We start from the raw sequence: 57,671 nt of genomic DNA, 5'->3' as shown, positions 1-57,671 counted from the left end.
GCCAGTGCCGCCGCGCCGCTGGCGCTGATCAGATCGGTCTGGTTAAGCGCGGTCACGCCGATGTCGCTGGCCGTGGCACCGGTGCCGCGGTCGATGGCGATACCGTCGATCGAGGCGCGCGTGTCGAGGTTGCCGATATCCACGGTGGCACTGCCCGCCACACCGACGGCAACTTTCGGCTTGCTGGCCGGGGGTGGCGTTCCGGTGTCGGAGCTGCCTTCTTCTTTCTTCGCCGTGCCCAGCATGTCGCCGATGACCGGCAGCTTGGCCAGGATCGTATCGATGCCGAAGCCGCTGGTGCTGCTGTCGCTGCTGGCCTGGGTGGTCTTGAGGAAATCGGGGCTGAGGTCGTTCGAGATACCTTCCGCCGACGGCGTGCTGCCGCTCGTCGTGCCCGTGCCTGTGCCGCCGGTACCGGTACCGCCGCTGCCGCCCGAACCGTCCGTCGGCTTCTTGTCCTCGCCCTTTGCCTGCGCCCCGGAAATCGCGATGGCGCCGCTGCGCCCGTCGGTGGAGGCCAGCACGTTGACGGCACCGGCAGCGATGCCGGCGGTCGGCATGGCCGTCGCCGCGGCCATGGCCGGATCGACCTGCGTCGCGTCGGCCGCGTTGTTGCCGATATACGCCCGCGTGTCGCCGTCCAGGTGATTGATGGCGATACCGACGCCCACGCCGACGCTGGTGCCCTGGGCGATGGCGCCCGCGATGGACCAGATGCCCGCCCCCTGGTGCGCGGTCACATCCACCACGTCGGCGACGATGCGCGCCGTATTGGTGATGGAGGCATGCGTCGTGTTGTCGATGTTCGCCGTGGCGAAAATGACGTTGCCCGACACGCCCGAGCCACGACCGGCCGACGGCGTGATCACCACCATCTGCTGGGTGTCGTTGGCGTCGACGCTGACACCCTTCGCCGTCGCGGTCACGCCGTCGCCGATACCGGCGATGGTGTTGTCCGCGTAGTTGGTGAGGTTGACCCCGCCGCCCACGGCATCGGCATCGGTGGATGTGCCACCCGTGCCGTTGACCTTGAGCAGGTCGATGTTGCCGCTGATGTCGATGGTCTGGACCGTGGTATTCGCGGTCACGCCGATCGCGTGGTTGAACGACAGCGCCACGGGCGCGATCGCTGCCCCCTCCGCATCGTTGCCCAGCGCGACGCTGCCCGTCCACGCCGCGTCGGTGGCCGCCGTGGCGTTGAGCTTCGCGCCGCTGCCGACCCACGCTGTGTTGTCGTTGGCCAACGCGAAGAAGCTGATGGCACCGGCTAGGCCGACATCGGCACTCTGCGATTTCGCGTTGACGTAGCTGGCCGCCAGTGGCCCGCCGTTCTTGGAAAGATCGGTGTAGATGTCCTTCAGGAATTCCGGGATATTCGAGAATTCGTTCAGGCCGGACGTGGACGGAAGGTCCCACGGCACCGACACGTTGCTGCCCACGCCGATGTGCAGCGCCGTGAGGTCGGCATTCGCGCCGATGGTGGCGGAGGCATCGTTGTGCAGCAGGCTCACGCCGATGGCGAGGCTGGCCGACACCTTGGCCGCGTTGTCTTCGCCCGATTCCGTCTCCGTGGTCGCTGCGATCTTCGTGCCCGCGCTGACCAGGTTGGCCTGCACGACCAGGTCGCCGCTGGCTTTCACCACCGCGCCGTTACCGATCGATGCGTGCGCGCCCTGGTCCACGGTCGCCAGGCTGATGCCCACGCCACCACGCAAGGCGCTCTTTCCGGCGGCGTCGTCGCCCTTGGGCTGCGCCGGCTGGTTTTCCTGCTTCGCGGTGGTGTCGTCGGCCTTGGACAGGTTGTCGCCCAGCTTGCCCTGCAGAAACGGCATCATGCCGTCGCCCGCGGAAGCGACCACCGGCTTCGGCGCCGCGTCCTTGTCCGCACCACCCACCGAGGTCTCGGCACCCACCTCGGTCTTTGAGGTGACGGAGTCGGCCAGCACGGTAAGCGAGCCGACCGGCTTGGCGGTGGTGCCCAGGTTGGCGCTGTTGGTCGCGTTCGCGTTGGTGTCGACGAACAGCAGCGCCGCGTTCGCGCCGACCGGGCTGGTGCTGTTCGCCTCCACCGTGGAGGTGACACCATAGCTGCCGCTGTTATGCGCCAGCACAGCGATGCCGTTGCCCGTGATCGTGGCACCCTGGGCGATGCTGGCGTCCGTCTCGGCGGACACGTTGCCAATGGCCGCCGCGACGGCCACGGTGTTCTTGCCCGAGACCTTGGCGGTGATGTCGAGATCGCTGCTGTGCAGCGCCTTCACCGAAACGTTGCCGCCGGCGGCGATGCTCGCGCCCGACTGCACCGTGGCAGTGGTGGTGCCGGTGGTCTCACCGTAGACGCCGGCGGCGAGCAGGCTCTGGCCCGCCTTGTCATTCAGCGCGGACGTGGCGGCCTTGGCGGCCGTGGCGGCCTGCACCACCACATCGCCATCGGCGACGATGATCGCGTTGGCACCGAGCGTCACGGCGGCATTGCTGGCCGCGGCAACCACACCGATCGGCAGGTTGCTCACACCGAGCTTGGCCGCCGCGTCAGTGGCGACGCTGCCCAGCGTGGCAATGGCGTCGTCGGCGTTCTGGTAGTCCGCGGTGGCCGCGCTGGTCGCACCGATGCTCACGTTCTTGCCGGCAAGCGTGCCGTTGACGGTGACGCTGCTGTTGGCGCTGGCCTGACCGGAAGTGACGGTGGCCTCGCCCGAGGCGGCCAGGGTCACGTCGGCTACGCCGGTGCCATGGCTGTCCACGGCCTTCACCTGGGCGCCCTGCTTGATGGCGATGTCTTCCGCCACCAGGCGGATGCCCTGGTCGTCCTTGACGACGGTGACCGTGCCGTCGCTGCCGGTGTTCACGGCGGTATCCAGCCCAGTGCCCGTCGCGCCGCCCGTGACGAACACGGTGCCGGACGCATCGATGGCATGCGCCTGGATGCGCACGCCGGAGGTCGCGGTGATGTGCCCATCGACGACCACCGAGGCCGCGTCGTGGTCGATGCTGCCGTCGAGCAGCTTCGAGGTGAAGGCGCCGCCGCCCAGCAGGGCCTCGCCGGACAGCGCATCCATCGACGCCTGGCTGGGCGTGGCGATGGACAGGGCGCCGACGTTGATCGCGCCGGTGGCCCCCACGACCATGCCGTTCGCGTCGGCGAAGAACACCCGCCCTGCGCCGCTGGTCGTGCCGACCATGCCGTTGACCGTGCCGTTGACGATGGCCTGGCTGTCGACCAGGTTGACCAGGTTGTTCGCGCCGGTGGGCAGGTGCAGGTTGACCGTGTCGCCCTGCCCCACGTTGAAGTCGCGGAAGCTGTTGAACGCCGTCGTCGTGCTGCCATTGGCGCGCACCGTCGTCACGTCGATGGTCGCGCCATTGGCGGCAACCTGGGTCATGCCCGTGGGCAGGCCGGCGCGCGCGGTAACCGTCGAGGCCGCGAGTACCGCGTGGGGTACGCCGATCGCCATCGCACTGGCCAACGCCACGCTGAGCTTGCGCAACGGATGGGCGGCAATACCCTGCGGGATGACGGCAACGCGCTCGACACCCTGCGGCCCGTGGGAACGGGTCGGCGACCTGGACATGATTTTTCCCCTGTTACGCCGCGACGATGCGCCGCGACGGTCGAACGAAAGTACGAAGGCTCAGTTCAACGCGGTCGCGGGCGAGCGGCGGCGGTCGAGCCGCGCCGAGAGCCGTGCCACGTTGTTCAGCGAATTCAGGTGCGCATGGATGGCGGCGAGGTCGCCGCTGGTGTGCAGGGCGGCCAGCGCCTCGCCCTCGATCGCCGCGAGGCGCTCGAGGGATACCACCTGGAAACCGTCCAGCGTGGTGGCGTTGCCCTGCGCCGGCTGCACGTGCAGCGTGCGCGGCTCGAGCAGGTCCAGCTCACGCAACCGGGCGGTGAACGCCTGGGTGGCACGCAGGCCCGCCTGGAAATCGGACAGGAACTTCACGGCATGACCGAGCAAGGCGGTATCGCTGCCGTCCTCGTTGAACAGGGGCTCACCCAGGGTGGTGTCGAAGCCGGCATAGGCCTCGTCCACGCAGACGGTGAAATCCTCCCCGCCATCGACCTCGGCCAGCACGAACGGGTAGCGCCGCAGGAATGCCGGGACGTAGGCCTCCAGGGCCCAGTGGCCGGCCTCGTCGACGAACAGGTTATCGCCGCTGTGCAGCCCGAGCAGCACCGCCGGCTGCTCCTGGCCCGGGGCGCCCGCGAAGACGAGGGGATAATCCAGCCCGGCGTTGGCGAATTCCGCCAGCACCATGGGCACGGAATTCACCCCACGCGCGAACGTCCAGTCCGGCATGCCGGGAACGAGGCGCAGCGAGCGGTGCGCCTCCCGGTTCAATGGCCGGGGGCGGTCGTAGATGAGCAACTGCTTCACGGTGTCCCCTCAGCCAAAGTGTGAGCTGTGTCACATTATGGTGAAGATTCCGTTGTGCTTCGTCAATCGGTCGTTGGGGGTACTTGACGATTTGGGAGTGGCGAATTAGCAGCAACCCTAAATCGCAAGAACTTGCCGGATCGCTTATCCATGGTCAGCGGTGATCGACCATGCCTGATTCGCGATTTTCACGGGTGCCACGCCCGCCATCAGGGGACCTTTGCCTTCTGCACGAGATCCCTTGTGTTGACTACCCGAATAACGCCTATTATCACGCCATGAATACATCTTCCGCGGCTTCCGAGACAAAACGCCCAGGCAGCATTGCCTGCGTAGGCATGGGTATTACGCTTGGCTCGCACCTGACGCCCATATCCCGAAACCATATCGAAACCGCCGACGTGGTGTTCGCCGCGCTGGCGGACAAGGTGACTGAATTGTGGCTCGGGCGGATGAACGCCAATATTCGTAGCCTCCAGCCCTATTACAAACCGGGCAAGTCGCGGATGAAGACCTACCGCGAGTGGGTCGAGGTGATGATCGCAGAGGTTCGCGAGGGCAAGCGGGTGTGTGCCGTCTTCTATGGCCATCCGGGCATTTTCGCCTGGTCGCCGCACAAGGTGGTGGCCCTCGCCAGGGCTGAAGGGTACCAGGCAGTAATGGAGCCGGGCGTTTCGGCCGAAGACTGCCTCTATGCCGATCTGGGTATCGATCCTGGCAGCCTGGGGTGTCAGCATGTCGAGGCCAGCCAGATGCTCTTCTACGAGCGGGTGCTGGATACCACGGGACATGTCGTCCTCTGGCAATTGGGCGTGCTCGGTGACAGGTCGCTGGGGCGATTCACGACACCGCGGCCCTATCGCGAACTGCTGGTGGAACGCCTTTGCAAGGATTACTCGCCCGATCACGAAGTGATTCTCTACAGGGCAGCCACGCTGGCGCTCGAGAAGACCTTCATACAGCGTATGCCACTACGCGACTTTCCGGATGCCACGCTCACCGGCCAGGAAACCCTGGTACTTCCACCCGCTGGCCCATTGAAGCGAAACGGCGTCATGCGTGCGCGCCTCGACGAACTCGACGCGATCCACGGCACCGGCGCCGAACTTCCAGCAACAACTTGACCGACCCGATGTACCCCCTCAGCCCCAAGGAGAGATGCATGCGTGACACGATCGAACTACTCGAAACATTTGGCCGCGATGCCACCCTACGCTATGCAACCGCCGATGAAATGGCGCGCACCTTGACGGCAACCGGCGCATCCGCCGGCTTGCACGAGTTGCTCGCTAAAGGTGATGGCGGTGCGATGAAACGCGAACTCGGATTGGGAGGCGACGGCTGGGGATGGCAGGTCGAACACCAAAGCCAGACGGGCGCGCACGAGGACGAAGACGATCTTCTGATGCATTGACATGGCGAGGCCGGGCAGGTCTTGCAATGAGATCTGCCCGATTGCAGACATGTAAAAAAGCACGCTGGAAAATCGGTTTCACATATCGCCATGAGTGCTTCCACACCGATAGCCCTACAACCGACTCGTGGCCGTATTGCCTGCGTCGGCACGGGCATAACCCTCGGGTCTCATCTGACCCCGCTTGCGCGTACCCACATCAAGCAGGCAGACATCGTTTTCGCGGCGCTCTCCCACCGGCTCATGGAGCTCTGGCTGGAGAGAATCAATCCCGCATTCCGGAGTCTCCAGCCCTATTACGCTGAAGGAAAGTCCAGGGCTACGACCTATCGCGAATGGGTTGAGCTCATGATGAGCGAAGTACGGCTAGGCAAACGCGTCTGTGGCGTTTTCTATGGCCATCCGGGCGTCTTTGCCTGGTCGCCGCATCGGGTGATCCAGGTGGCTCGTGCTGAGGGTTACGACGCCCATATGGAACCGGGCATTTCCGCGGAAGACTGCCTGTATGCCGACCTGGGGATCGATCCGGGCGATCGGGGTTGCCAGCATCTGGAAGCAAGCCAGATGCTGTTCTACGAACGAAAGCTGGATACCACCGGCTACGTCGTGATCTGGCAAGTCAGCGCCATAGGGGATCGGTCGCTTACGCGTTTCAGCACATCGAGCCCCTATCGAAGCCTGCTGATCGAGCTGCTGCTCAACGACTACGCACCCGAGCATGAGGTAATCCTGTACAGCGCGGCGACGTTGCCGATCCAGGGGCCGGGCATACGACGGCTGGCGCTGCGCGATCTGGCTGACGAGAAGGTAACCGGGCAGGAAACCCTGGTCATTCCTCCGGGGAAGCGACTCAAGCCGGACAAAGCCATGCGCGCCCGACTGGACCGGCTCGACGCCATCCAGGAAGACACGAGGCCGGGCGCCCGTAGCATTCCCGGCTAAAGAAGGTGCATCATCGGCCGACAAACAGTCGGTTAAACAGCTTTCGTCAACGGGTAGGGGACAACATGAGCGATACGATTGAACTACTCGAAGCCATTGGCAGCGACGCGTCCTTACGGCATGCGTCCAGCGACGAGCTTGCGCGCGTGCTGGAAGAAGCCAGTGCGTCCGAGGGCCTGCGTCAGATGGTCGAAAACGGCTCCTGTGATCTCCTTACACAAGAGTTGGGCCTCATCCAGATGCATACCGAGCACGCTACCCAAACCGGTGCGCACGAGGGCGACGACGACGATTGCCAGCCGGACGACGGGGACGACGGGGACGACGAAGAGTCGGATAAGGAGTCGGACCGCCAGCGTGCCGACACCGAAGACGCACCCGGGAACTGAGGCCGTGATATGGCTCGGTTGAGCCGACGCTTCCTCGCTTCACGGTCTGCCCTCACGGGCCTTGTATTGTGCGCGGCCATGGCCTCGGGCCGCGCAGCGACCGCCCCTACTGCCGACGTGGATGCACGCCTCAGCCGCGTCGAAGCGCTGAGGACGAAGGATCATGCGCGCTTTGTCGAGGGCCTGGACCAGTTCCACCGTGACGCCGTGACGTTGAGCCCACGTCAGACATGGCGACTGCGTTACCTCGACGGATGGGAATTGAATTTCGAAGGGCGGTATCCCGAAGCCGAGGCGATCCTGCGCGATGTCGTCGACCATGCGAATGACGATTCGATCGCCACGCGTGCGACAGGTCTTCTCATGAACAACCTGAGCCTCCAGGGTAAGTATGCGGAGGCTTACGCGATAGCGACACGCGCTGCGGAAACGCTTCCTGCCGTGACCGACCCGGTCGCGCGTTTCGTGCTGCTGGCCAATCTTTCGGAAATGCTCACCTTCGCCGGGCAGACCAGCCTTGCGCTCAACTACGCGAAAATGATGGAGGCTTCGACTCCCGCGGGCGAGCCACCTTGCCAGGCCTACGCGCAGAAGGTGGTGGCTATGGAGGGTGGGCGCGAACTGAGTTCGACCAGCGCAGAGCTACTCAACGCCATCACTATCTGTACGGCGGCAGGGCAGCCCGTTTACGCCAATGCGATGTCGTTGATTCTTGTCGACCGATTGCTTGCCGAACATCATCCTGACCAAGCCATGGCCATGCTCGACAAGGTCGCGCCGTCCATCGAGGCGAGCAGATACTTTCCTCATCTGGTGGGTCTTGAAAACCAACGCGCGCAGACGTATGCCCAGCTTGGCAACGAGTCGCAGGCACGTGCGGCTGCGCTTCGGGCCGTCGCACTGAGCCACCCCGGTGATGTCAACGAATGGCTGCGCGGGGCATACCGCATCCTGTACAAGCTCGAAAAAGCGGGCGGCCATTACGCGAGCGCCCTCAGCTATTACGAGCAATATGTAACCCAGGACCAGGGATACCTGCAGGATGCAAGCGCACGCAACGTCGCTTACGAAGCAGCTCGCCAGCACTTTCTGACGGAAAAACTGGAAACGGACGGGTTAAGCAAGGAAAACAGCATCCTGCGCCTGCAACAGGCTCTCGATAGCAAGGCCGTCGAAACCAGTCGCCTTTACATAGTGGTGCTGGGCCTGGCATTGGCGTCTATCGTGCTCTGGATGGTACGCATCAAACGGTCGCAGCTCCGCTTCAAGCGGCTTTCCGCTTGCGATGGCTTGACGGGCATCTTCAACCATCAACATTTCATGACCGAGTCCGGGCGCGCTCTGCATGTTCTCGAGAAGCGCCAAGGGCAAGGCTGCCTCGTGTCGTTCGACCTAGACCACTTCAAGCAGGTCAACGACACGTTTGGACACGCGGTGGGTGATGCCGTGCTGAAGCATGTGGTGGAAATATGCAAATCCCACCTTCGTCGAACAGATATTTTCGGCCGCCTCGGCGGAGAGGAATTCGGCATCCTCCTACTGGATGCACCCTGCCTTCAAGGGTCGGTCATAGCGGAGCAGCTTCGACTTGCCTTTGAAAAGACGCCTCTCGTCGTCGACCAACTGACCGTGCCGTTCTCGGCAAGCCTTGGACTGGCATGCACCGAAGCCGTCGGCTATGACCTCGCCCAGCTTTGTCGCGCGTCGGACGCCGCGCTTTATGAGGCGAAGCGTACGGGCCGCAATAGACTGGTGACGGGTGACACCGTGAATGCCGACGTTACTGGGCCGTTCTCTTCAAATCCCGCGATTCGGTGGGAATCGGTGTGACCGCACTCAAGCCACCTCCCCCTCGAAATACCCCAGATACCTGAGCCCCGCGGCGCCCATCGTGGCCGGCGAGGCGAACGACGAGCCCGATTCCTGCAATGCGCCCAGGGTCTGCGACCGGTTGCTCACCAGCTGCCAGGACATGTCGGTGGCCAGGCGCTCGTCGCCATCGCTGCCGAGGGTGTCGCTCAAGGCCGCCAGGACCGCTTCACGCGATGGCGAGAAGATCACCATGCCTTCGTTGGACAACGCCGCCGTGGCGCAACCGAGCGCGGCACACAGCTGACGCTTGAGCACCGCGTCGTAGGCATCGGCGTCGCGCGCGCAGACGATGGTGGCAGCCAGGTCCGCATTCGCCCAGCGGCCGTCGTCCGCAAGGATGGTGGTCTCGCCCTGCCACGCCTCGGGCGGACAGAGCTTCACCGCCGGGTCCAAGCGAATGAACGGATTCACCTCGGCCGGATAGATCCGGCAGGTGGCGGGGCGCCGGTCGTAGATGCCGCAGCGCATGTCCGGTTGCAGGTTGGGGCACGGGCCGTCGAAGGAGGCCATCAGCGTGGCGATCACGCGCACCGGCAGGGTGCCGCTCACGGCCTCGAACGAGCGGCGCCGCTTGTGCATCGCCGGCAGGTTGTCCTCGGGGGGCTCGGACGGCCAGGGAATCGCCTCGCAGAACAACTGCACGTCGTGGCCGTCGCGCAGCCAGCCCATGGCTTCCGCAAGGCTGAGCGGCAGGCGCAGGCCGTGGCAGCAGCGGCCGCACATCGTGCAATCGAACTGGACCATGCCGGCTCAGCCAACCGCCGGCAAGCGATCGAGCAGCTTGTCCAGCGTGACGGGGTAGTCGCGTACACGCACACCGGTGGCGTTGTGCACGGCATTGGCGATGGCCGCCGCCACGCCACACAGGCCCAGTTCGCCGACGCCCTTGGCTTTCATCGGCGAGGAGATGGGATCGGCTTCGTCGAGGAACACCACCTCCTGGTGCGGGATGTCGGCATGCACCGGTACCTCGTAGCCGGCCAGGTCGTGATTGACGAAGAAGCCCAGGCGCTTGTCGACCACCAGTTCCTCCATCAAGGCCGCACCGACACCCATCGTCATGGCGCCGATGACCTGGCTGCGCGCGGACTTGGGGTTGAGGATGCGGCCGGCGGCACACACCGCCAGCATGCGCCGGACGCGGATCTCGCCGGTGGCGGCGTCCACGCCCACCTCGACGAAGTGCGCGCCGAAGGTGGATTGCTGGTACTTCTTGGCCAGGTTGCCGTATTCCATCGTGTCTTCGGCCACCAGTTCGCCGTCGCGTGCAGCCTGCGCCAGCGGCAGGCTGCGGCCACCGGCGGTGACCTTGCCGTCCTCGAACACGGCCGTGCCTGCATCCATGCCCAGCTTGCCCGCGATGGCATCGCGCAGTTTTACGCAGGCAGCGTAGACACCGGCGGTCGAGCTGTTGGCGCCCCATTGCCCACCGGAGCCGGCGGAGACCGGTAGCGAAGAATCGCCGAGCACCACCTTCACTGCCTCCAGCGGCAGCCCGAGCATCTCGGCCGCCGTGGCGGCGATGATCGTGTAGGTGCCGGTGCCGATGTCCGTCATGTCGGTTTCGACGGTGGCGTGGCCATCCGTACCCAGGCGCACCCGCGCGGCGGAGGTCATCACCAGGTTGTTGCGGATGGCGGCGGCCACGCCCATGCCCACCATCCAGCGGCCGTCGCGCAGGCTGCCCGGCGCCGTGCCACGCTTGCTCCAGCCGAACCTGTCGGCGCCGTCGCGCAGGCACTTCACCAGCTGGCGCTGGGAGAACGGGCGCTCGGGATGTTCCGGGTCCACCTGGGTGTCGTTGAGTATGCGGAACTGCACCGGGTCCATGCGCAGCTTCTCGGCCATCTCGTCGATGGCGATCTCCAGCGCCATCAGGCCGGACGCTTCGCCCGGCGCGCGCATGGCGTTGCCCTCGGGCAGGTCGAGCACGGCCAGCCGCGTGGCGGTCATGCGGTTGGCCCCGGCATAGAGCAGGCGGGTCTGCTGCACCGCCGTTTCCGGCCCGCCGCCGGGCAGGTCACCGGACCAGCTTTCGTGGGCGATCGCCTGGATTTTCCCGGCGGTGTCGGTGCCGATACGGATACGCTGGATGGTGGCCGGGCGATGCGTGGTGTTGTTGAACATCACCGGGCGAGGCAACGTGACGGCCACGGCGCGCTTCGCCGCACGCGCGCCGAGCGCGGCCAGCAAGGCGTCGGCGCGCACGAACAGCTTGCCGCCGAAACCGCCACCGATGTAGGGCGAGATCAGCCGCACGTTTTCCTTCGGCATGCCCAGCGTGGTGGCCACGTCGCCCTTGCCCCAGGCGATCATCTGGTTGGATGTCCACAGGGTGAGCTTGTCGCCGTCCCACTTCGCGATGGACGCGTGCGGCTCCATCATGGCGTGCGCGTGGTCCGGCGTCGTGTAGGTGGCATCCAGCGTCACTGGCGCCGCGGCAAACCCCGCCGCGAAGTCGCCGTGCGCGCTGTCCGCATCGGCATCGTCGGGCTTCACCGCGCCGGCCTTGACGGCGACCAGGTCGAACTGCCCCGGCGTACGCACGTAATCCACATGCACCAGCGACGCGGCCGCACGTGCCTGTTCGAAGGTCTCCGCCACCACCACGGCCACCGCCTGGTGGTAGTGCTGGATCTCCGGGCCGCCGAGCAGCCGGGCGGTGTTGTACTTGCCCTTGCCCAGCTTGCCGGCATCCGCGGCGGTCACCACGGCCAGCACACCGGGCGCACGGCGCGCGGCCTGGGTATCGATACCGGCGATGCGGCCACGCGCGATGGACGACGCCACGATGTAACCGTAGGCATGGTCGGGCGTGGCAGCGTGCTGCTCGTACGCGTACGGTGCGGTGCCGGTGGTTTTCAGCGGGCCGTCGATGCGATCGTGCGGCTGGCCAACGACCCTCATGCGGTCGATGGGATTGGTGGTGGCGGGCGTGTCGAATTTCATGGCTCAGCCCTTTGCCTCGGCCAGTACCGCGCCGAGCGTGCGCTCGACCAGGGGAATCTTGAAGGCGTTCTGCTCAGTCGGCATGGCGCCGGCCAGCAGCTGCGCCGTAAACGCCTTGGCGCCCTGCGGCAGCGCCGCCTCGGCCGCTTCCACCCGCCATGGCTTGTGCGCCACGCCACCCACGGCGACCCGCCCCGTACCGTCCTTCTGTATCACCGCGGCGACGGAGACCAAGGCAAACGCGTAAGACGCGCGGTCGCGTACCTTCTGGTAGATGTGCGTGCCGCCGGGCGGCCGGGGCAGGGTCACGGCGGTGATCAACTCGCCGGGCACCAGCGTGGTCTCGACCTGCGGCGTGCTGCCGGGCAGCGTGTGGAAATCCGCGATGGGAATCTGCCGGGTGGTACCGTTGGGCTGCACGGTCTCGACCCGTGCATCCAGTGCACGCATGGCCACGGCCATGTCGCTCGGGTGCGTGGCGATGCACGAGGCGCTGGTGCCTATCACCGCATGCGAACGGCTGAAGCCGCCGATGGCCGCGCAACCGCTGCCCGGCAGACGCTTGTTACAGGCCTGGTTGGTGTCATAGAAATAGGGACAGCGCGTGCGCTGCAGCAGGTTGCCCGCCGTGGTGGCCTTGTTGCGCAGTTGGCCCGAGGCACCGGCCACCAGCGCGCGGGTGAGCAAGGCATAGTCGCGACGAACGCGGGCATCCGCGGCCAGGTCGGTGTTGCGTACCAACGCACCGATGCGCAGGCCGCCCTCGGGCGTGGCCGCGATGGCGGCCAGGTCCAGCCCATTGACGTCGATGAGGTGCTCGGGCTGCTCGACCTCGATCTTCATCAGGTCCAGCAGGTTGGTGCCCCCGGCGATGAAGCGGCTGTTGCGCTGGCGCACCGCGGCGGCCGCAGCGGCGGCCGGGCTGGTGGCGCGCTCGTAGGTAAAGGGTTTCATGCCTTGCTCCCGGCTACCTCGGCGATCGCCTCGACGATGTTCGAATAGGCGCCACAGCGACAGATGTTGCCGCTCATGCGTTCGCGAATTTCCAGCGGGCTGGGCGTGGCGTGTACGCCCAGGTCGCCGCTGACATGGCTGGGGATGTCGTCGCGGATCTCGTCCAGCACCGCCACGGCGCTGCAGATCTGGCCCGGCGTGCAATAGCCGCACTGGTAACCGTCGTGCCTGACGAAGGCCGCCTGCATCGGATGCAGGGCCCGCGGCGTGCCCAGGCCCTCGATCGTGGTGACCCGGGCGCCTTCGTGCATCACCGCCAGGCTGAGGCAGCTGTTGATCCGGCGGCCGTCGACGATCACGGTGCAGGCACCGCACTGCCCGTGGTCACAGCCCTTCTTCGTGCCGGTGAGGTGCATGTGCTCGCGCAAGGCATCCAGCAGCGTGGTGCGCGTGTCCAGGGTAAGCGTCTGCGGCTTGCCGTTGACGTGCAGGGTAACCGTGGCGGTCACCGGGGGACGCGGCGCGGCAGGAGCCGCGGCCTTGGCGACCAGCGGCGGCACGGCGCCGGCGGAGGCCGTCGCGGCACTCAGCTTGAGGAAGCCGCGGCGGGAAATCTTCAGTGTGTCTATCGTGTCCACTTGGGTGGGCCTGTAGTCTGTGTCGATGTGATCGACCGGGATGGCCTGCCTTGCCCGCCGAAGGTCCGGCGGAAGGTAACGCGGGATTCATAGCAAGAATCGAACGACGCGATGTGTGGATTTCATGAATACGAAGTGCGACCCAGGTCTCACTTCACGCCCGCGGGTGTCCCACTCCTGTCATGGATCGTGGCAACAATACCCGGGCTCGCGAGCAGGGGAACTGCCATTCGCTTGGGGAACATCATGCAAAACCGCTTTTTGAGTGCCGTTGCCGTCGTCATCTTCGCCGTCGCCGGCACGGTGCATGCGTCCGATACCGCCTGCCCGCAGTTCTTCCAGGGCCAGCAGGCCCCGGACCTGATCGACACGTCGCTGGCCGAGCGCACCACCGTGGTGTGCAACGACGCCTATGCGCTGATCGCCTCCGGCGTGACCAAGGGTCCGCTGTGGTCCGCGGAGCACCTGACCGCCACGCAGATCGCCAATGCCAAGAACACCCCGCGTACCGACGCTTTCCATCCGGAAACGGCCATTCCCGCGGAAGACCGCTCGCAGCTGGCCGACTACAAGGGCAGCGGCTACGACCGCGGCCACATGACCCCGTCGGGTGACGAGCCCAACGCCACCGCGCAGCGCCAGAGTTTCTCGCTGGCCAACATGGTGCCGCAGGACCACCTGCTGAACACGGGCAAGTGGGAGCGCATCGAAACCAGCCTGCGCACCATGGTGACCAACGACGGCGAAGCCTGGGTCGTGACCGGCCCGGCCTTCGACGGCCCGACGCCCAGCACCATCGGCGCCGACGCGGTCATCGTGCCCAACTACACCTGGAAGGCGGTCTATATTCCGGCGGAAGGCGGAGCGGCCGTGTGGCGCTGCAGCAACGTCGATGCGACGGTGTGCACGGTGATGTCGGTCAAGGCGATCACGGACGAGACCGGTATCGACCCGTTCCCGGCCCTGAGCGCCGCGGTCAAGCAGAAGGCCATCTCGCTGCCGCTGCCGAACTGACGTCAGCCGGAAGCCTGGCGATACCGACCTACCCGGGCGATCCACCGATCCGCCCGGGCAGGTCGACACCAAGCCGCTAGCGCAACTGGCTGTCCTTGCTGCCGCGCCGGTTATAGCCGGTGGCCACTGCCTCGCCGAGATCGGCCTTCTCCTGACAGGCCACGCACAGGCGAACCCCGGGTATGGCCTTGCGCCGACCCTCGGGGATCGGCGCATCGCATTCCTCGCAGTGCGTCAGGCTGGGCCCTTTCGGCAGATGGCTGCGCGCCCGCTTGACCGCATCCTCCACGGTGGCGTCGATCTGGTCCTGAACGGCGGTATCACCCGCCCAGCCGGTCGCCATGGCGATTCTCCGGTTCGGGGCGGTGTTGTGGATCACCGGAGCCGGTGGTGACCGGTTCCTCCGGTGCGCCGCCGGGCGTGCGGTGCTGGGGGTCGCCCGAGCCGGTGGTGGGCTCGTCGTCGGGATCGCGCTGGTGCATGGCGGTGCTCCACGAGGCAGGACGCCCAGCAGACCACCTACCCCGTCAACAGCGCGTCCAGCCCGTCAGAAGCCCTTCTGCACCTGCACCCAGGCGCGCACATCGTGCGTCTGCCCGAGGATGGCCGGCCGCGCCCCGATCGGATGCGCCACATCGGCGCTGACCGACCACTGGTCGTCGCCCAGCCAGCGCAGGCCGAGGCCGGCATCCTGCATGTGCACGCTGTTGGTACCCGGCGCGAACGTATCCTTGTAAATCGACACACGGCCGCCGTCGACGAAGGCCAGGGCCACCCAGTTGCCCGGCGCGCCAATGTTCAGCGTACGACGATACTCAAGGTTGACCATCTGTCCCTGAGTACCGGCGAGCGCACCGGTATCGTAGCCGCGCACGTTGTTCGCGCCGCCGAGATAGAACTGCTCGGCCGTGTCGACATTCCGGTTGGCCCACTGGCCCTGGAAGCCGACGTACAGCGCGTTGTTCTCGGACAGCTGCTGCAACCGCGCGATGGAGAACGAATACTTAAGGTAATGACCCTTGGTCCGCGCACTCACCGCATCGACGAATTCGGCGAACGCGTCGTCGAAGCCGAGCATGCCGTACGTGGCGGCCAGGTTGAAGTTGGTCACGCCGTGGGCGTCGCGCTGGTCGCCGGCAAGCGTCGCCGTCCAGCCCTGTGTGTGCCGCCGGGTCCGCACCGCGACCACGTCCACCATGTCGTTGAGACGGCGACGGTCGTAACCCAGCTGGCCGTACAGATTGCCCTGGGCGCTGCGGATGAAGGGGTGGCTGACGAACACGCTGGCCACCTGGGCCGTGCCATGCGCGTCGAGCACACGCAGGTCGCCCTTGAGCTTGTAATCGAGCGTGGACACGGCGGCACCGACCACGGTGCCCTGGCCGTTGAGCAGGTAGCGATACCCCACGCGCCCGTAATTCATGTTGGCGCCGGCGCTCAGCGCAGTCAGGTCCAGCACGTCGCCCTGGTGGAGCAGGCTGTTGACGCTGAACGTACCGGTGGCACGCACGCGGCCCGTGTACCGGTTGCCGTAGTCGTCCAGGGCCACCAGGCCGGTGTAGCGCGGCCGGTCGTCGGTACGCACCGCCAGGTCGGACGTACCAGGCTGATCGCCGGGCCGCAGCACCGAGGTTTCCGTCACGCCGGGCACGTCGCCGAGCAGGAGCAGGCTGCGATCGAAACCGTGCGTGGAGATCGGCATGCCCGAGGTGAGCGGGTCGAGCGTGGCCTGCAACGGTGCGTCGTGCGTGCGACTGTGGTTTTCCAGCGTGACCTTGCCCAGCCGCGCTTCCTGCACCGCGATGCGCACGGTGCCGCCGGACAGCGTTTGCGCCGGCACATAGGCCACGCTCAGCGGGTAGCCTTTTTCGCGATAGGCGGCGGTGATCTTCGCCGCCAGCGCCTGCAGCTGGGACAGCGTGAGATCGCTGCCCTCACCGGTCGCTACCAGGGCATGCAGTTCGGCAGCGGGCAGCAGCGTGGCCCCGGTGACTTCGATGGTGGTGACGTGAAACGGGGCGCTGTCCGCGGTCGCCACGGCGGGGGCAGGCGCCACCTCGAGGCCGGTGTCGTTACCCCGGGCGGGCTGCGGCGCCGTGGGCACCTGCCGCAGCAGGTCGCCAGCCTGCGGTGCGCGGGAAGACTGCGCATGAACGCCGCCGGCAAGGGCGAAGAGGATGCACGCGCCCAGGAGGTTCACGGTGCGCGAGGGAAGCAAAGCAGTGTTCATCGATTGACCGGTACGAAGGGGTTGAATGGGGTCGGCGGTGGCGATGCGATGCATCAGTGCATCGCATCCGCCGGCAGGCGCACGCCGCCTTCCACCACCTGGAGGGAAAGACCGGGCGTGAAATCCGCACGCTGCACGTTCTTCTCCACGGGCTGGCGCGTCTTCTTGTGGTTGCCCGAGTACTGGCCGACGGTGACATTGGAGGCCACGCCATACGGGGTGGCGATGGACTCCGGGTTCAGCACCGCATCGATCTGGGTCAGCGCAGTGGCGGACGCACCCTGCGACGCGTTCTGGTGGACGCTCGCCTGGGTCTGGGTGGTGGTGTTGAACGCGTAGTTGCCACCATCCGCGCCGCTTGCGGCGATATCGCTCACCTGCACCGACTTGCCAAGGCCGACTGTCGGATCGGCGAACGTCGCGCTGCCCGCCGCGAAGCCCACCTGGTCGCCCGGCAGGATGCCGTCGGCACTCAGGCGCACCGTGTCGTTGCGGCTGCCGTCGAAGAACTTGTCAGTCCCCTGCGCGGCCACCGTCACCGACCGCTTCACGATGCTGGCAGTGGTGAGCGGATTGAAGGACAGCACGTAGTTACCGGCGTCGCCACCGTCGATGCGCCCCGCCACGGTCACCGACTTGCCGTTAGCGGCGTTCTTGTCGACGAACTGGCCCAGCGTGGACAGGCGCACATCGTCACCCGCCACCACGCCACCCAGCGAACCGCGGGTGAGGGCTGAGGCGTTGCCGTCGTACACCTTGTCGTCGGCCGTGACCGCCGCCGTGATGCCCAGCGGCGTCACCGTGGCGACGTCGCGGCCACCGGCCAGCGTGTAGTTGCCGGCAAGCGTGGCGCCGTTGCCGGTCAGGGCCAGCGTGCCCAGCGACGCGAGCGGACGATCCGTGGCCACGTTGCGGGTGGCCAGTCCACCGCTACCGGACAGGGTGAGCGATTCGCCGGCAATGCCGCCGAGCACGCCGTGGTCGCCGAACATACCGGCCCCAGCGAGCGTCGTCCCGTCGTACACCCGCGTGCCGGCCAGGTCGAGGACGACCTGGCGAATGTCGGCCGTGGTGGCGGCGTTGGTGGTCAGGGCGTAGTTGCCGGCATCGACCCCGGTCAGCTGTGCACCGACATCCACCCGCTTGGCTGTGCCGGCGTTCTTGTCGGTGAACGCACCCTGCGTGGTCAGGCCCAGGTCGTCGCCGGCCAGCGTGCCGACAAAGCTGCCATGCGTCTGCGCCGCGGCGGTGCCATCGTAGGTCTTGCCATCCGCGGCGATCGTGCCCGTGATGGCCAACGGCGTGATGTCGCCGGTCGTCACCGCCGCGGTGTTGATCGCGTAGTTACCCGCGTCGGCACCCGAAGCGGCGATACCGCCTACCGTCACCGCCTTGCCGTTGCCGACGTTCTTCGTGTCGTAACGCGTGCTGGCGGCCGTGAAGGCGACCTGGTCGCCCGACACGATACCCGTGGACGACAACGCGGCCGTCGCCAGCGTGTTGGCGTCGTAGACCTTGCTGGTACCCGTGGCGTCGACGACGATCTGCTTCGGCGTGATCGTGGCCGTGTGCGTGCCACCCAGCAGCGTGTAGTTGCCGGCGAGCGCGCTGCCGTTGCCCTGCAGGCCCAGCGTGCCCAGCGACGTCACCGCCTTCTGCGTGCCGACGTTCTTGTCGCCGACGGCACCGATGCCCGACAGGGTCAGCGTGTCGCCGTTGATCCCGGCCACCTGCGCGCCGGGCCCGAAGCTATCCGCCGCCACGGTAGTGGAGCCGTCGTAGATGCGCGTGCCCTGCAGGCTGATCACGTAGGGCGTGATGGACGCCGTGGTGGTGGAGGCCGCGTTCCAGAGGTAGTTGGCCGCATCGGCTCCGGACGCCGCGATGCCCGACGTGGTCACCGTCTTGCCCGTGGCCGCATTCGCGTCGCTGAAGTGGGCACCCGTGCTGCTGAAGGTCACCACATCGCCACCGAGCATGCCGGTCGGAGCCAGCACCGTGGTCGCGGTATCGGTGCCGTCGTAGACCTTGTCGGCGGCCGTCGTGTCCACCTGGATCGCCGCACGGGCGATCAATGCCGTCGTGGCGTTGTTGGCGGCTACCGTGTAGTTGCCCAGGTCAGCGCCGCCGAGCACGCCGGACACCGTGACCGTCTTGCCCGCACCCGCGTTCTTGTCGGCGAAGCTGCCGCTCGTGCCGGTGTAGCGCAGATCGTCGCCGGCGACCACACCCGAGAGGGTGCCGTGCGTCGTGGCGTGGGTGGTGCCGTCGTAGGTGCGGTCGTCTGCCAGGATGCTGCCGGTGATCGCCTTGGGCGTAATGCTGGCCGTATGCGTACCGCCGATCAGTGTGTAGTTGGTCGCAATCGAGCCGCCGGTGCCCACCAGGGCCAGTGTCCCCAGCGATGTCAGCAACTTGGCATTACCCACGTTCTTGTCGGCCACCGCGCCGGCACCCGAGAGCGCCAGTGCATCGCCGTTGATGCCGGCAACGCGGCCATTGGTGGACAGCACGCCCGCGGCGATCGCGTCCGACCCGTCATACACACGACTGCCGGTGAGGCTGATGACATAGGGCGTGATGTTCGCCGTGGTCGTCGAGACGGTGTTCCACGTGTAGTTGCCGGCGTCGGCGCCGCTGCCGGCGATGCCGGTGGTGGTGACCGTCTTGCCATTGGCTGCGTTGGCATCGCTGAAGCTGGCGCCCGCGCTGGTGAAGTCCACGACATCGCTGCCGAGCACGCCACTCTTGACCAGCGAGGTCACGGCGCCGGACGTGCCGTCGTATACCTCGTTGCTGGCCGTGGTGCCGACGACAATCGCCGCCTTGGCGATCGACGCGGTCGTCGTCGCGTTGGTCGTCACCACGTAGTTGTTGCGGTCGGCACCGGTCAGCACGCCGGAAACGTTCACCGTCTTGCCCGTGCCGGCCGTCTTGTCGAGGAAGCTGCCGGTCGTGGAGGCGTACGACAGGCTGTCGCCGACGATCACACCGGACAGGCTGCCGTGGGTGGTCGCGTTCGTGGTGGTGTCGTAGGCGCGGCCGTCCGCCACGATGCTGCCGGCGATGGCCTTCGGCGTGATGGTGGCCGTGGTGCTGGCGGTGGTGTTGACCGTGTAGTTGGCGGCGTCCGCACCCGAGGCGGCGATGCCACCGACGGACACGGTCTTGCCGGTGCCGGCATTCTTGTCGCCGAACAGCGCCGTGCCGTACGCCAGGTTCACCGTGTCGCCCGTGAACACCCCACCGGAAGCCAGGGTGACGGTCGCATTGCGGTTGGCGTCGTAGACCTTGTCCACGCCCGTGGCAGCCACGGTGAGCGCGTACGGCGTGATGGTGAGGCGATCCACACCGCCGGTCAGGGTGTAATTGCCCGCGCTGGCGCCGCCGTTGCCGGTCAACGCCAGGGTGCCCAGCGACAACGTGCCCGTGCCGTTGGCGGCCCGGTTGTAGGTGCCCACGTTCTTCGCGTTGGTGACACCGCTGCCACCCAACGTCAGCGTCTCGCCGTTGGCGCCATTCAGCACGCCGTTGCTGCCGAACAACGTCGCCGCCACGGCGGTGGTACGGTCGTACACGCGCGTGCCGGTCAGGTTGATGACGAAGGGCGTGACCGCAGCCGAGGTGGTGGTCGTGGTATTGGCCAGGGTGTAATTGGCCGCATCGGTGCCACTGGCAACGATGCCCGTCAGCGACACCGTCTTGCCGGTACCGACATCCTTGGTATCGAACGTATTGGTGCCGGCGCTGAAGCTCACGCTGTCGCCGGTGGCGACGTCGCTGCTGCCCAATGTGGCGGCGGACGCCGTGGTGCCGTCGTAGACCTTGTCGACGCCCGTCGCGGTCACGGCGATCGACTTCGCCGTGATGTCCGCGCGCACGTTGGTCGGCTGCGACAGGCTGTAGTTGCCCATGTCGCCGCCAGCAAGGCCGATGGCGATGGTGACCACCTTGTTGGTGCCGACGTTCTTGGTGTCGAACGTGCCCAGCGCCGCGTTGGTCATGCTGACGTCGTCGCTGCCCAGCACGCCGTTGAGCTGCGAGCCCGTCAGGGCCGCGTCGCGGTTGCCGTTGTAGATCTTGCTCGCCGCCGTCGTGCCGCTCACGGTCAGCGCCGCCTTGGTCACCGTGTAGCGATCGGCGCCGCCGGCCAGCGTGTAGTTGGAAGCAAGACCGGCGTTGTCGGCAAGGGTCAGTCCGGTGTTATCGAAACCGGAGCCATTGCGGTACACGCCGACGTTCTTGCTGCCCAGCGTGCCGGCACCGCCCAGTACGAGCGACTCGCCGGATACCAGGTTGCCCAGCACCAGGGTGCTCGCCGCCGCAGACGTGCCGGCGTCGTAGACGCGGCTGCCAGTCAGCGTGAGCACGCGCGGCGTGATGTTGGCCGTGGTAGTGGCGCTGGTATTGCCCAGCGAGTAGTTGCCGGCGTCACCGCCGCCGGCCGTGATGCCGGACACGGTGACGGTGCGGCCATTGGCCACGTCCTTGCCGTCGAACGTGCTGGACGTATCGGCGAACGTCACGTTGTCGCCGGTCACCACGCCCGACGAGGCCAGCGCCGTGGTCGCGGCGGTGGTGCCGTCGTACTGCTTGTTTTGCGCGGTGGCCGTGGCCGTGATGGCCTTGGGCGTGATCGCCGCCGAGATTCCGGTGGGCTGCACCACGACGTAGTTGGCGGCGTCGCTGCCGGTGACCTGCATGGCGGTGGTGACGTTGCGCGTGCCGACGTTCTTGCTGGCGAACGTGCCTGTCGTCGTGGTCGCGCCATCAAGGCTCACGGTGTCACTGCCGAGCACACCGGCCAGCTGTGCACCGCTGAGCTGCGCCACGGTGTTGCCGTCGTACACCTTGTCCGCCGCGGTGGTATTGATGACGGTGAGCGCGGCCGGGGTGATCGTCACCCAATCGATGCCGCCGGCCAGCGTGTAGTTGCTGGCGGTACTGCCACCGTTACCGCCCAGTGCCAGCGTGCCGAAGTCGGCGAACGCGCGCTGCGCGCCCACGTTCTTCGTCACCAGGTTGCCGGAGCCGGTCAGCGTCAGTGTCTCGCCGTTGACGCCGGCCACGGTGCCGCCGCTGGTGAACAGCGACGCATCGGCATGCACGGTGGCGTCGTAGACGCGCGTACCCATGAGGTTGACGATGAACGGCGTGATCGTGCCCCGCGTGCCGCTGGCGGCGGTGGGCAGGCTGTAGTTGGCCAGGTTGGTGTTGCTGCCGGCGACGAAGTCCGAGACCGAGAGCGTGGAGCTCAGGCCGACGTTGCTGCCTGCGTTCACGTCGAGGTAGTTCGCCGTCGACGACTGCGGAATGGTCGCGCTCTGCATGCCGACGAAACCATTAAGCGTGTAGTCGGAAGCAAGCAGCGTGACGGAATTCGAACCGTCGTACGGCTTGGTCGGGTTACCAGTGATCGACGCGGTCACCGTGCGCTTGGCGATATCGGCAGTCAGACCACTGACCTGGTCCACGCGGTAATTGGCGGAACGGCTACCGCTCAGCCCCAGCCCGGAGACGGTGACCGCCTGGCCCGAGATGGCGTTCGCCGAGCGCACGCTGCCGCCGGCGCTGGAGGTATCCAGCGCCACGTTGCCCGCGTCGCTGGCGAACACACCGTGCAGGGCCCCGTTGCTCGTATCCAGGCCGATCGCGGTCGTGGCGTCGTAGACCTTGTTGACGGCCGAGACACCGCTGATCGACAGCGTATACGGACTGATGGTGGCGGTAAGGCCGGTCAACGGCTGCAACGCATAGTTGCCCGCTTCGCTGCCGGAGATCGAGAAGCCGCTCGGCGTTACGGCGATGCCGGTACCGGCATCGCCGGTGGCGAAGGTGCCGGTGGTGCCCTTGGCCAGCGTGACCTTGCCGGTATCGGTGTCGGTGGAGACCAGACCCAGCAGCGATGCCCCGGCACTATTGAGCGTGGCCGCGGCGGTCGTGTCGTAGGTCTTGTTCTGCGCCGATACACCCAGGATGTACAGCGGCGCAGCCGTGATCGATCCCGGGCCTTCGGCGGTGAAGTCCAGCGTGTAGTTGGACAGGTCCGTACCCGCGTTGGCCAGATAGGACGTGGTCGCCATCTGCGCCGTGATGGTTTTTCCGGTGCCTACGTTCTTCGTATCGAACGCGACCAGCTTGGACGGCACGATCTGTGCGCCTTCGTTGTTGGCGAAACCGGAGATGGCGTAATCCGTGGCCGCCAGCGACATGTACGTGGTGCCGTTGTAGACCTTGGTCGGCGTGTTGATGATCGCCGCGGTCAGCTGCGCCGGGGTGATCTCGCCCGTGCCGTACGCCGAGGTCGGCAGCGGCGTGTAGTTGGACAAGCTGGTGCCGCCGTACGGGGTGTAGTCGCTGTCGGCCAGCGACACCGACACCGGCTGCTTGCCGACGTTCTTGCTGGCGTAGGTACCCGTGGTCTTGGTGATGTAGACGCCTTCGCCGGGCGCGAACGCTTTGGAGGAATCGTTCACCGTGAGGGTGTAATCGCCACTGCTGTTGGCGCTGCCGGCGATCAGGGTGGCAACGGTGGTGCCGTCGTAGGCCCGGGTCGGGTGCCCGCTGATCACCACCGACAGCGCACCCAGGTCGCGCGGGGTGATCGTGCCGTAGCCGCTGATGCTGGTCGGCAGCACATAGTTGGAGAGCAGCGTGCCGCCCGTGGCGGCGAAGTCGCCGCTACCCACGGTGGCCGTGACGCCGCGCGTGCCTACGTCCTTGTCGCTGTAGGTGCCGGCGGTCTGCGTCACCGTGGCGCCTTCGCCGGCGATGAACCCGTAGACCCGGTAGTTGTTCGTGTCGAGCGTCGCCGCCGTGGTGCCGTCGTACTGCTTCGCGGGGTTGCCGACGATGGTCCAGGTCAGCGGTGCCTGCGCGATGCTGCCGGCACCGACGACGGTGCTGTCGAAGGTGTAGTTGGACAGCGACGCGCCGTTGCCCAGCGTGAAGTCGGACCCTTCGAGCCATGCGGTGACCGTGCGCGCACCGGCGTTGGCGCTATCGTAGGACGCCGACGATGCCTGCTTCACGCTGGCGGTCTCGCCCCCCTGAAGCCCGGCCACCTGCACATTGCTCTCGGCGAGGTTGGCGGTGGTGGTGCCGTTGTAGGTACGCGTGGGGTTGTTGACGATGGACAGGTCGAGGCGGCGCGGCGTGATGTCCGCCGTCAGGCCGGCGGGCTGGGTGAGGGTGTAGTTGCCCAGGCTGTTGCCGGCCAGCGAGAAACCGCTCGCGGCCACGGCGATGCCGGTGCCGACGTTCTTCGTGGCAAAGTTGCCGGTGGCACCGGTGGTCACCAGCGAGATGGCGCCCTGGTCGGCGGCCACCAGGTTCATCAGCTGCGGGTTGGCGAGCGCAAGCGCCGCCGAGGTCGTCGCGTCGTACGCCTTGCCCGTGGCCGACACGCCCTGGATTGTCAGGGTGCGCGGCGTGATCGCCGCAGTGATGTCCGTCGGCAGCACAAGGTCGTAGTTGGAGGCCTTGTTGCCGGCCAGCCGGAAGCCGATGGCTCCCACCGCCTTGCCGTTGCCGACGTTGGCATCGGCAAACGCGCCGCTGCCGGCGGCGGTATCGAGCGTGGCATCCGCCGTGTCACCCGAGATCACACCGAAAATGGTGGCGTGCGAGATGTCGAGCGTGTCGGCCGTGCTGCCGTCGTAGGTCTTGTCGGTGCCGATCAGGCCGGACAGCTGGACCTTGGCCTTGTTGATCGTACCCATGCCCGTGGCGACGCTGGGCAGCACGTAGTTGGACAGCTTCGTGCCGTTGGCGGCCACGAAATTGGAGGCCACGAAGTTGGCGGTGACGTTGGTGGCGCCGGCGCTGGCCGCGTCGTAGGCCACGCTGTTGGGCTGGCTGAAGCTGATGCCCTCGCCCGACACCAGTCCGCTGGTCTGGTAGTTGCCGGCCACCAGCGTCGCGGTGCGCGTGCCGTTGTACGTCTTGGTCGGGTTGTTGACGATGGCGATGCCGAGCTGTCGCGGATCGATGACGCCGATGGCGGCGGTCCGTCCGGTGCCGGTCACGGTGTACCCATAGACGGGCACCGCACCCGTGGCGTCGGTGAACGTGTAGGCCGAGGTGGCCGAGGGTGCAGTCACCTGGATGCCGCTGGCCGCATCCTTGCCGGCGTAGGTGCCGCTCACGACAGCCATCGTGTTGCCGTCGACGAGGCCGGTCTTGCTGAAGTTGGCATCGGCCAGCGACGCGGACGTCGTGCCGTTGTAGGTTTTCTCCACCGTACCGGTCAGGCCGGTGATCGCCACGGTGGGCGCCAGCGCGTAGAGGAAACCGTTGCCCGCGCCCTGCACCGTGGTGCCGGGTGTCGCGTTGTACTGGATGAACTGCGGCGTGAGGCCGCCGCGGGTGTCCGTCGACGGGCTGGCGGAGTAGACGCGCCACGTGCCGGAGGCCGAGGAGAGCGCGGCGGAGCCCGCGTTGTTGACGAAGTTGTTCGCGGCCGTGAGCGTGACGCCCGCGCCACCGGCGATCGTGCCCGAGCTGCCCAGCGTGATGTTGCCGTTGCCGCCGTTGCCGTTGGCCTTGATGACCACGGTGCCCGCGCCGGTGATCGCGCTGTTGACGTTCACCGCGCGGTACGCGTCCAGCGTGAGCGTGGCCGAGGCGTTATTCCAGCTGATCGGGGCGTTGACGGTGATGTCACCGGCACCGGAGGCGTTCTGCACGCCGGCGCCGCTGGCACCCGTGGCGGTGGTCTGCTCGGTGACGCTGGTGCCGCCGTTGAGGGTGCTGGCTATCGTGCCGGCTGCCGTGCTGTCGATGGTCAGGTCGTACGGATCGACCAGCCACGCGCCCGCGGTGCCCTTGGGCGCGGCGGCGGTGATGGTGGCCGCGCCGATGTGGGCGAAGGCGCCGGACGTCTCGATGCTGCCGCCGTCGCCGCCGTGCGGGGCGCTGGCGTCCAACGTGCCGGCCACCTCGACATGGCCGGCGGCCATACCGCCCAGCAGGACGATCTGGCCGTGGCGGTTCTCGACCGTCTGCGCGCGTACCACGCCGGTGTTGTTCACCGTGCTGGCCAGCAGCGAATCCGCCGCGCCGGCGGTCATGAACACCCGGCCGCCATCGGCCTGCACCAGCTGGCGGTTTTCCACCAGGTTATCCAGCGTGCTGCGGTCCACCTGCAGGTGCATCAGGCGGCTGCCGTCGAAGGTCAGGGTCACGGCGCTGCCACCACCCATGGCCACCGTACCCAGCTGCGCCGACACCGTCCCCTGGTTGGAGACGGTATTGCCCAGCAGGGCGATGTAACCACCGCTGGCAGCACGCAGGCTGCCCTTGTTGACGATGCTGCCCTTGCCGTCGCCGCTGAAACGGCGCAACGAGGTTCCGGGAGCGTCGTCGGAGGTGTCGAGCGTGGAGGCCACCAGGCCGCCCACGTTCACCTGCGCGCCTTCCCCGAACAGCACGCCGTTGGGATTGATCAGCCACACCTGCCCGTTGGCGTTGAGGTGGCCGTAGATGTCGGATGCCTTGTTGCCGAGGATCCGATTCACCGCGATGGCATCACGGCCCGGCTGCACGAAGTTGACCGTCTCGTTCGCACCGATGTCGAAGCTCTGCCAGTTCAGCGACAGACGCTGGCTGGTCTGGTTGACCGTGGTGACAGAGCCGTCCTGGTGGATCGTGCCCACGCCCGCGGCCACCTGGCCGCCGGTCTGGCCGGCATGCACCACGCCGGCGCCCAGCGCCAGGGCAATGGCCAGTGCGATCGACGATGTCCGAGGGCTGCCTGTCCGGGTTGTCGTACCCGTTACGGCGGGGCGGCTGCCACGGGCGAGTTCACTGGCGGCCACCCACTGTGAGGTGGCGACGTTCCAGCACAGGCGATAAATGCGATTCATTCTTACAACCTTGGTTTCGGGGCGCATGCACACGCAGGGGCGCACCCGGCAAGGAAGCCGAGCGGAACGACGGATGTCGGGAGCCCCCTGGACTCGGCGCGGCTCGTTCGAAGGAGTCAGCGCATTTTCGGCAATATTAAATTACGAATGTGATCCACGTCACAATTAATATGTGAAGGAACCGACCGATTCGGGGGGTTACGCCCGGATCAAAACCACAGGCGGATGCCGGCCACCCATCGTCGATCGGTGACACGACGCCCCTGGCCGGCGGCCAGATCCGCCGTGCCGCCCGTCAGGTGTTCCCAGGCGATGCCGACGTAGGGCGCCACCGAGCGGCGGATTTCGTAGCGGAGCCGCAGCCCTGCTTCGACGCCCGATAAGCCCGCGCGGATACCGCGAGCCTCGTCGTCCTTGCCATACGCGTTTACTTCGATCTCGGGCTGCAGGATCAGCCGCTGGGTGAACAGCAGCTCGTATTCCGCGCGGAAGCGTGCGGCCGTGCGCCCGCCGGGCCCCGCGTAGGCGGTGGCCTCGATCTCGAACCAGTATGGGGCGAGCCCCTGCACACCCGCCGCCACCCAGTTGCGCTCCGGTCCGGCCCCGAGGTCGTGACGGACGCCCAGTTGGGCGTCCCAGAAGGCCGCTACCGCGTGGCTCCACGCGAGCGTGGCGTCGCCGCGGGTGGAACCGTCGGCGCGATCGCCCTCGCTGCGAAAGGCCAGCTTGTCGCGGTCGTTGCCGTACCAGCCCTGGGCCTCCCACGATTGCCCATGCGCACCTTGTCCCGCGAAGGATTCCAGGCGGTCCAGCAGTAATGTCCCGGACGCCGAGCTGTCGTCCATGTTCATCATCGACATGCCGTGCGCCGACATCGGCGCTACCCCGTCGGACCAGTCGCCGCTACGCGCGGTGGCCGGCGCGCTACCGCCCTGCATCGAGTCCATCGACATCTCGCCCATGCTCGATTGCGCCTGGACCAGGCACGGGGCGAGGGCGAGCAGCGACCCCACGATCCACCGCGTCACGAGACCACCACCTCGCGGAACATGCCCGCCTCCATGTGGTAAAGCATGTGGCAGTGGAAGGCCCAGCGCCCGGGGTTGTCCGCCGTGACGGCATAGCTGACCTGTTGCGCCGGCTGCACGTTGACAGTGTGCTTGCGCACCTGGAAGGTGCCCGAGGGCGATTCGACCTCGCTCCACATGCCGTGCAGGTGGATCGGGTGGTTCATCATCGTGTCGTTGACCAGCGTGACGCGCAGTCGCTCACCGGCGCGAAAGTGCACCGGCTTTGCCGCGGAGTACGGCAGCCCGTCGAACGACCACGTGTAGCGTTCCATGTTGCCGGTGAGGTGCAGTTCGATGCTGCGCCCGGGCGCGCGCGTATCCAGCGCACCACCGAGGGTATGCAGGTCGGCGTAGGTCAGCACGCGATGGGGACGCTCGCGCAGGCCGACACCGGGGTCATCGAGGTTGGTGCGCGGCATGTCCACCCGCATGTCCACACCGGGGCCGTACTCGGCCCGTGCGTGCTCGGCCATGACCATGTCGCCGCCCTGGTCGGCGTCGTCCGCCATGGCGCCCATCATGTCGCGCATGGCCAGACGGGGCCGCGGATCCAGCGGCGGCACCGGCGCGGTCATGCCCTGACGCGGCGCCAGCGTGGCGCGCGCGTAGCCGGAGCGGTCGATGGACTGCGCCATGATGGTGTAGGCGCGATCTTCCGTCGGCGTGACGATGACATCGTAGGTCTCGGCCGCCGAGAGGCGCAGCTCGTCCACCTCGACCGGCACGATGTCCTGCCCGTCGGCGGCGACCACGCGCAGGCGCAGCCCCGGGATGCGCAGGTCGAAGATGGAGTTGGACGACCCGTTGACCACGCGCAGGCGCACCCGCTCACCGGGGGTGAACAGGCCGGTCCAGTTGGCGGCGGGCGGCGCACCGTTGATCAGGTAGGTGTAGGTGGCGCCGGAGACATCCGCCAGGTCGGTCATGTTCATGCGCATGCGGTTCCACATGCGGCGCAGGGCCATGGCATCGCCGAAACCCTTATCGCGCGCGTCCCGCAGGAAGTCGCCCACCGTGGGGCGACCGGTGTTGTAGACGTCGCTACGCGTGCGCAGTTTCGCGTAGACCCGCTCCGGGTCTTCGTCGGTCCAGTCGCTGATCAGCAGGACGTGGTCGCGCTCGGCCGCATGGCGTTCGCCGTCCCTGGGTGCGATGACGATGGCACCGTACAGTCCGCTTTGTTCCTGGAAGCGGCTATGCGAGTGGTACCAGTAGGTGCCCGACTGTTTCAGCGGAAAGCGGTAGGTGAAGCTGCCGCCCGCGGGAATGCCGTCGAAGCTCAGGCCCGGCACGCCGTCCTGGTCGGCCGGCACGATCAGCCCGTGCCAGTGGATGGACGACACGACGTCCAGCCGGTTGTGCACGCGCAACTGCACCGTGTCGCCTTCTTTCCAGTACAGGGTGGGGCCGGGCACGCCACCGTTGACGGTGACGGCGCGCCGCGCACGGCCGGTGAAGTCCACCGCTGCCTCGCACACTTCCAGATCCATCGTGCTGCCGCGCAGCGGCGCCACCGGTGCCATTGCGCGGGTGGCGGATACGGGCCGAACGACGCCGGCACCTAAACCGATGCCGGCGACGGTCAGCCCCTGCACGAAACGGCGGCGGGGCAGGTGCACGGTGGGAGCGGCGGGACGGCGCATGGGCAGAGGCTTCGTGACGATCGAAGGACAGCCTAGCCACGGCGGGCGCGTGGCGACAACTCTGGACGTGGCTCCGCGCGCCGCCGCGGGGTTATCGGTAGGCGACGTTGACCGTGATGCGGGCGTTGGCGGTACCCGGCACCAAGGGGGCACCCGTGGTGCGGTAGCGGGCGCGGAAACCGAACGCCTGCCCTTCGCGCTGCGCGGGCAGCACCAGGGGCGCAGGACTGTTGGGGATGGCCTGCACATCGGGATCGACACTGCGCAGTTCCACCGCCACCCCGCCCGCCGCCCCGGACCCATCGAGCTGGAATAGCGACGCCTGCCGCGTATCGGGCGTGCCACGGAAGGTCATCAGTATCTGGGTGGCACCCGTGCAGCCGGTGACCACCAGCGACTGCGTAGCCCATGCGCTGCTGCCGGCCACGGCGAGATCGCGCGCATCCACCTTGCCCAGGGCAAACACCAGCCGCTTGGCGGCGAAGGCGCAGGTGGGGCGTTGCGGCTCGACGCGGCCCTGAACGAGGTCGACCCGGACCTGCGCCTGGTCGTCGTAGCCGGCGTGGGCCAGCGTGCCGTAGAGGAGGCTGCCGCCGGCGGGAATGGCCCCCGTCTTGATCAATTGCACGCGGAAATGCGCGTTGGTCAGCTGGGCCTTGAATATCCAGGGAATGAATTCGCTCTCCGGCAGTACGCGTTCCCCATAGTTGCTGTTGTAGAAGTAGACGCGGATGCCCACGCCGGGGAGGTTGGTGGCGCGGACGTTATCGCCTCCCGCGGCCGGCGTGTTGAACAGGGCCAGGCTGCCCGTACGCCTCGGCTTGACGCATTTGAAGGCGGGCGAGCTCCAGGCGGCCGTTGTTCGTTCGGCGATCACCGCGCCGACGGGCGCATCCGCCGCGACGGACACGGTGCCGAAAGACAACGGCTGCGCGATGCCCTGCGAGGGATGCGACAGGCAGCCCGCGAAAGCTTCCGGCGAGACGACGAGGCAGGCGAAGGCAAAGGAGACGGTAGCGAAAGGGGCGAGGACGAAAGCAGGAGCAGGACGGGTCGACATGGGTGCACCGCGTGGAAGAGGGCTGCCTTAACTGTGCTCGCGTGCCCCGGGCGACCCCATACGACGGTTCTGAAATCGGGATGTCGGCGCTATGCCCGCTGCACGGCCCATTCACCGGGGCTCACCAATGATCCGGGCATGAGCCTGCACGAGTACAAGCGCAAGCGGAACTTCGGGCGCACCCGTGAACCGGCGCCGGAAGACTCGGCACGCGGCGGCCGCGCCATCTTCGTGGTGCAGCTGCATCACGCGTCGCGCCGGCATTTCGATTTTCGTCTGCAGGTGGGCGACGCCCTGCGCAGCTGGGCGGTGCCGAAGGGCCCCAGCTACGACCCGAAGGTCAAACGCCTGGCCGTGGAAGTCGAGGACCATCCGGTGTCGTACGCGGACTTCGAGGGCGACATCGACGAAGGCTACGGCAAGGGGCATGTCGACCTGTTCGACAAAGGCGTCTGGGCAACGCGTGGCGATGCGGAAGCCCAGCTGGCCAAGGGCCACCTGGAGTTCGAACTGTTCGGCGAGCGTCTCAAGGGCCGCTGGCACCTGGTCCGCAGCGGCAGGAAGGAGCGCCAGCCGGCGTGGTTCCTGATCAAGGTCGATGACGCCTATGCCGGCGAGGTGGAGGCCGACGACCTGCTCGACGCCACGATGCGCGAAAGCACCCGGCGGGCGGCGAAGACACCCGCCACCCGTGCCGCCGCGAGCCGCTCCACGGCGCGCCGGAAGGCGACCCCGACGACACGCCGCGTATCCGCGGCAAGCCTCGCCAAGGCGGCGGCCGCACTGGGCGGCGCGCGCGAGGCCCGCGCATCCGGCGATTTCTTCCCCCCGCAACTGGCGCGCTTGCGTGAAACCCCGCCGCAGGGCGATGCATGGCTGCACGAGGTGAAATGGGACGGCTACCGCATCGTGGCCGCCGTGGCCGACGGTGCCACCCACCTGTGGTCGCGCAACGGCCTGCCGTGGAACGATCGCGTGCCGGAGATCGTCCAGGCTATCGATGCGCTGGGCCTGGACAGTGCGCGGCTGGACGGCGAACTGATCGCCCTGGACAGCGAGGGCCGCAGCGATTTCAACGCACTGCAACGCACGTTGTCGGGCGAGGCGCATGCCCCGCTGGTGTACATGGTGTTCGACCTGCCTTACCTGCAGGGCCATGACCTCAGCCGCGTGCCGCTGATCGAACGCAAGGCGCTGCTCGCGCGCATGCTCGCCCATGCGCCGGCCCACCTCAACCTCAGTTCGCATACCGTGGGCCACGGCGACGACGTGTTCGCCATGGCGATGGCACAGAAGCTGGAAGGCATCGTCGCCAAGCGCGTCGACGGTGGTTACCGCGGCGGTCGCGGCGACGACTGGCAGAAGATCAAGCGGCTGGAAAGCGACGAATTCGCCGTGGTCGGCTACACGCCAGCCAAGGGCTCGCGGCTGTCGTTCGGTTCGCTGCTGCTGGCCCGCCCCGATCCGGACGGCGGCTGGACATACGCGGGCCGTGTCGGCACCGGCTTCACCGACGCGATGCTGCGTGAGCTGGGCGACACCCTTGCCAAGGGTGGATCGAAGACACCGACGGTCCGCATCGACGCGGTGGACACCATGCTCCGCGGCGCCCTGTGGGTCCCGCCCACCGTGGTGGCCGAGGTGTACTACCGCGGCATCGGCAACAAGGATCTGCTGCGCCAGCCCAGCTTGAGGACACTGCGTATGGACAAGTCACCCGACGACCTTCGCGACAGCGATCGTGACGCGCCGAAAGCTACCCGCAAGAGGACAGCCGCAAACAAGGCTACCGCCAAGAAGGCCACGAAGCCGTCCCCGCGGGCGACGGGGAAACCGGCAGCGGAGCGACGCACCGGCCATGCCCCTGTTCCGGCCGCCGATCCCGATACCGTCGTCATCACGCATCCGGATCGGAAGGTGTTCCCTGCCGACGGGCTGACCAAGCAGGACGTCGTGGATTACTACAAGGCCGTGATGGCGTGGCTGCTTCCGGGTATCCACGATCGCCCCACGTCGACCATTCGCTGCCCCGGCGGTATCGATTCACCCTGCTTTTTCCAGAAACACGTCATGGCGGGCCTGGACCACGTCGGCGTCGCGCGCCTAAAGGAAGAAACCGGGGCCACGGCGGATTACCTCTACCCGCGCGATGCGGCGGGCGTGATCGAGCTGGTGCAGTTCGGCGCCGTGGAATTCCACCCGTGGGGCTCGCACGTGGACGATGCCGACCGCGCGGATCGCGTGGTGTTCGACCTGGACCCCGGCGACGGCGTGGCCTGGGCGCGCGTCGTGGCGGCGGCACGCATGACCCGGGGCTTCCTGGCCGAACTGGGCCTCACCTCGTTCGTGCGCACCACCGGTGGCAAGGGCCTGCACGTAGTCGTGCCGTTGCGTCCCGGCGCGGGCTGGAAGGAGGTCAAGGCCTTCGCACGGGGCTTCGCCGACGCGCTGGCCGAGGCGCATCCGCTGGAGTTCGTCGCCACCGCCGCCAAGCGGCTCCGGAAGGACAGGATCTACGTCGATTACCTGCGCAACGGGCGGGGCGCCACCGCCGTGGCGTCCTATTCGCTGCGTTCCCGCCCCGGCGCGCCGGTGGCCGTGCCGCTACGCTGGGAGGAACTGGGCAAGGTGCGCTCCGGTGCGGCGTTCGATATCCACTCGGTGCCCAAGCGCCTGGCCCGGTTGAAGAAGGACCCCTGGGACGGGATCGACACACTTCGCCAGGACCTCGCCGCCGTCAACCGCAAACTCGCCGGTAAGTGACCCACCCGGACCTGCGCGGGGTCACTTACCCACGGGCGTGCAGGGGGTAAACTGCGGCATCCTCACCAAGCCGGCCCTTCATGCTCGCCTCGCTTCCCGCCTTTTTGCGCATTCCCCTCGCTTGCCTGCTGCTGCTCGTCAACACGGTGCTGCACGTCACGCCGTTGCTGCTGCTGACGGTGATCCGCCTCATCGTGCCGCTGCGCGGGTTTCGTCACGCCGTGTCGCGCGTGCTGGTAGGGATCGCGGAAAGCTGGCTGGGCGTGAACGGCTGGATGTTCGGCGTGTTCACCCGCACGCAATGGCGCGTGGAAGGCGACCAGGGCCTCAGCCCGCGCGAGAACTACCTCGTGGTATGCAACCACCAGAGCTGGGTTGACATCCCCGCGCTGCAGAAGGTGTTCAACCGGCGCATTCCGTTCATGCGTTTCTTCCTCAAGAGCCAGCTGATCTGGGTGCCGCTGCTGGGGCCCGCCTGGTGGGCGCTGGATTTTCCGTTCATGAAGCGGCATTCGCGCCAGGAGATCGAAGCGCGTCCGGAGTTGCGCGGCAAGGATCGTGAAGCCACGCGCCGCGCCTGCGAGAAATTCCGCCACCTGCCCGTGGCGATCATGAACTTCACCGAGGGCACCCGCTTCACCCGCACCAAGCACGATGCCCAAGGCTCGCCTTATACGCACCTGCTCCGCCCGAAGGCCGGCGGCGTGGCGTTCGTCATCGATGCCATGGGCGAGGCGATCCGCCAGATCCTCGACGTGACCATCGTCTATCCGGACGGCCCCACGTCCATGATGGACATGATTGCCGGCCGCATCCGCGAGGTGCGCGTGCACATCCGCCGGCTGCCCATTCCGGCGGCCATGCGGGGCGATTACGAAGGCGACGCCGCCTTCCGCGCGCAGTTCCAGGCGTGGATCAACGCGCTGTGGGCCGAGAAGGATGCGCGCATCGCGGCCACGCTGGCCGTGCAAGGCTGATCGCGGGCCGACCGGCGCCGTCCGCAGTCAACCCGTGGCGGCGGGGCGCTTCAGCCGACGGCGCCAGAACAGCACCCCGGTGACCAGCAGGAAGGTGGGCAGCAGCCCGCCGATACAAGCCACGATGCGCCACGTCAGGCCGCCCACGGCGGCGGAATGGATCGGGAACAGGGCGTTGGCCAGCCGGCTGCCGGTGCCCAGCGTCGTGGCATCGTCGCTCCCGATCACCGTGGCCGTCCGCGGATCGATCCACAGGGTGCTGCGCCCGGCGGGGTTCCATTCGCCGGGGCGCCGGATGCGCGCCACCACCGTGCCGTTGTCCTTCGACGGAAGCATCAGCCGGGTGATCGCCGCATCGGGCGCAGCGGCCTGGGCCGCCACGAGCACGGCCGCCCAGTCCACCGGCCCCTGCACCGGCACGGTTTTCGGCGGCCGGGGGCGCGCCGGCTCGGCGAAGGCCGCCGCCAGCCCGTTACGCACGGCGCCCCGGTACGCCATCGTGGTGCCGGTACCGATCATCACGATCAGCAGGGGCAGGGCGACGACACCCACCGCGCGATGGAAGCTCGCCCAGCGCAGCAGCGGCGGCTGGGTGTGCGGCCGGAGGTGCCTGAGCGCGCGCTGGCGTCCGGGCCAGTAAAGCCAGACGCCCGAAAACAGCATGAACAACCCCGTGCAGGCCACCACGCCGAGCACCGTTTCGCCTAGCTCACCGCCCAGCAGGTGCGTGTGCCAGTCGAGCAACACCAGCAAGGGATCGCCGGCCTGCGTGCGCCGCAGTAGCAGCGCGCCGGTGGTGGCGTCGTAATAGGTACGGCTGCCGCCGCGTTCCTGGGCCTGCCATACGGGAAGGTCATGGTCGGGCAGCGACACCCCCCGCCAACTCTTGGCCGCGGGTGTGGCGAGCATCGCTGACAGCGAGTGGCCCTGTGTCGCCAGGTCCGGCAGGGGACGCGCGACCAGGATGGGGTGCATGGCCGCGAACAGCGGTTGCTCGAACAGCAGCACGCTGCCCGACAGGGTCACCAGCGCCAGCAGCAACCCCAGCGTGAGGCCCAGCCACAGGTGCAGCGTCTTCAGCCAGCGGCGTAGCCGGCGCGGGTGAGCTGCCATGGTGACGGTCCGACGGGGCTGGAAAGGCCGTCATCGTAAGTGCGAATGATTCTCGAATCAAACGCGACAAGCACGCGGGCATCCGGCGATTGACCCTGCCGTCACACCGGGTCGACCCCACGAGCGGAAGGATGGCCAACCCATGTGCCCGAGGAACATGCGATGAAGACCCGCCACGTTTACAGCACGTCCGGTCTGGATCAGGCACGCGCAGCCATGCGCGCCGCCCGCGATGCGGGCATTCCGGACGCGGACCTGTCGCTCATCGCGCGGCACGACATCGAGCTGGATGCCATTCCCGAGCACCGCAAGGACGAGCACTCCGACTTCGCCCCCGCTGCCGCGCGTGGGCTGGCCGAAGGTGGCGCCACCGGCATCCTGGCCGGCCTGGTCGCCATGGCGATCCCCCCGCTGGGCGTGACCATCGCCGGCGCGGTGGCGGCGGGTGCGGCGGGCGCCCTGGTCGGCGCATGGACCAGTGCGCTGATGGGCGCCTCCGCACCGGACCCGGTGCGCCAGAAATTCGAGGGCGAGATCGAGGCCGGCCGCATCCTCGTGGTGGTGGACGGCGAGGGCGATGCGCTGGAACGGTCGCAGCGCGAGATCCGCGCCACCGGCGCCATCGACCTGCCGTTCGAGCAGCCCACCGCGCTGAGCTGACCCTCCCGGAGGCTCCGACCATGGCGACCCGACGTTCCCCCGCGACGCCGCGGGCCTCCGGCCATGTCCGCACGGGCATGGGCGGCTGGACCTACGTGCCCTGGCGCGGGCTGTTCTATCCCGACGACCTGGTGCAAAAGCGCGAGTTGGAGTACGCCAGTCGGCAGGTGTCCACCATCGAGATCAACGGCACCTACTACCGCTCGCCCGGGATCGATATCTACCGTCGCTGGGCGGCGGAGACCCCTGACGGGTTCGTCTTCTCGGTGAAGGCGCCGCGGCACATCGTGCAGAGCCGCGCGCTGGCGGGCACCGGCGAGCGCATCGGCCGGTTCCTCGACGGTGCGGTGGGCCTGGGCGATCGACTGGGCCCCGTGCTCTGGCAGTTCCTGCCGACGCGGCGTTTCGATCCCGACGACATGACCGCCTTCCTCGACCTCCTGCCCGACCGCCACGGCGGCCTGGCCCTGCGCCATGCCGTGGAAGTGCGCCACGACAGCTTCATGGACCCGGCCTGGCTGGCCCTGGCGCGCCAGCGCGGTGTCGCCACCGTGTTCACCGACTCGCCCGACCATCCGTCGTTCGCCGACCTCACGGGGCCCTTCGTGTACGCGCGTCTGATGCGCAGCCGGGCGAAGGAGACGAACGGCTATCCCGCCAGGGAGCTGAAGGCATGGGCGTCGCATGCGAGCGACTGGCAAGCCGGCGGCGATCCGACCGACCTGCCACACGTGTGCGAGGCGCTGGCGCCCGGCCCAGGCCGCGACGTGTTCGTGTATTTCATTTCCGCCGCGAAGGAACGCAACCCCGCTGCGGCTGTCGCACTCGGCAAGCGCGTCGAAGACGCATAATCCTCCCATTCCCCCACCGGACGACCCATGGACCGACTTATCCAGAACCACCTGATCGACCTTTTTGCCGAACACGCGATCCCGCTCGAGCCCGACGAGGACTGGCTGCTTACCGAAGGCGACGATTACCCGGCGCTGCGCGGCATCTGGCACGAGGGCAAGGAGGGCGGCATGGGCCGCCTGGACATCGATATCGTCCTCGACGAGGAACGCACCATCGAGGAAAGCTTCGGTGGCAACGGCGGCGGCAAGGCCGGTTGCCGCGACGCGCTGGACAGCTTCGCGCGCAACGATTTCTACGTCGTGCTGGCGGCCTGCTGGCACACCGTGGACAAGGACAAGCTGGACGTGCGCGAAGTGTCCGCCGGAACGCAGCGCTTTACCCTCTACGTGGGCGATTTCACGGTGCGCGGCGAGAAAGACGCACCGGTAGAGATTCCCGAGGAAGGCTTCTCCGCACTGGAGGCCGCGATCGCCACGGCCCCGCTGACCGACGACGTGCACTGGATCCGCGTGTTCTACGGCAACGTGGGCGACGGCAGCAGCAAGATCGAGGTGCTGCTGGACAACGAGCCGTGGGCCGCGGGGCACAAGGCCATCGCCTCCGTGGACTGGCCACGGCACGACCACTACTACAGCCTGCGCAACCTCATCGCGCTGGTTCCGCGGGACTAAGGCAAGGCAGGGGTTCCGGCGACCAGTCTTGCGGACGCAGGATCCGGAACCCGCTGTCGCGCGCGGCGCGTCGTGCCAGCTTCAGCACTTCCGCATCGCGCGAGAACAGGAGGCCCGCGCCAGCGGTCGACGCCAGCTCCAGGAACTTCTGGTCGTCCGGGTCACGGCAGCGCGGAAGCCTCGTGGCAGTGGCCTCATGCGGCAACAGCATGACCAGGCGATCGAAGGCGGCCACGGCGGCCGCCCGGCGCGGCGGATCCAGCTTCAACGCAGGGTAGTCGAGCACCTTCAGCCACTCGTCCCGGCAATCCGGACGCGTCACGGCGTGCAGCGTCCCCGACGCCATGGCCTCGACCAGCGCCGCCGCGCTCGGGTCGGCAAAGACGAACGCATCCAGGCACACATTGGTGTCGAGCACGATGCGCACGCGCTCAGGCCGCGGCGCGTTCGGCCAGGGCGTCGCGTTGCTCGGCCACGAGGGTGTACGAACGCTTGCGCGCCTCGTGATCGAAGACCTGCGCGGTGATGATCAGCTCGTCGGCGCCCGTGCGCGCGATGAACGCGGCCAGGCCGTCACGCACGGTGTCCGGCGAGCCGACCACGGCACAGGACAGCGCGTGGTCCACCTGGGCCTTCTCCATGGACGTCCACACGCCGTCCATCGAGTTCACCGGCGGCGGCAGCTGCCCCGGCGCGCCGCGACGCAGGTTCCAGAACGCCTGCTGCTGCGAGGTGAACAGGCGGCGGGCCTCCGCGTCCGTATCCGCGGCGACCACGTTGATGCCAAGCGCGGCGTAAGGTTTGTCCAGCACCTCGGACGGCCGGAACATGTGCCGGTACACCTCCAGCGCCTTCATCATCATGTCCGGCGCGAAGTGCGAGGCGAAGGCGAAGGGCAACCCCAGGTGCGCCGCCAGCTGGGCACTGAACAGGCTGGAGCCCAGCAGCCACAGCGGCACGTTGGTATCCATGCCGGGCACGGCGCGCACGGTCTGCCCGGGCCGCTGCGGGCCGAGGTACATCTGCAGTTCCTGCACATCGTCGGGGAAGCGGTCGTCACTGGGGCCCATCGAGCGGCGCAGCGCGCGTGCCGTGCCCTGGTCGGTGCCGGGTGCACGGCCCAGGCCCAGGTCGATCCGCCCCGGATAGAGCGACGCCAGCGTGCCGAACTGCTCGGCGATCACCAGCGGTGAGTGGTTGGGCAGCATGATGCCACCCGAGCCCACGCGGATGCTGTGCGTGCCCTCGGCGATATAGCCGATCACCACGGCCGTCGCCGCACTGGCGATACCGGTCATGTTGTGGTGCTCGGCCAGCCAGTAACGGTGGAAGCCCAGCGACTCCGCGTGCCGGGCCAGGTCGCGCGAGTGGCGCAACGAGTCGCCCGGCGTGGAACCACGCGCTACGGGGGAAAGGTCCAGTACCGAAAACGGAATCATCCGAGCACACCTCGACAATAAGGGGGCGGACGAACCGCCGATGATTCCAGATGGGCGGCGGACGCCCGGATTGCAACCCACGGGCTCGCCACGGAAACAGTCCGTTTCGGCCAGCGATGCGCCGTGGCGCGCGCGGAGGAGGAAAATGCACCCATCCACTCATCCAGTCCGGTATTGCCGGGGGAGCACGACATGATCGACATTCGCCGCTTTGCCACACTCGGTGGCGCGAACCACGGCTGGCTCGACGCGAAGCATCACTTCTCGTTCGCGTCCTACCGCGACGAGGCACGCATGGGCTGGGGTGCGCTTCGCGTCTGGAACGACGACACCATCGCCGCGGGCACGGGTTTTCCGGCGCACCCGCATTCGGACATGGAAATCATCACCTACGTGCGTGAAGGCGCCATCACCCATGAGGACAGCCTGGGTAACAAGGGCCGCACCGAAGCGGGCGACGTGCAGGTGATGAGCGCTGGCACCGGCATCCGCCACGCGGAATACAACGCGGAAAACGAGACAACGCGCATCTTCCAGATCTGGATCATTCCCGACGGCGAGCGCAAGGCACCGTCCTGGGGCACTCGTCCGTTCCCGAAGGGAGAGCGCTCGGGCCAGTTCATCACGCTGGCCAGCGGCATGCCGGGCGACAGCGACGCCTTGCCGATCCGCACCGATGCCCGCGTGCTCGGCGCCAGCGTCAAGGCGGGTGAGACCATCGAGTACGCCCTGGGCGAAGGCCGCTATGCGTACATGGTGCCGGCCTTCGGTTCGGTACAGGTCAACGGGCAGGTGCTGGACAAGGGCGACGGCGCGGCGATCCGCGACGAGACGCGGCTGAGCATCACGGCAACGACGGATGCGGAGCTGGTGCTGGTCGATACCGCGGCGTAACCGGCTCGGCAGGCATGCCGTGGGTCGTGACGACCCACGGCATGCCTGCCGTAGCGCGGCGTGGCCTGGCTAAGGCGTGGCCGCCGTCTGGTGCGGCGCGCCGTGCTTCATCAGGCCCTTGGTGAACAGGTAGGCCGCCGACTGGTAATAGGTGATCGCGGCGTCCGCATCGGCCTGGTTGACAGACGTGACGGGCGTGGCATCGCCCGTATCGCGTTGCGGCAGCATCTGCTTCACCGGCTGGCGCGGCACCAGCGAGGTCAGCGTGTCACCGCGCAGGTAGCCCAGCTCCTGGTAGGTGCTGATGAAGGCACGCTCGCGCCCGGGCTCCAGCTTGAACAGGTCGTAGCCGTAGAAGCGCGACGTATAGCTGAAATGCAGCAGGCCCAGCACGGTCGGCGGGATGTCGATCTGGCTCATCAGGCGATCCACGCGTCCCGGCGCGATGTGCGCGGGAGAATAGATGTACAGCGGGATGTGGTAACGATCCACGGGCAGGCTGGTCTTGCCGGCGCTGGTGGCGCAATGGTCCGCGGTGATGACGAACACGGTGTCCTTGAACCATGGCTTGGTCGCCGCGCGTTTCAGGAAATCGCCCAGCGCCCAGTCGGTATAGGCCACCGCCGCCGTGCGACGGCCCTGCGGCAACGCCACGCGTCCTTCGGGGAAGGTGAACGGGCGATGGTTGGACGTGGTCATCACGTGCCCGAAGTACGGCTTGCCCTTCGCGTAGGAGGCGTCCATGCGCTTGATCACCAGCGTGAACAGGTCCTCGTCGGCCACGCCCCAGACGTTCTCGGTATGGATGTCCTTGCTGTCGATGGCGTTGCGGTCCACCGCCGTGTAGCCGTTGCTGGCGAAGAAATGGTTCATGTTGTCGAAGTAGCCGTAACCGCCGTACAGGAACTCGGAGGTATAGCCCTTGCCATTGAACACGTCGGCCAGCGACCAGAGGTTCTCGTCGTCCGGGCGCTTGACGATGGACTCGCCGGGCGTCGGCGGGACCGAGAGCGCCAGCGCTTCCAGCCCGCGCACCGTGCGCGTGCCGTTGGCATACAGCTGGCTGAAGAACAGGCTTTTCGACGCCAGGGCGTCGAGGTTGGGGGTCAGGTGCTTGTGCTTGCTGACATCCAGGCCCTCGACGTAATCGCCCGACAGGCTTTCGACGCTGATCAGCACCACGTTGAGCTTCTGCTCCGTACCGTCGCCGGCGATGCGCCGCGTGATGTCCATCGGATCGTCGCTGGCGAACGTGGCGTCCGGCGTCGTCAGCTGCTTGCGCAGGTTGGCGAACATGGCCGTGTCCGGCAGGGTCGGGTAGTACTTCGCATAATCCAGCTCGTTTTCGCGGAACGCCGCCACGAACTGGTAGGGGCCGTTGCCAGCCAGTTCGTTCACGTAGTTGTTGTCCGAGCGATCCTTCATGGTGCCGTCGACGGCGAAGCTGACCACCACGGTGAGCACCAGCCACACCGCCACCACGAGGCTGCGGGCACCGAAACGCGAGCCGTCGTCACGCGCGGCGAGCATGCGCCGGCTGAAGAACACCACGGCGATGGTCGCCGCCAGCAGCAGCAGCGACCAGGTGACGATCGGATACGACTCGCGAATGTTGCCGACCACCTCGTGGGTGTAGACAAGGTAATCCACGGCGATGAAGTTGAAGCGCGCGCTGAACTCGCCCCAGAACACCAGCTCCGCCGCGCCGAGATAAAGCACGACGAAAGAGAGAATGAAACAGAAACCGAGGAAGATGCGGTGGCCCCAGCGGGACACGTAGGCACGCCGGGGCAGCAGCCAGAGCACCAGCAGCATCGGCCACGCGAAATAGACGTACTCCACCACGTCGTAGCCGAAGCCGACCAGGAAGAGGTAGAGCCACTTGCCCGGGCTGGGCGGTATCTCGTGTCCCGTCTTGATCAGCAGGATGAGACGGACGAGGAACGCCACGCCGACGAACAGGATGCCGAACCAGACCAACGGCCGGAAGCGCTGGCGGAGCGCACCGGGGGCCGACGAAACAGGAGTCATGACGCCTCGCAGGAAAATGCCGGTCGTCGATACGCCCGGGTTCGGCCACGAGGGTAAGCAGGTGGGCTTACGTGAGGCTTTCCCGAAGCTTAGATCGAGCTTTGGCCCCCGATGTCGGCTATCGTGACCCCGTAGGAAAAGCCGATCTGCCGCGCGAACGTGCCTTGTGGCACCCTACCCGGCCTTACGATTCATATCTGTGGGAGCCACGGCACTGTGGGAGAAGAAACAAGGGCGGAGCTCCCGATGAACGACCAGCCGCTAGCCGGCAAGCCGGCGCTCTACGTCACCCTGTTCCGTCGCGCGGGCGGTCCCCTGCTGTCTGTCGTGCTGCTATGCCTGGCGCTGTGGGCGCTCAAGGCCATGGCCAGCGAGGTGACCTATCGCCAGATCGGCGGCTACGTGCATGCGCTGCCCAACAGCGATATCGCCCTTGCCATGCTGCTGACCGGCGCCGGGTTCGCCGTGATGACGCTGTACGACTGGTTCGGGCTGGCCAGCGTGGGCAAGCGGCTGCCGGCCCCCCGGGTCGGCCTGATCTCCTTCATCAGCTATGCGTTCTCCAATGCGCTGGGCATGTCGCTGCTGGTGTCCGGGTCCATCCGCTACCGCTTCTACGTGCAGGCCGGGCTGACCCCCGGCGAGATCGCCCGCGTGGTGCTCTACACCACCCTCAGCTTCTGGCTGGGCCTGGCGGCGATCACGGGCGTCACCCTGTTGGCGGTCCCGATTCCGCCCGAGGTACCCCTGTCGGGCCTGCGGATTCCTCTGGCGATCGTGCTGTCGCTGGTGCCGCTGGCGTGGTTCGTGGTGTCGCTTACCGTGCGCCGGCCCATCCGCCTGTGGCGCTGGGAGATCGCCACGCCCACGCCCGCCATGGCCGCCCGGCAGATCCTGATCGGTGCGCTGGACTGGGGCCTCGCCTCGGGCGTGCTCTACGTGCTGATGCCGGAGGCGATCTCCGGTGGCTTCGGCCACTTCCTGGCTATCTTCGTGCTCGCCCAGATGGCGGGCCTGATCAGCCACGTGCCCGGCGGCCTGGGCGTGTTCGAGGCGGTGATGCTTGCCGGCTTCGGCGCTACCGGCAACCACGGACTGGAAGCGCCCATCCTCGGCTCGCTGGCGGCGTTCCGCGCCGTCTATTACCTGCTGCCGCTGGGCGTGGCCACCGTGCTGGTGATCTGGCGCGAGATCCGCGCGCTGCGCCATGCGGCCATGATCGCGCCCTGGTTCAGCGGACTGCTGCCGCCATTCTTCGCCGGCCTGACCCTGGTCGCCGGCGCGGTGCTGCTGTTCTCCGGCGCCACGCTGGCCATCCCCGGCCGCATGGAGATCCTGCGCGGCTTCGTGCCGCTGCCGCTGGTGGAGGTATCGCACTTCCTCTCGAGCGTGGTCGGCATGATGCTGCTGATCCTGGCCCGCGGCCTGCAACGGCGGCTGGACGCCGCCTACGTGCTGACGCTGGTGCTGCTGGTGCTGGGCGCCGTGCTGTCCATGCTCAAGGGCATCGACTACGAGGAAGCCACCCTGCTGTCGCTGCTGGCCCTGGCCCTGGCACCGGCCCACCGGCACTTCTATCGCCGGGCCTCGCTGTTCCGTGCCAGCTTCTCGCCGGGCTGGGTGCTGGCCATCGGTGCGGTGCTGGCCTGCTCCACCTGGCTGGTGTTCTTCAGCTTCAAGCACGTCGAATACAGCAACAACCTCTGGTGGGAGTTCAGCTTCCATCACGGTGGCGCACCGCGCGCGCTGCGTGCGCTGGTCGGCGCCACGGCCGCACTTTTGCTGTTCGGCCTGGCCAACCTGATCCGCCCGGCCCGCGCCCGTCGCACCCGCCCCGGCGACGCCGAGCTGGCCCGCGTGCTGCCCCTGGTCAAGTCGTTCGACTCCGCCCAGGCCCATCTGGCGCTGGTCGGCGACAAGATGCTGCGCTTTGCGCCGGACGACCGTGCCTTCATCATGTACGACGTGGAAGGACGCAGCTGGGTGGCCATGGGCGACCCCGTGGGCACCGACGAGGACGCCCGCCGCGAACTGGTCTGGAGCTTCCGTGAGGAATGCGAGCGCGCCGGCGGCTGGCCGCTGTTCTACCAGGTACGCCCGGCCGACCTGGACCTCTACCTCGACGTGGGCATGAGTCTGCTGAAGATCGGCGAGGAAGCCCGCGTGCGCCTGGAGACCTTCAACCTGGACGGCAAGTCGAAGAAGACGCTGCGCGGCACGGTCAACAAGCTGCAACGTGACGGCCTGCGCATGGAGATCGTACCCGTGGAGGACGTGCCCGCGCTGCTGCCCCGCCTGAAGGTCATCTCCGATGTCTGGATGGGCGACAAGAAGGTACGCGAGAAGCGCTTCTCGCTGGGCCTGTTCGATGAACGCTATCTATCCCGCACGCCGATGGCCGTGGTGTGGCAGGGCGACCAGCCGGTAGCCTTCGCCAACATGTTCCTTACCGAGTCGATGGAAGAAGCGTCCGTCGACCTCATGCGCCACCTTCCCGAGGGCCCCTCCGGCATCATGGATTTCCTGTTTATCGAGCTGATGTCCTGGTCCAAGGCCCAGGGCTACCGCTGGTTCAACCTGGGCATGGCCCCCCTGTCGGGTCTGCAGAACCGCCGTACCGCGCCCCTGTGGAGCCGCTTCGGCGCCATGGTGTTCGGTCGCGGCGAGCGCTTCTACAACTTCCGTGGCCTGCATCGCTACAAGGAGAAGTTCGATCCCGAGTGGGAGCCGCGCTATATCGCGGTACCCGGCGGCATCGCGCTGCCCCTGGCGCTGGCCAACGTGGCCAGCCTCATCTCCGGCGGCCTGGGCGGCGTGGTGCGCCGGTGAGCACGCCAAAGAAGAGGAACGTGCTGCGTATCGTGCTGTCGTGCGTGGCCGGTGCCATCGTGCTGGCCCTGCTGGCCTGGCACCCCTGGACCCACGCATCGATGGAAAAATCCACCGTGGAGCTGCCGGCACTGGCCGCGGCGCCGGCCGGACAGGAAGACCTGCTGGTGGTCATCTATTCCGGTGACGGCGGCTGGTGGGACCTGGACCAGCGCCTGGGTGCGGTCTTCACCGGTCGAGGCCTGCCCGTGGCCGGGGTCAGCACCTTCAAGTACTTCTGGCGTTACCGCTCGCCGGATGAATCCGCCCACGACCTGGACGGCCTGCTGGACCGCTACACAAAACAGTGGAACAAGCAGCGCGTTCTGCTGATCGGCTATTCGTTCGGCGCGGACGTATTGCCCACCATCGTCGGCCGTCTGCGCCCCGACAACCGGGCGAAGCTGGCCCAGCTGGTGCTGCTGTCGGCCAGCCGCGACGTGAATTTCGAGATCGAACTCGAGGGCTACATGCAGCAGGGCTGGTGGACCACCCACACCCACAACTTTCTGCAGTGGCTGAATCCCGTGGTGCATACCGATGCCATCCCGCCCATCCTGGCGCTGGCCGGCCGGCCACCGATGGCCTGCTACTACGGCACCGAGGACGCGGACGACAGCGGCTGCACCGATCCGAAGCTGCCGTCGTTCGTCACCGTATACAAGAAGCCGGGCTCGCACCACTTCGACGAGAACTACGAAGCGCTAGCCACTGAGCTACTGCAGCGCATGCCGCCGAAGGCCTCCACGTCGCCTTAACTTTTTCAAGGCGCCTGGCACGTTTTCGGCTGTCACGGAACCTTCACCGTCGCGCCACTCAAATTTTCGTCTTTTCGGTGCAACTTGCTCGTAAGGCGGGGAGTCCGACTGGAGAAGGTTTTATGCAACGCACACCGGGAAAACGCGATTACGGTTCGTCCGACAGCGCGCATCTGCGCAGCCTGGCCAGTCGCGGTCTGCCGCCTTCTTCGCCCCAGGCAAGGCCTGCGGGCAGCAAGCACAAGGATCGTCCGGAGGGCAGCCGAGTCGTCGTGCCCGGCGTCCAGGATCGCGGCAAGCGCGCCTCTACGTAAGGGTAAGCTGGCGCTCTTGTAGGGAAAATAGCAGCCAACTTTAAGAATCCTCCTATATCCGTCATCGGACCAGCCAAGGAAGATAGCGTTACGCCCACCGGCTTATACCGGCGGGCCAACGTATCGCCGATGACCGATCCGACGGCAGGATGCCGTCTGTCCCTAGAATCAGGATCGATCCCCCCCTTCATCGGCGGTGACGCTGCGCCGGCTTCGCCGGGCCGCGTTCTGGTGGTCTGACCACCCAACCCAGGGACGGTCGTCATGGCCCTCCGCGTGAGCGCGAGGGCCATGTTTTTTTGTAGCATCGCCCGATGGGCTGCCTACCGATTCCCCTCTTCGCGCTGCTCGGCTTTGGGCTGGGCTACCTGATCGACGATCGTCCCGGCTCGCTCTGGGGCGGTGGCGTGGGCCTGCTGATCGGATTGGCCGGCACGGCGCTGGTCGTGCGCGCGATGCGGCGGGCGAACCGACCGGGCTAGGCCGTCGTCCGCGATGCCGGTCAGGCCTGGCGCGATCCTGGGGCGGCAACGGTCGCTTTGGCATGCGCCTGCCGAAGCTGGTCGGGCGAGCCCGGAGGAATCCACGACGCCAGCACGGCAGGCGCCTCGGCGTTGGCCGGGGCCACGGAGACTTGCACCGCTTCGACGATATCGCGCGTCGCTCCGGTCACCCGCAGCATGACGGTCAGGGCGTTGCCTTGCTTGGTCCAGCCGACGAGGTTGCTCGGGAGGACATGGCAAGCGGGCTGGCCCCCGTCGAAGAGGGTAAGGACCCCTGAGTTGATCTCATCCATCGTATGCACGGTTCGCTTCCTGACAGGGGCCGCCCGGTGGGCCGTGGGCTATTTTCTCAGGAGGGGTTGGCTTACGTCTGTCGGGGGAGGACTACACAATTTCGGTGTGTTTACGCGTCCTCAAAAGAGCTACTGCAACGAATGGACATGCCGATACAAGCGCAACTACACCAAAGAGTATTCCGACGGGAAGTATGTAGTTGATACGGGCGACGGCTGGCATGAACATTAAAGCAAAGGCTGTAGACCCCATGAGCCACCACGTCGGAGCAAAGATGAATTCGGCGACGACAATCGCCATAAAGGCAAGGTAGATCTCTATGAGCATGACGAAATCCGGATAGCTCAAGTACCACATGAATCGGTAGGCGTAGACGAGGTAGTGAACGACGAACGAGATTGCCAATGCCAGGCCGGCCTTCCATGGAAATCTTTGGATTTGCATTGCCTTAAACATCCTTCGTGATCTGAAGCCAGACCGCTCCCTCGATGGTCGATGGTCGATGGTCGATGGTCGATGGGTATCATCGCAGCGCATCTGACGAATCGCGAGAGCGACCGGAGATAATCTACCTCATGGGCCGGATGCTACGCCGACAGCCGCAATGACACCCAAAAAGGCTCCGATGGCCGCAAGAAGCGCGCTGGCCACATGGCGACGCAACGCCTGCGCCTAATCGAAAGCAGCCGTGACTTTGCCAGACGAACGCCAACACCGTCTTCCGGGCGACTGAAGTGCCTAGGCCTGAATATGTAGTCGAAGCGAATCGACGGGGAAGAATCGACATCCAACCACTCGCCGTGATCGCGAGCGATCCTTTGTGCTTCCTTCACAACCCGCTGAACGCGAGATAGGTTCCATAAGCCGTAAGCGATGCCAGGTGCGCTTCCAAGAAAAAATCCGTATGCCCCGTAGTCAGGCGCACTCATGACCGATACCACAACAGTGCAGCGAACAAGTAAGACTCATGGAGGTGAGTGAAATGGAAAAGGGCCGCGCTCTTTTACATCAAGGTTTTTTGACATAGCGACTCGATGGAATGCGGCAAAGACGTTGAGGGCATATTTGGATTACGCCAACTTGAAGCTGACCATACCGGCAGGCCAGACAGGGTTGTAAGCCAGCTCATCCAGACGGCGATATCCCGCTGTTAGCATAGCGAACCAGGACGCCCTTCCGCATGCCAACCGGAGTGCGTCGAAGCAATTCATCGGTTCGTGGGTCTCGATAAAGATATCGCACTCCGCCGCTCCAACATCGTGACCGTCAATCTCCCCATATTGACCGATGACAGCGATCAGTGACTCTTCGATGGCGATAAGCTGATCGAAGTCCGGAAGGTTCGGTTCACACCACTGGAGCACGAGCTGGGATTTCATCACTGACACGTCCTCGCTTCAACGCGACGTCCCCCCGCCTTCAGTAGCGGTCCGATCTTGAGTTCAGGATTAATGTAACTGTTTCGCGTAGGCAGCGGGAGTCAGTCCGCCGAGTGCCTTCTTCGGTCGCTCCTCGTTGCATTCCCGTCGCCAGTTTTCGATTTCGGTTCGGGCATGCAGCAGGCTGGGAAACCAGTGTTCGTTGAGGCATTCATCGCGAAGCCTTCCGTTGAATGATTCGATGTACGCGTTCTGATTCGGCTTGCCGGGCTCGATCAGGCGCAGCTGTACGCCGCGTTCGTGCGCCCATGCGACCATGGCCTTGCCACAGAACTCCTTTCCGTTATCGCTGCGTATGATTTTCGGTAGGCCCCGAGTGACCGCCAGGCGGTCCATGACGCGCGTTACGCCGACGCCTGATATCGCCCGCTCGATCTCGATGGCGACTGCCTCATGCGTGGCGTCATCGACGATCGTCAGGCACTTCAAGACGCGCCCTTCGGCGGTGCGGTCGAAAACGAAATCGATGGACCAAACCTCGTTCGCGACCGCGGGCCGGAGCAGTGGCTGCCTGTCGGCCGGAAGCACCTTTTTCCGTTTCCGCCGGCGCACCTGCAGATTCGCCTCCTGGTACAGGCGCTCAACTCGCTTGTAATTGACCATCTGTCCGGCCTGGCGGAGTTTCAGGTAGATCATGCCAACGCCGTAGCGTTTGTGGCGATTCGCCAGCGCGCAAATCATCTCGCGCAGCGAGACGTTGCGGTCGGGCCGCGGTTCGTATCGGTAAGCGCTTGCGCTCATGCCGGCGATCGCCAGCGACCGACGCTCACTCAGTTCCTTGCCGATCAAGTAGCGCACCAGCTCGCGCCGGTCCGGTGCGCTCACCATTTTTTTCGCAGAGCTTCCTTGATGACCTCGTTTTCCAGGAGCTGCTCGGCCAGCAGCTTCTTAAGCCGGCCGTTCTCCGACTCCAGATCCTTCAGCCGCTTGGCCTCGGGTACGCTCATGCCGCCGAACTTGCTTCGCCAAAGGTAGTACGAGACCTCGCTGAAGCCGTGCTTGCGGCACAGGTCCTTGACCGGCATGCCTGCCTCGACCTCGCGCAGGAAGCCAATGATCTGCTCTTCGGAAAAACGCTTCTTCACGTCCAATCTCCTTCTCGTGGGGGATTGAACTCGAAACCGGAGCGCTACTCAAATTTGGGGGGACGTCGAACGGAACCGCAAGCGAACCAGCGAAACCGGATCTCCTCATGCGGCATAGGTGAGCAAGACGACTAGCGCCGCAAGCTCCACCATGACGAAGGATACTAATCGTATGACCAGGATGTCGTGCCCCTTCCGACACAGCTTGTAAGCAGCCCAGAAATTCGCAATTGGCCACGCAATAAAGAAAACATAGCTCACCAAGGACCCTTGCCTGAAGATCAGTGCCGACAGAACGTGACCCAGCACGATCATCGGAAGCCACAGCAGGATCAGTAGAACATTCTTCATGATCGATGTACGGGCACCTTGGATGTCCGACGGTATGCGGCCACTCATAGTCTGCTGCGATGGACTGAATGGCTCGACTAACCTTCGAACATCTTGTCGATCAAGTCTTCCAGTAAGACCCCATCGCTGTTGGGATAATAGCTCTCGTCCAGACCAAGCCGTATCAAAACATCTTCGCATGCGTCGCGAAACTCGGACAAGGCGTAGCCTGTTCCCTCCAACACGAGGTCGGGGCCGGCAACAAGGAATGAGGGAAGTAACGTCATCGTTTCTTCCGACGTCTTCAGAAGCTCGTATTGCCTCTGGCTGATTCGCACTCTCATTCCATTCCTGACTTCTCGTTGCTGTAAAAAACAGCGTTTGAATGAAGCCTGCAGATCGTCGCGTTACAACAGCGAGCAAGGAGGAAAAGGCTCGGCCTTAGAAAGGTTCACTCATACAACCTGTACTCGTAAAGCACATCGAGGAACTCCGCCACGCTGGAACCCACCGGCAGCGCCTCCTTCCAGTCCATCCCGATGAAAGGAACCATGACCAAGGACCGGGCAAGCTCACAAGATGCCCCGGCGTGGTCGTCCTGCATCAGAAAAGAGGCGATGGCACCTGGATCATCGGCACCCGTCGCCACCAGTCCTCCGAAGGACCCGGCGTCGGAGAAACAATCCGCTGGGTCTGGAATCGTCAAGAACATGGCAAAACGGCCGCGAATCGTTTCCTGCCGACAGAGCGCATGCTTCGCGGGTGGTTTCAGGCAAGAAAAGGGCTGTGTAGTCGGAGTAGAAAAGAATTTGCAGGCGCGACCGACAGCATCTTCAAAAGGTTGTTCAGGGTCGTCACCAGACAAGGTGATCCAGCCACGCAACTCGGCACGGTCTGCAAGTGATCTCAACATCAGTCATGGACTCCGACCCTGATCGAAACTCAATTTCACGACAGTGAGCCTTGTGCACGCCGTAGTAGAAATCACTCGTAGGTCCGCAGATTTTTGAAAACTCCCCCCATTAAAAATCTTGGCGACCCTGTCCATCTCAGTTAGGAAATCGTCGCGTCGGGTCGGCTTGCGGTGCGTTTCGAAAGAGCTATAGGCTTGCGTGCCGAAAATCAGTTGGTCGGGCATCGATCAGGATCAGCAAAGCATGTGCCGTCTCAGACAGTGAAAATTGTTCGGAGCTTCCCTAGAGAGGAGGCTGCCAAGCGAGGAGTTCAGCAGACGTGAATACGTCACATGATTGGAGGATAGCCGCAATCTTCGCAGATCCAGTCACTGATTTGAGACTGAATCTTATGTTGTCATCAATGCTTATCATTACGTCTGAGTCGCCGTTGATTGAACGAAACACTATTGCATATAGAGATGTACCGGCAGATATTGCGTCGGCGGGCACCTGCGCTAGGCGTCCAGCCTCCTCGATAACCTGCTCATAGTGCGACGGGACCTCGCCTGGACTAGCTGGCCTTGTCCATTCTGTCCTGACACAAAAATCTATTTTTTCAAACTCAGGGATGCTTCCTACGTCGAGCAAAGCCGTCGGGACCTTCCTCACCACTTCTCGTGAAATTCCGAAAGTTTCAAACTTGAACTCAATATCGAAATAGTTCCAAGTAAGTGCAATCCATTCTTCATTGCCACTTCGGAAATATACCGACTCCCACTTTGGGTTGTTGTCGCCATCGATAAAGTACGAGCCACCCTTAATCGCGCCGAGAATCTCAACATCATCGCTTCCCGGGAAAAAACTTTTCCATATTTTCATTGAGTTGGCTTCAGGTCATCGGGAACAGGAGTATCTTCCGGAAAATGAATGATTTCTGTTGGTTTGGAGTCATTCGCAGGAACCTCGATTCTCGGCCCGTCCTTGCCACCTGTCCGAACGCTAACTCCGTTGGGGGCGATGCTTCGTCCTTTGCTGTCGGGAGTGGTGAGAGCTCCCCCGGTCAGCTTCTTTACGGTGTCAGCAAACTTGTCGGATGGTAATGACGTGCCAATTGCGGTACCGCCATACTTCCCTGTTTCGCGTGGCTTATCACCGATTAGTCCAGTTGGTAGAGCTGGTGCAACGTGAACTTGACCATCTGTATTGCTCTGTGACTGCTGTGAGTGTGGCGAACTATCTGTAAGCGCATTTTGAATAAGGCGAGCAGCCACAATCGTACCGACGTAAATGTATTCTAGACCCCTACCGGCGATCGTTGTTGCTTCAAGGGTGCATGAATTGTCATCACATGTAACCTTTCCATCTGGATCCATGCGGCTACTTGGGTTGTTGTTCGCATAGGCCTGCCGGTTGAAATTGTAAATATCGCCAAGCTTTGGCTCGACCGGATCCACTGAAAGAAACCGGCCGACGCTCGGGTCGTAGTATCGGGCTTGCATGTAGACCAAGCCCGAATCCACATCGTTCACATGCCCCGTATACCCCGGCCCTTGCTCCGGCGTACCCAGCGCCTGCGTGCCGTAAGGACGGTAATCCGCACTACTGAGGATATTCCCCGACGCATCAGCCTTCGCCAGCACCGTCCCCTGCGGACTCGTGTAGTAGTAGGTGATCGTCTCCGCCGCATGGGCAACGCCCATGCTCGCGCAAACCATCGCCATCAAAAGCAGCAATGCTGTCAGCCACGCCGACCCCGGCCGCAAGCAACGACGAACGATCGACATCGCGGAAGTTTCCATCATCACGCTCCTGTGCCGGGTCATCACGGGCTCACACTGTTGGACGGGCTGTAGGCGGAGCAGCCCACGGCGTTACACGCGCGCACTTTGTAAGTCAGCGTGACGCCGGGTTGCTGCAGCGAGCTGTAGGACAGCCCCGAGTCGTTGTAGACCAGGGTGTTGTTCTCCATGAGCTCGTAGCGCGTAGCGGATGCCTGCGCCGTCCACTTGACCAGCACCGTGGGCTTGGTCGGACCGTGGTAGGTCGTAGTGAAAGTCGGCGCCGCCGGTGCCGATGGCACGAGGGATACCGTTACGGTGGTCACATTGCTCCAGGGTCCGCACGACAGATCGTTACACCCCTGAACCTGATAGGCGTAAGTTCCATTGCCACGACCTGAAACGGACCAACTGGTTGCCGCGTTCCATTGGACACGCTGGAAGCCACCCCCGTTGACCGACTCGCCAAGGTTGTAACTAGTTCCATCACTTACAGCAGACCAGCTGATGGTGTAGGCGCCCGTGTTACTCGTGCCACCACCGGTGATGGTCGGAGTCCCCGGTGTCCGCATCACGCTTACCGCACCGCTGGTCGCGTAGCCGCCACAACCGTTCGCATTGCACGCACGCACCCGATACCACCAGTTGCTCGACGCACCTTCGGACACGGTCGTGGAGGTATTAGTCCCAGACCATACATTGGTCCAGTTGCCATCACTGCTGTGGTCCACCTGGTAGGAGGTGGCATAGGTCGTCGCGGGCCAGCTCACCGCCACGGCGCCCGTCGAGTTGGCGGGCACGCTGATACTGGCCGGGGCAGGCGGAATATGGGCAATGGTGACCGCGTTTGATGTGGTGGGCGAACTGCATCCGTTGGCGTTGCATGCCGAGGCGCGGAACTGGTAGATGCCGTCACCCGGGGCACCCCACGACGTATTGGGCGCCGTGCCGTTATAAAGCAACGACCAGCCACCATTGTTTATGGAGTACTCCGCCTTGTAGCTCGTCGTATTGGTGGTGGCTGGCCAGCTGACCGCGATGTTCGACAGGTCACTGGCAGGCGTAGCCGTCACCGAGGAGGGCGAGGAAGGCGCCAGCGTGGATGGCGGGACAACGAAGCTTCCGGACTGGGCCAGGGCATTGTTGTAGCCGCCCGTCTGCGAGATGCCGTACACATAGATGGCCTTACCGGCATACTGAACACGCTGGGCCTCTGTCAGCGGGATGCTGAAGCGATGCTTCGTCCCGCTCGAGTGGCACGCCGTCTGCACGGCCGCCTCGCTGAGTTGATTCGCCGTGAACCCGCCGACCATGGTGGCTGCTTCACCCGGAGAACTCACATACAGATGCACATCGATCGATGCCGCTAGACCACTGGCGCACGCCCAGCCGGTGATGGTGGCATTCGCCCCCGTCGTCACTCCATCAATGTTGCCCATCACCACCGACGTCGTAGCCTTCCGACTGGCGACAAGGGTTTTGCCGAGGTAGACATAGCTGGTGCCGTTGGTGCTGCCGTTGTCGTACTCCCACATCAGCTGACCGCTGCTGCTGTAGGCGTAGTAGGTCGTGCCGGACGACGTGACCGCCTTCACCCGGTGCCCCGTAGCGTCATACAGGTAATCGGCCTTGCCGTTGACCGAGAGCAGCCGGTTGGCCAGATCGAAGGTCATCGCCTGGCTGTCCTTGGTCGTCGTGTTGCCCTGGGCGTCGTAGTTGAAGCTGTGCACGGTGGCGCCGTTGTTACTGATCGTGCTCAGCAGGTTGTTGACGTCGTAGTTGTAGGTGTTGCTGCCATTGCTGTTGGTCAGGCTGCGCAGGTTGTTCAGCGTGTCGTAGGTGTAGGTCTCGCTGCCCCACAGGTTGGAGGCGGTGGCCGACACCAAGCGGCTCAGGCCGTCGTAGGTCATCGCACGGGTGCGCTGCGCCGAACCCGACTGGTCGGTAATCGACAGGATGTTGCCCACCTTGTCGTAGCCGAAGTCTTCGCTGACCGCGATCTTGGCGGACGTGCCGAAGCTGAAGTTGGACAGCAACTGCCGCGCATTCATGCTGGCCGAATACAGCGCGCCGTTGCCCAGCGTGTAGGCCTGCACCGCACCGTCCGGGAAATACGTCGCGCCGCTGACGAACGAACCCGCCGTCGTTGGTTGACCCAGCGCGTTGGGCGCCATCGCCACGGTGTTGCCATCGGGATACTGCACGCTGGCCAGGTGGCCATTGGCGTCATACCCGTAGCCCAGCGTCCAGGACCAGCCATCGACCGACAAGGCTTCGGCGGTGAGCAGGCCAAGCTTGTTGCGACCGTAGGACCAGCCTACGGTACCGGTGCTGTTGGCATTGCTGGACGAGGTGGCCGACGTCGACGTCGCGGGCCGACCCAGCGCGTCGTAGGTGAAGCTCGTGGCCAGCGTGCCATTGGGATAGGACACCGAAGTGACGCGGTTCATCGCGTCGTAGGCATTGGTGGTGCGGGCCGCCGTGGCGACCTGGTCGTAGCCGCACCCGGTGCCGTTGAACGGCTGACCGGCCGCGCTCCAGACCACGTTGTCGGCGCCGTCGTAGGCCGCCATGGTGCTGCCTGTTTCCGGCTCCCATGAACGACAGAGTCGGTGCTGCGCGTCATAGGTCATCGTGCGCGTGACACCGCCCTGCGTGAGCGAAAGCACGTTGCCATAAAGGTCTCGACTGATGACCTGAGAGACACCCTCCGGCGCGTCAACCTGCACGACCGCATCCATGCTCGGCGTGTCGAAAGCCTGGAAGTGCGAAACGGTGAGGTTCTGATTAGCGTCCGCCACACGCCTCGCACCGCCCGTGACATACGCCATGGTGGAAACGAGGTTGCCCTGCTCCGAGGCCTGGATGCTGGTCACAGGCCGACCCAGGACGTCATAAGCCGTTGCCCTTCCGGTATCCATGCTGGCGCGATCCGGTGTCCCGGAGACCGCATAGGATTCGAAGGTTTTTCGACCCGCCCAGTCGTAGTCGGTGCGCGAAGAGGTGGACAGTCCGCTGCCCGCATCCGATTGCGTCGAGATCACGGGGCGCAACAGGACATCGAAATCCGTCCGCTGACTCAGGTTGCCCTGCGTCGCGGTTCGCACCCAATGGTTGCCGCCCATGCCGCGGGCATCAGGAGAGAAGACGTAGCTATAGGTCTTGGGCGCCCATGCCACGCTGTCGCCCGTGGGATAGTCGATGCGTGCGATGCGCCCGATCGCGTCGTAGCCGTAGCTCGTGGTGGCGCCGGCCTGATCGGTAATGGCCGCGATCTGGCCCAGGCCATCGACCGCCACCGCCTGGCTGGTGCCGTCCGGGTAGCCGATGCTGGTGGGAATCCCGCGGGTGTAGTTACCCAGCGTGGTGGTCTTGCCGTTGCCGTCGGTGAAGCTGGCAAGTTGGCCTTGCGCGCTGAAGGTATACCCCATGACCTTCACCCCGAACCGGTCGCGCTCGGTCGGCGTGGCCGTGCCGCTGTCGTAGAGCATCTGGCTGACCGTCTCGCCCGTACTCAGGTTGATCGACTGCGCTGGCAGGCCGATCACCCAGAGGCCGGCGTTATCGGTGTAGGTAGAGCGATCGCTGACGCTGTAACCGAAATTGTTGGACCGGGTGACATCCTGCGGCCGCGCGAAGGCATCGAACGCGGTGGCGTTCCAGGCGTAGACGTCCGGCGTGGTGCTGGCCGAGGGGTCCATCGTGATCTGCTGCGTAGCCTTCGGCAGTTGCTCCTGCAACTGCGCCGTGTTGACGCGCTGCTGCGGCGCATAGCCCCACGGGTGGGCATAGGCGCCGGACCGCGCATCCTGGGCCGGCGTCGGATTGACGTAGGCGTAGGCCGTCGAGCGGCGTATCGCAGACGAGGCGCCACTGTCGTAGACGTCTTCCTTCAGCAGCTGGCTCTCGGTCCAGTCGTAGCGGTTGGAGAACGTGCTCCGTTCCAGATGGCCATCCGGATAGCTGACATCCGTGGACACCTGGGTGGCGCAGGCCGTCGAGGTGCAGTCCTTGGACCAGCTTTCATTCGCGGGCGAGTAGCTGTAGCTCCAGGACAAGCCGCTGGCGGGAAGCCCCGTGCCCGAGAGCGTGCGCTGGCTGATCGCCATGCCATACGACGCGTTGGGCACGGCCGCCCAGGTGCTCGGGCCGTTCGGTGTGGCGGCCATGTTCGGGCCGGCCATGCATTGCTGGGGCACATAAGAGCGACCGCGCTTGAGCGGTGCGACGGTGTAAGACGCCGCCAGGCCCGACGGATGCGTGACCGTCGCGGTGAACGTGCTGCCTACGTTGCCAGGCACGCCCACGGCCGCGCAGGTGCCGCCGGACTCACGCGAATCCACCCAGGCCCCGTTGAACGGATCGAAGTTGTAGCCCCAGCTGCTGCCGTCCGGCTGCTGCACCGACGTCAGGGTGTAGACGAGGTTGGCGGTGGACTTGACGTAGCTGTAGGTCCAGGTGCGGTTGCCAGCGGCACCGCCTTGCTCGGTGATCGTGCTCACCCGATGGCTGCTGCTACCTGTGCTGGCATCGTTCTCGTAGGTCAGCGTCACATGGCGACCGTCCGACGCGGCGATGTCCGTCACATCGTCGCCGCTGTAGGTATAGGTCACCGAGTTGCCGAACCGGTCCTCGATACGCGTGACCAGCATCCGGCCTTCGCGACGCAGGAGTAGATCTTCCGCCGTGGCGAACACATGGAAGCCGGAACGCGCGGCTTCCGGACTGGAGCCCAGCGGCCGCGTCAGCGACGGCATGTAGCGATAGGCGATGTGATCGAGCCAGTACTTCGTGCCATCCGGGGAGACCGCGAGAAAGCCCTCGATCGCAGTGTCGTTGGCAGCATGCGCCAGGCAACCCACCGCCCAGTTACCGCGGGTCACGATCGGATAGGTCAGGCCCGCGACGCCGGGTGTGGCCGTGTTGGCCGTCGAGCGCGCCAGCAGGTCCTGGCTGGCCTGGCCGGGGATTCGTAGCTGGTAGCCCTGCCACCAGGTCTGCGGCTCCCAGTCCGAGCGTTTGGAGTCCCCGTTGGGCGCTGCCACGCTAGGGGGTGGACCAAAGCTTGAGCAGATGGCACCCGGGTTGCTCGCTGCGACCCGCCAGCCCGGGACGTTGTTCTGCTGGGCCGTGACCGTAAAGATCTGCGGCAGGTCCATGTCCCAATCGCCGAAGGCACGCGCCTGCAGGTCGGGGCGATCCTCGACGCCGTGGAAACTGAAGCTGCGGCCCAGCGTCAGTGCCGGGCCGGTGCCGGTCAGCGATACATCGGTCTGAGAGAAGGACAGGGAGCCGTCGTAGAGGCTGATCTTCTCGCCGAAAGGCGTGTCGCCCAACGGCTGGATGTCTTCGTTGACCTTGATGAGCTTCTTGTACTCGTCTTCGGGCTTGACCGTCGTCTGCGCACTTGCCGCGAAGGGCAGCGCCAGCGCGACGATCATCGACATCCCGAGCGCCATACGCGCCCACGAGCGCACGATCAGCGCCCTCCCCTGATTGGACCCTGTCATCGTGCTTCCCCTGACCGTGAGCGACTGCTCAGGGCGGGGAATGTAGGCGTCTCTTTTTTACAGCGTCAAGGCA

At 65.8% G+C, this 57,671-nt stretch carries 42 protein-coding genes (1 of these 42 only partly in view); 15 read left to right on the top strand and 27 right to left on the bottom strand.

Annotated features, from left to right (window positions below; translation table 11 throughout):
• Both FA89_RS05425 and FA89_RS05420 read right to left on the bottom strand, forming a co-directional pair.
• A protein-coding gene (locus FA89_RS05425) for a leukotoxin LktA family filamentous adhesin (protein ID WP_036138968.1) crosses the window boundary here: on the bottom strand, positions 1–3,572 show its beginning. It extends 15,127 nt beyond the left edge of the window; only the first 3,572 of its 18,699 coding nucleotides appear in the window; the start codon lies at positions 3,570–3,572; the stop codon falls past the left edge of the window.
• A gap of 60 nt (positions 3,573–3,632) precedes the next feature.
• A complete protein-coding gene (locus FA89_RS05420; RefSeq protein WP_036138966.1) occupies positions 3,633–4,379 on the bottom strand; it encodes a SapC family protein in 747 nt (248 codons plus the stop codon).
• 278 nt (positions 4,380–4,657) lie between these two features.
• Between FA89_RS05420 and FA89_RS05415 the strand changes: the two genes are divergently transcribed.
• The 5 genes from FA89_RS05415 (at position 4,658) to FA89_RS05395 (ending at position 8,954) form a co-directional block, all read left to right on the top strand.
• Positions 4,658–5,503 carry an SAM-dependent methyltransferase gene (locus FA89_RS05415; RefSeq protein ID WP_051938558.1) on the top strand — a complete coding sequence of 282 codons (846 nt, stop codon included), beginning with the start codon at positions 4,658–4,660 and terminating at the stop codon, positions 5,501–5,503.
• A 38-nt stretch (positions 5,504–5,541) separates the two neighbouring features.
• The gene (locus FA89_RS05410) at positions 5,542–5,793 is read left to right on the top strand and encodes a hypothetical protein (protein ID WP_036138964.1); all 252 of its coding nucleotides are present in this window, start codon (positions 5,542–5,544) and stop codon (positions 5,791–5,793) included.
• Between the two features lie 90 nt (positions 5,794–5,883).
• Positions 5,884–6,735 (top strand): SAM-dependent methyltransferase, encoded by an 852-nt coding sequence (locus FA89_RS05405; RefSeq protein WP_051938557.1) that lies wholly within the window; start codon positions 5,884–5,886, stop codon positions 6,733–6,735.
• A 65-nt stretch (positions 6,736–6,800) separates the two neighbouring features.
• Positions 6,801–7,124, top strand: coding sequence for a hypothetical protein (locus FA89_RS05400; RefSeq protein WP_036138962.1), 324 nt, complete (start codon positions 6,801–6,803; stop codon positions 7,122–7,124).
• 78 nt (positions 7,125–7,202) lie between these two features.
• On the top strand, positions 7,203–8,954 hold the full coding sequence (locus FA89_RS05395; protein ID WP_240003853.1) for a GGDEF domain-containing protein: 1,752 nt from the start codon (positions 7,203–7,205) through the stop codon (positions 8,952–8,954).
• 6 nt (positions 8,955–8,960) lie between these two features.
• Here the strand turns inward: FA89_RS05395 and FA89_RS05390 are convergent, their stop codons facing one another.
• From FA89_RS05390 to paoA, 4 genes are read right to left on the bottom strand one after another with little or no spacing between them, the layout of a single operon-like run.
• Positions 8,961–9,740 carry a YkgJ family cysteine cluster protein gene (locus FA89_RS05390; RefSeq protein WP_036138959.1) on the bottom strand — a complete coding sequence of 260 codons (780 nt, stop codon included), beginning with the start codon at positions 9,738–9,740 and terminating at the stop codon, positions 8,961–8,963.
• 6 nt (positions 9,741–9,746) lie between these two features.
• Positions 9,747–11,945: an aldehyde oxidoreductase molybdenum-binding subunit PaoC gene (gene paoC, locus FA89_RS05385; RefSeq protein WP_036138956.1), complete on the bottom strand. Its 2,199-nt coding sequence runs from the start codon at positions 11,943–11,945 to the stop codon at positions 9,747–9,749.
• 3 nt (positions 11,946–11,948) lie between these two features.
• Positions 11,949–12,899, bottom strand: a complete 951-nt coding sequence (locus tag FA89_RS05380) for an FAD binding domain-containing protein (protein WP_036138953.1) — start codon at positions 12,897–12,899, stop codon at positions 11,949–11,951.
• Positions 12,896–13,528, bottom strand: a complete 633-nt coding sequence (gene paoA, locus FA89_RS05375) for an aldehyde dehydrogenase iron-sulfur subunit PaoA (RefSeq protein WP_221174357.1) — start codon at positions 13,526–13,528, stop codon at positions 12,896–12,898. The genes FA89_RS05380 and paoA overlap by 4 nt, the downstream gene beginning before the upstream one ends.
• Before the next feature lie 255 nt (positions 13,529–13,783).
• Here paoA and FA89_RS05370 point away from each other — a divergent pair, with 255 nt between their 5' ends.
• Positions 13,784–14,551 (top strand): DNA/RNA non-specific endonuclease, encoded by a 768-nt coding sequence (locus tag FA89_RS05370; protein ID WP_036138948.1) that lies wholly within the window; start codon positions 13,784–13,786, stop codon positions 14,549–14,551.
• Positions 14,552–14,627: 76 nt separating this feature from the next.
• Here FA89_RS05370 and FA89_RS05365 read toward each other — a convergent pair whose 3' ends face one another.
• From FA89_RS05365 to FA89_RS05340, 7 genes are all read right to left on the bottom strand, one after another.
• Positions 14,628–14,894, bottom strand: a complete 267-nt coding sequence (locus tag FA89_RS05365; RefSeq protein ID WP_036138944.1) for a DksA/TraR family C4-type zinc finger protein — start codon at positions 14,892–14,894, stop codon at positions 14,628–14,630.
• Positions 14,872–15,033, bottom strand: coding sequence for a hypothetical protein (locus FA89_RS20080; protein ID WP_185754242.1), 162 nt, complete (start codon positions 15,031–15,033; stop codon positions 14,872–14,874). The genes FA89_RS05365 and FA89_RS20080 overlap by 23 nt, the downstream gene beginning before the upstream one ends.
• Before the next feature lie 65 nt (positions 15,034–15,098).
• Positions 15,099–16,781 (bottom strand): ShlB/FhaC/HecB family hemolysin secretion/activation protein, encoded by a 1,683-nt coding sequence (locus FA89_RS05360; protein ID WP_036143729.1) that lies wholly within the window; start codon positions 16,779–16,781, stop codon positions 15,099–15,101.
• 53 nt (positions 16,782–16,834) lie between these two features.
• Positions 16,835–26,647 (bottom strand): YDG domain-containing protein, encoded by a 9,813-nt coding sequence (locus FA89_RS05355; protein ID WP_036138942.1) that lies wholly within the window; start codon positions 26,645–26,647, stop codon positions 16,835–16,837.
• A gap of 209 nt (positions 26,648–26,856) precedes the next feature.
• Positions 26,857–27,675, bottom strand: coding sequence for a copper resistance protein B (locus FA89_RS05350; RefSeq protein ID WP_240003852.1), 819 nt, complete (start codon positions 27,673–27,675; stop codon positions 26,857–26,859).
• Positions 27,672–29,360 (bottom strand): copper resistance system multicopper oxidase, encoded by a 1,689-nt coding sequence (locus FA89_RS05345; RefSeq protein ID WP_036138940.1) that lies wholly within the window; start codon positions 29,358–29,360, stop codon positions 27,672–27,674. The genes FA89_RS05350 and FA89_RS05345 overlap by 4 nt, the downstream gene beginning before the upstream one ends.
• 91 nt (positions 29,361–29,451) lie before the next feature.
• Positions 29,452–30,420, bottom strand: coding sequence for a fimbrial protein (locus tag FA89_RS05340; protein ID WP_036138937.1), 969 nt, complete (start codon positions 30,418–30,420; stop codon positions 29,452–29,454).
• A 138-nt stretch (positions 30,421–30,558) separates the two neighbouring features.
• On the opposite strand from FA89_RS05340, the gene ligD reads away from it, so the two are divergent.
• Both ligD and FA89_RS05330 read left to right on the top strand, forming a co-directional pair.
• Positions 30,559–33,183, top strand: a complete 2,625-nt coding sequence (gene ligD, locus FA89_RS05335; protein WP_036138935.1) for a DNA ligase D — start codon at positions 30,559–30,561, stop codon at positions 33,181–33,183.
• An 80-nt stretch (positions 33,184–33,263) separates the two neighbouring features.
• Complete coding sequence (locus tag FA89_RS05330) at positions 33,264–34,160, top strand: acyltransferase (RefSeq protein ID WP_036138934.1); 897 nt, start codon at positions 33,264–33,266, stop codon at positions 34,158–34,160.
• A gap of 27 nt (positions 34,161–34,187) precedes the next feature.
• Here the strand turns inward: FA89_RS05330 and FA89_RS05325 are convergent, their stop codons facing one another.
• Entirely contained in the window at positions 34,188–35,273 is a 1,086-nt protein-coding gene (locus tag FA89_RS05325) for a PepSY-associated TM helix domain-containing protein (RefSeq protein ID WP_036138931.1), read from the bottom strand.
• A 162-nt stretch (positions 35,274–35,435) separates the two neighbouring features.
• Here FA89_RS05325 and FA89_RS05320 point away from each other — a divergent pair, with 162 nt between their 5' ends.
• From FA89_RS05320 to FA89_RS05310, 3 genes are read left to right on the top strand one after another with little or no spacing between them, the layout of a single operon-like run.
• Positions 35,436–35,933: a hypothetical protein gene (locus tag FA89_RS05320; protein ID WP_036138928.1), complete on the top strand. Its 498-nt coding sequence runs from the start codon at positions 35,436–35,438 to the stop codon at positions 35,931–35,933.
• A 20-nt stretch (positions 35,934–35,953) separates the two neighbouring features.
• Positions 35,954–36,784, top strand: a complete 831-nt coding sequence (locus FA89_RS05315) for a DUF72 domain-containing protein (RefSeq protein ID WP_036138926.1) — start codon at positions 35,954–35,956, stop codon at positions 36,782–36,784.
• Between the two features lie 27 nt (positions 36,785–36,811).
• A complete protein-coding gene (locus FA89_RS05310; RefSeq protein WP_036138924.1) occupies positions 36,812–37,459 on the top strand; it encodes a DUF6348 family protein in 648 nt (215 codons plus the stop codon).
• Here the strand turns inward: FA89_RS05310 and FA89_RS05305 are convergent.
• Together FA89_RS05305 and FA89_RS05300 are read right to left on the bottom strand one after the other, a co-directional pair.
• Positions 37,434–37,886: a putative toxin-antitoxin system toxin component, PIN family gene (locus FA89_RS05305; protein ID WP_036138922.1), complete on the bottom strand. Its 453-nt coding sequence runs from the start codon at positions 37,884–37,886 to the stop codon at positions 37,434–37,436. The genes FA89_RS05310 and FA89_RS05305 overlap by 26 nt on opposite strands.
• 4 nt (positions 37,887–37,890) lie before the next feature.
• Complete coding sequence (locus FA89_RS05300; RefSeq protein WP_036138919.1) at positions 37,891–38,898, bottom strand: LLM class flavin-dependent oxidoreductase; 1,008 nt, start codon at positions 38,896–38,898, stop codon at positions 37,891–37,893.
• Positions 38,899–39,090: 192 nt separating this feature from the next.
• On the opposite strand from FA89_RS05300, the gene FA89_RS05295 reads away from it, so the two are divergent.
• Positions 39,091–39,792, top strand: a complete 702-nt coding sequence (locus FA89_RS05295; RefSeq protein WP_036138917.1) for a pirin family protein — start codon at positions 39,091–39,093, stop codon at positions 39,790–39,792.
• A 69-nt stretch (positions 39,793–39,861) separates the two neighbouring features.
• Here FA89_RS05295 and FA89_RS05290 read toward each other — a convergent pair whose 3' ends face one another.
• Positions 39,862–41,823, bottom strand: coding sequence for an LTA synthase family protein (locus FA89_RS05290; protein ID WP_036138914.1), 1,962 nt, complete (start codon positions 41,821–41,823; stop codon positions 39,862–39,864).
• A 246-nt stretch (positions 41,824–42,069) separates the two neighbouring features.
• Between FA89_RS05290 and mprF the strand changes: the two genes are divergently transcribed.
• From mprF to FA89_RS20075, 3 genes are all read left to right on the top strand, one after another.
• A complete protein-coding gene (mprF, locus tag FA89_RS05285; protein ID WP_051938554.1) occupies positions 42,070–44,652 on the top strand; it encodes a bifunctional lysylphosphatidylglycerol flippase/synthetase MprF in 2,583 nt (860 codons plus the stop codon).
• Between the two features lie 20 nt (positions 44,653–44,672).
• Complete coding sequence (locus FA89_RS05280; protein WP_036138913.1) at positions 44,673–45,449, top strand: AcvB/VirJ family lysyl-phosphatidylglycerol hydrolase; 777 nt, start codon at positions 44,673–44,675, stop codon at positions 45,447–45,449.
• Positions 45,450–46,077: 628 nt separating this feature from the next.
• Complete coding sequence (locus FA89_RS20075) at positions 46,078–46,245, top strand: hypothetical protein (protein ID WP_185754241.1); 168 nt, start codon at positions 46,078–46,080, stop codon at positions 46,243–46,245.
• A gap of 20 nt (positions 46,246–46,265) precedes the next feature.
• Here the strand turns inward: FA89_RS20075 and FA89_RS05270 are convergent, their stop codons facing one another.
• From FA89_RS05270 to FA89_RS05230, 10 genes are all read right to left on the bottom strand, one after another.
• Entirely contained in the window at positions 46,266–46,568 is a 303-nt protein-coding gene (locus tag FA89_RS05270; RefSeq protein ID WP_185754240.1) for a hypothetical protein, read from the bottom strand.
• Positions 46,569–46,650: 82 nt separating this feature from the next.
• Entirely contained in the window at positions 46,651–47,004 is a 354-nt protein-coding gene (locus FA89_RS05265) for a hypothetical protein (protein ID WP_036138909.1), read from the bottom strand.
• 626 nt (positions 47,005–47,630) lie between these two features.
• A complete protein-coding gene (locus tag FA89_RS05260) occupies positions 47,631–47,939 on the bottom strand; it encodes a hypothetical protein (RefSeq protein ID WP_036138905.1) in 309 nt (102 codons plus the stop codon).
• 69 nt (positions 47,940–48,008) lie between these two features.
• A protein-coding gene (locus FA89_RS05255; RefSeq protein ID WP_441295033.1) for an IS3 family transposase occupies positions 48,009–49,084 on the bottom strand; the annotation gives its coding sequence in 2 pieces (ribosomal slippage) (positions 48,009–48,826 and positions 48,826–49,084; 1,077 coding nt in all).
• Between the two features lie 105 nt (positions 49,085–49,189).
• Positions 49,190–49,435: a hypothetical protein gene (locus FA89_RS05245; protein WP_185754238.1), complete on the bottom strand. Its 246-nt coding sequence runs from the start codon at positions 49,433–49,435 to the stop codon at positions 49,190–49,192.
• Between the two features lie 77 nt (positions 49,436–49,512).
• Complete coding sequence (locus tag FA89_RS05240; protein ID WP_185754237.1) at positions 49,513–49,701, bottom strand: hypothetical protein; 189 nt, start codon at positions 49,699–49,701, stop codon at positions 49,513–49,515.
• 164 nt (positions 49,702–49,865) lie between these two features.
• Positions 49,866–50,327, bottom strand: a complete 462-nt coding sequence (locus tag FA89_RS20070; protein ID WP_185754236.1) for a hypothetical protein — start codon at positions 50,325–50,327, stop codon at positions 49,866–49,868.
• Between the two features lie 283 nt (positions 50,328–50,610).
• Positions 50,611–51,189: a hypothetical protein gene (locus tag FA89_RS20065; RefSeq protein WP_185754235.1), complete on the bottom strand. Its 579-nt coding sequence runs from the start codon at positions 51,187–51,189 to the stop codon at positions 50,611–50,613.
• On the bottom strand, positions 51,186–52,112 hold the full coding sequence (locus FA89_RS19550) for an RHS repeat-associated core domain-containing protein (RefSeq protein WP_221174280.1): 927 nt from the start codon (positions 52,110–52,112) through the stop codon (positions 51,186–51,188). Before FA89_RS19550 ends, FA89_RS20065 begins: the two co-directional genes overlap by 4 nt.
• Before the next feature lie 20 nt (positions 52,113–52,132).
• Positions 52,133–57,535, bottom strand: coding sequence for a hypothetical protein (locus tag FA89_RS05230; protein ID WP_036138889.1), 5,403 nt, complete (start codon positions 57,533–57,535; stop codon positions 52,133–52,135).
• Positions 57,536–57,671: the final 136 nt, after the last annotated feature.

The sequence above is a fragment of the Luteibacter sp. 9135 genome, from assembly GCF_000745005.1.
Lineage (GTDB): Bacteria > Pseudomonadota > Gammaproteobacteria > Xanthomonadales > Rhodanobacteraceae > Luteibacter.
The sequence above is the reverse complement of the archived record's forward strand: the minus strand, read 5'-3'. Positions and strand labels throughout refer to the sequence as shown.

Excerpts from the sequence above, each read along its gene's own strand:
- FA89_RS05415 (WP_051938558.1), top strand. The coding sequence starts at position 4,658 with ATGAATACATCTTCCGCGGCTTCCGAGACAAAACGCCCAGGCAGCATT.
- FA89_RS05410 (WP_036138964.1), top strand. The coding sequence starts at position 5,542 with ATGCGTGACACGATCGAACTACTCGAAACATTTGGCCGCGATGCCACC.
- FA89_RS05405 (WP_051938557.1), top strand. The coding sequence starts at position 5,884 with ATGAGTGCTTCCACACCGATAGCCCTACAACCGACTCGTGGCCGTATT.
- FA89_RS05400 (WP_036138962.1), top strand. The coding sequence starts at position 6,801 with ATGAGCGATACGATTGAACTACTCGAAGCCATTGGCAGCGACGCGTCC.
- FA89_RS05395 (WP_240003853.1), top strand. The coding sequence starts at position 7,203 with ATGGCCTCGGGCCGCGCAGCGACCGCCCCTACTGCCGACGTGGATGCA.
- FA89_RS05390 (WP_036138959.1), bottom strand. The coding sequence starts at position 9,740 with ATGGTCCAGTTCGATTGCACGATGTGCGGCCGCTGCTGCCACGGCCTG.
- paoC (WP_036138956.1), bottom strand. The coding sequence starts at position 11,945 with ATGAAATTCGACACGCCCGCCACCACCAATCCCATCGACCGCATGAGG.
- FA89_RS05380 (WP_036138953.1), bottom strand. The coding sequence starts at position 12,899 with ATGAAACCCTTTACCTACGAGCGCGCCACCAGCCCGGCCGCCGCTGCG.
- FA89_RS05370 (WP_036138948.1), top strand. The coding sequence starts at position 13,784 with ATGCAAAACCGCTTTTTGAGTGCCGTTGCCGTCGTCATCTTCGCCGTC.
- FA89_RS05365 (WP_036138944.1), bottom strand. The coding sequence starts at position 14,894 with ATGGCGACCGGCTGGGCGGGTGATACCGCCGTTCAGGACCAGATCGAC.
- FA89_RS20080 (WP_185754242.1), bottom strand. The coding sequence starts at position 15,033 with ATGCACCAGCGCGATCCCGACGACGAGCCCACCACCGGCTCGGGCGAC.
- FA89_RS05360 (WP_036143729.1), bottom strand. The coding sequence starts at position 16,781 with ATGAACACTGCTTTGCTTCCCTCGCGCACCGTGAACCTCCTGGGCGCG.
- FA89_RS05355 (WP_036138942.1), bottom strand. The coding sequence starts at position 26,647 with ATGAATCGCATTTATCGCCTGTGCTGGAACGTCGCCACCTCACAGTGG.
- FA89_RS05345 (WP_036138940.1), bottom strand. The coding sequence starts at position 29,360 with ATGCGCCGTCCCGCCGCTCCCACCGTGCACCTGCCCCGCCGCCGTTTC.
- FA89_RS05340 (WP_036138937.1), bottom strand. The coding sequence starts at position 30,420 with ATGTCGACCCGTCCTGCTCCTGCTTTCGTCCTCGCCCCTTTCGCTACC.
- ligD (WP_036138935.1), top strand. The coding sequence starts at position 30,559 with ATGAGCCTGCACGAGTACAAGCGCAAGCGGAACTTCGGGCGCACCCGT.
- FA89_RS05330 (WP_036138934.1), top strand. The coding sequence starts at position 33,264 with ATGCTCGCCTCGCTTCCCGCCTTTTTGCGCATTCCCCTCGCTTGCCTG.
- FA89_RS05325 (WP_036138931.1), bottom strand. The coding sequence starts at position 35,273 with ATGGCAGCTCACCCGCGCCGGCTACGCCGCTGGCTGAAGACGCTGCAC.
- FA89_RS05320 (WP_036138928.1), top strand. The coding sequence starts at position 35,436 with ATGAAGACCCGCCACGTTTACAGCACGTCCGGTCTGGATCAGGCACGC.
- FA89_RS05315 (WP_036138926.1), top strand. The coding sequence starts at position 35,954 with ATGGCGACCCGACGTTCCCCCGCGACGCCGCGGGCCTCCGGCCATGTC.
- FA89_RS05310 (WP_036138924.1), top strand. The coding sequence starts at position 36,812 with ATGGACCGACTTATCCAGAACCACCTGATCGACCTTTTTGCCGAACAC.
- FA89_RS05300 (WP_036138919.1), bottom strand. The coding sequence starts at position 38,898 with ATGATTCCGTTTTCGGTACTGGACCTTTCCCCCGTAGCGCGTGGTTCC.
- FA89_RS05295 (WP_036138917.1), top strand. The coding sequence starts at position 39,091 with ATGATCGACATTCGCCGCTTTGCCACACTCGGTGGCGCGAACCACGGC.
- FA89_RS05290 (WP_036138914.1), bottom strand. The coding sequence starts at position 41,823 with ATGACTCCTGTTTCGTCGGCCCCCGGTGCGCTCCGCCAGCGCTTCCGG.
- mprF (WP_051938554.1), top strand. The coding sequence starts at position 42,070 with ATGAACGACCAGCCGCTAGCCGGCAAGCCGGCGCTCTACGTCACCCTG.
- FA89_RS20075 (WP_185754241.1), top strand. The coding sequence starts at position 46,078 with ATGGGCTGCCTACCGATTCCCCTCTTCGCGCTGCTCGGCTTTGGGCTG.
- FA89_RS05265 (WP_036138909.1), bottom strand. The coding sequence starts at position 47,004 with ATGCAAATCCAAAGATTTCCATGGAAGGCCGGCCTGGCATTGGCAATC.
- FA89_RS05260 (WP_036138905.1), bottom strand. The coding sequence starts at position 47,939 with ATGAAATCCCAGCTCGTGCTCCAGTGGTGTGAACCGAACCTTCCGGAC.
- FA89_RS05245 (WP_185754238.1), bottom strand. The coding sequence starts at position 49,435 with ATGAAGAATGTTCTACTGATCCTGCTGTGGCTTCCGATGATCGTGCTG.
- FA89_RS05240 (WP_185754237.1), bottom strand. The coding sequence starts at position 49,701 with ATGACGTTACTTCCCTCATTCCTTGTTGCCGGCCCCGACCTCGTGTTG.
- FA89_RS20070 (WP_185754236.1), bottom strand. The coding sequence starts at position 50,327 with ATGTTGAGATCACTTGCAGACCGTGCCGAGTTGCGTGGCTGGATCACC.
- FA89_RS20065 (WP_185754235.1), bottom strand. The coding sequence starts at position 51,189 with ATGAAAATATGGAAAAGTTTTTTCCCGGGAAGCGATGATGTTGAGATT.
- FA89_RS19550 (WP_221174280.1), bottom strand. The coding sequence starts at position 52,112 with ATGATGGAAACTTCCGCGATGTCGATCGTTCGTCGTTGCTTGCGGCCG.
- FA89_RS05230 (WP_036138889.1), bottom strand. The coding sequence starts at position 57,535 with ATGTCGATGATCGTCGCGCTGGCGCTGCCCTTCGCGGCAAGTGCGCAG.